48 protein-coding genes and 10 pseudogenes (1 of these 58 cut by a window edge) are annotated in these 57,671 nt (G+C 51.9%); 38 read left to right on the forward strand and 20 right to left on the reverse strand.

Going from position 1 to position 57,671, the window contains the following annotated elements:
• From JCM15764_RS08875 to JCM15764_RS08890, 4 genes and pseudogenes are all read left to right on the forward strand, one after another.
• On the forward strand, positions 1-239 hold the 3' end of the coding sequence (locus JCM15764_RS08875) for a 3'-5' exoribonuclease YhaM family protein (protein ID WP_054694811.1). 877 nt of this gene lie to the left of the window's left edge; the window shows 239 of its 1,116 coding nt (coding positions 878-1,116); its start codon lies off the left edge, out of view; it ends in the stop codon at positions 237-239.
• Between the two features lie 119 nt (positions 240-358).
• A pseudogene (locus JCM15764_RS08880) lies at positions 359-981 on the forward strand (MBL fold metallo-hydrolase).
• Positions 982-991: 10 nt separating this feature from the next.
• Positions 992-2,194 carry a bifunctional phosphopantothenoylcysteine decarboxylase/phosphopantothenate--cysteine ligase CoaBC gene (coaBC, locus tag JCM15764_RS08885; RefSeq protein WP_054694814.1) on the forward strand — a complete coding sequence of 401 codons (1,203 nt, stop codon included), beginning with the start codon at positions 992-994 and terminating at the stop codon, positions 2,192-2,194.
• Between the two features lie 3 nt (positions 2,195-2,197).
• Positions 2,198-2,416 (forward strand): hypothetical protein, encoded by a 219-nt coding sequence (locus JCM15764_RS08890; protein ID WP_054694816.1) that lies wholly within the window; start codon positions 2,198-2,200, stop codon positions 2,414-2,416.
• A 1-nt stretch (position 2,417) separates the two neighbouring features.
• On the opposite strand, the pseudogene JCM15764_RS08895 reads toward JCM15764_RS08890, so the two are convergent.
• A pseudogene (locus JCM15764_RS08895) lies at positions 2,418-3,325 on the reverse strand (zinc dependent phospholipase C family protein).
• A gap of 47 nt (positions 3,326-3,372) precedes the next feature.
• Here JCM15764_RS08895 and JCM15764_RS08900 point away from each other — a divergent pair.
• From JCM15764_RS08900 to JCM15764_RS08920, 6 genes are all read left to right on the forward strand, one after another.
• The gene (locus JCM15764_RS08900; RefSeq protein ID WP_054694819.1) at positions 3,373-4,113 is read left to right on the forward strand and encodes a uracil-DNA glycosylase; all 741 of its coding nucleotides are present in this window, start codon (positions 3,373-3,375) and stop codon (positions 4,111-4,113) included.
• 12 nt (positions 4,114-4,125) lie between these two features.
• Positions 4,126-4,569, forward strand: a complete 444-nt coding sequence (locus JCM15764_RS08905; protein WP_054694821.1) for a PaaI family thioesterase — start codon at positions 4,126-4,128, stop codon at positions 4,567-4,569.
• A 498-nt stretch (positions 4,570-5,067) separates the two neighbouring features.
• Complete coding sequence (locus JCM15764_RS22555) at positions 5,068-5,523, forward strand: MATE family efflux transporter (RefSeq protein ID WP_243688636.1); 456 nt, start codon at positions 5,068-5,070, stop codon at positions 5,521-5,523.
• Entirely contained in the window at positions 5,451-6,371 is a 921-nt protein-coding gene (locus JCM15764_RS08910; protein ID WP_243688637.1) for an MATE family efflux transporter, read from the forward strand. Before JCM15764_RS22555 ends, JCM15764_RS08910 begins: the two co-directional genes overlap by 73 nt.
• A 321-nt stretch (positions 6,372-6,692) precedes the next feature.
• The gene (locus JCM15764_RS08915; protein WP_054694823.1) at positions 6,693-7,886 is read left to right on the forward strand and encodes an ABC transporter substrate-binding protein; all 1,194 of its coding nucleotides are present in this window, start codon (positions 6,693-6,695) and stop codon (positions 7,884-7,886) included.
• A gap of 11 nt (positions 7,887-7,897) precedes the next feature.
• The gene (locus JCM15764_RS08920; RefSeq protein ID WP_054694826.1) at positions 7,898-9,859 is read left to right on the forward strand and encodes an ATP-binding protein; all 1,962 of its coding nucleotides are present in this window, start codon (positions 7,898-7,900) and stop codon (positions 9,857-9,859) included.
• Here JCM15764_RS08920 and JCM15764_RS08925 read toward each other — a convergent pair.
• Positions 9,853-10,254 (reverse strand): response regulator, encoded by a 402-nt coding sequence (locus tag JCM15764_RS08925; RefSeq protein ID WP_243688638.1) that lies wholly within the window; start codon positions 10,252-10,254, stop codon positions 9,853-9,855. The two genes, JCM15764_RS08920 and JCM15764_RS08925, sit on opposite strands and share 7 nt — an antisense overlap.
• 188 nt (positions 10,255-10,442) lie before the next feature.
• Between JCM15764_RS08925 and JCM15764_RS08930 the strand changes: the two genes are divergently transcribed.
• The 9 genes from JCM15764_RS08930 to JCM15764_RS08970 all read left to right on the forward strand — a co-directional run bounded on the left by JCM15764_RS08930 (position 10,443) and on the right by JCM15764_RS08970 (position 22,015).
• Complete coding sequence (locus tag JCM15764_RS08930; RefSeq protein WP_054694830.1) at positions 10,443-13,910, forward strand: HAMP domain-containing histidine kinase; 3,468 nt, start codon at positions 10,443-10,445, stop codon at positions 13,908-13,910.
• Between the two features lie 3 nt (positions 13,911-13,913).
• Entirely contained in the window at positions 13,914-14,405 is a 492-nt protein-coding gene (locus JCM15764_RS08935; protein WP_054694833.1) for a response regulator, read from the forward strand.
• A 174-nt stretch (positions 14,406-14,579) separates the two neighbouring features.
• Positions 14,580-14,708 (forward strand): hypothetical protein, encoded by a 129-nt coding sequence (locus tag JCM15764_RS26360; RefSeq protein ID WP_279384343.1) that lies wholly within the window; start codon positions 14,580-14,582, stop codon positions 14,706-14,708.
• Positions 14,705-15,679, forward strand: coding sequence for an HD domain-containing phosphohydrolase (locus JCM15764_RS08945; RefSeq protein ID WP_054694839.1), 975 nt, complete (start codon positions 14,705-14,707; stop codon positions 15,677-15,679). Before JCM15764_RS26360 ends, JCM15764_RS08945 begins: the two co-directional genes overlap by 4 nt.
• The gene (gene nosR / locus JCM15764_RS08950) at positions 15,673-17,022 is read left to right on the forward strand and encodes a response regulator c-di-GMP phosphodiesterase, NosR family (protein ID WP_054694842.1); all 1,350 of its coding nucleotides are present in this window, start codon (positions 15,673-15,675) and stop codon (positions 17,020-17,022) included. Before JCM15764_RS08945 ends, nosR begins: the two co-directional genes overlap by 7 nt.
• Positions 17,023-17,039: 17 nt before the next feature.
• Positions 17,040-17,705 carry a GTP-binding protein gene (locus tag JCM15764_RS08955; protein WP_054694845.1) on the forward strand — a complete coding sequence of 222 codons (666 nt, stop codon included), beginning with the start codon at positions 17,040-17,042 and terminating at the stop codon, positions 17,703-17,705.
• Between the two features lie 5 nt (positions 17,706-17,710).
• Entirely contained in the window at positions 17,711-19,003 is a 1,293-nt protein-coding gene (locus JCM15764_RS08960; RefSeq protein ID WP_054694848.1) for a sensor histidine kinase, read from the forward strand.
• Positions 19,004-19,006: 3 nt separating this feature from the next.
• Positions 19,007-21,373, forward strand: a complete 2,367-nt coding sequence (locus JCM15764_RS08965) for an ATPase, T2SS/T4P/T4SS family (RefSeq protein ID WP_243688639.1) — start codon at positions 19,007-19,009, stop codon at positions 21,371-21,373.
• Positions 21,374-21,451: 78 nt separating this feature from the next.
• The gene (locus JCM15764_RS08970) at positions 21,452-22,015 is read left to right on the forward strand and encodes a response regulator (RefSeq protein ID WP_054694851.1); all 564 of its coding nucleotides are present in this window, start codon (positions 21,452-21,454) and stop codon (positions 22,013-22,015) included.
• Between the two features lie 47 nt (positions 22,016-22,062).
• Here JCM15764_RS08970 and JCM15764_RS08975 read toward each other — a convergent pair whose 3' ends face one another.
• The 10 genes and pseudogenes from JCM15764_RS08975 to JCM15764_RS09020 form a co-directional block, all read right to left on the reverse strand.
• Positions 22,063-22,749 (reverse strand): cytochrome c biogenesis CcdA family protein, encoded by a 687-nt coding sequence (locus JCM15764_RS08975; RefSeq protein WP_054694855.1) that lies wholly within the window; start codon positions 22,747-22,749, stop codon positions 22,063-22,065.
• 1 nt (position 22,750) lies between these two features.
• Positions 22,751-23,122, reverse strand: a complete 372-nt coding sequence (locus tag JCM15764_RS08980; RefSeq protein WP_054694858.1) for a thioredoxin family protein — start codon at positions 23,120-23,122, stop codon at positions 22,751-22,753.
• Positions 23,122-23,349, reverse strand: a complete 228-nt coding sequence (locus tag JCM15764_RS08985) for a thioredoxin family protein (protein ID WP_054694861.1) — start codon at positions 23,347-23,349, stop codon at positions 23,122-23,124. Before JCM15764_RS08985 ends, JCM15764_RS08980 begins: the two co-directional genes overlap by 1 nt.
• Before the next feature lie 20 nt (positions 23,350-23,369).
• Positions 23,370-24,304: pseudogene (locus tag JCM15764_RS28070) on the reverse strand (permease).
• A gap of 92 nt (positions 24,305-24,396) precedes the next feature.
• On the reverse strand, positions 24,397-24,711 hold the full coding sequence (locus JCM15764_RS08995; RefSeq protein ID WP_054694864.1) for an ArsR/SmtB family transcription factor: 315 nt from the start codon (positions 24,709-24,711) through the stop codon (positions 24,397-24,399).
• A gap of 135 nt (positions 24,712-24,846) precedes the next feature.
• A complete protein-coding gene (locus JCM15764_RS09000; protein ID WP_054694869.1) occupies positions 24,847-26,061 on the reverse strand; it encodes a molybdopterin molybdotransferase MoeA in 1,215 nt (404 codons plus the stop codon).
• Complete coding sequence (locus JCM15764_RS09005; protein WP_054694872.1) at positions 26,058-26,510, reverse strand: heterodisulfide reductase-related iron-sulfur binding cluster; 453 nt, start codon at positions 26,508-26,510, stop codon at positions 26,058-26,060. Before JCM15764_RS09005 ends, JCM15764_RS09000 begins: the two co-directional genes overlap by 4 nt.
• A pseudogene (locus JCM15764_RS09010) lies at positions 26,492-26,929 on the reverse strand (heterodisulfide reductase-related iron-sulfur binding cluster); the annotation flags it as partial. The gene JCM15764_RS09005 and the pseudogene JCM15764_RS09010, both read right to left, overlap by 19 nt.
• Positions 26,930-26,967: 38 nt before the next feature.
• On the reverse strand, positions 26,968-27,411 hold the full coding sequence (locus tag JCM15764_RS09015; RefSeq protein WP_054694878.1) for a (Fe-S)-binding protein: 444 nt from the start codon (positions 27,409-27,411) through the stop codon (positions 26,968-26,970).
• 194 nt (positions 27,412-27,605) lie between these two features.
• Positions 27,606-29,026: pseudogene (locus JCM15764_RS09020) on the reverse strand (sigma-54-dependent transcriptional regulator).
• Positions 29,027-29,140: 114 nt separating this feature from the next.
• Between JCM15764_RS09020 and JCM15764_RS09025 the strand changes: the two are divergent.
• From JCM15764_RS09025 to JCM15764_RS09035, 3 genes and pseudogenes are all read left to right on the forward strand, one after another.
• Positions 29,141-30,412, forward strand: a complete 1,272-nt coding sequence (locus JCM15764_RS09025) for an NfeD family protein (protein WP_243688642.1) — start codon at positions 29,141-29,143, stop codon at positions 30,410-30,412.
• A 49-nt stretch (positions 30,413-30,461) separates the two neighbouring features.
• Positions 30,462-31,236 (forward strand): annotated as a pseudogene (locus JCM15764_RS09030) (slipin family protein).
• Positions 31,237-31,274: 38 nt separating this feature from the next.
• Positions 31,275-31,790 (forward strand): ferritin, encoded by a 516-nt coding sequence (locus JCM15764_RS09035; RefSeq protein ID WP_054694884.1) that lies wholly within the window; start codon positions 31,275-31,277, stop codon positions 31,788-31,790.
• A 116-nt stretch (positions 31,791-31,906) separates the two neighbouring features.
• Here the strand turns inward: JCM15764_RS09035 and JCM15764_RS09040 are convergent, their stop codons facing one another.
• Entirely contained in the window at positions 31,907-32,929 is a 1,023-nt protein-coding gene (locus tag JCM15764_RS09040) for a peptidylprolyl isomerase (protein ID WP_054694888.1), read from the reverse strand.
• A 262-nt stretch (positions 32,930-33,191) separates the two neighbouring features.
• Here JCM15764_RS09040 and JCM15764_RS28075 point away from each other — a divergent pair.
• Positions 33,192-36,635, forward strand: a pseudogene (locus JCM15764_RS28075) (pyruvate carboxylase).
• A gap of 54 nt (positions 36,636-36,689) precedes the next feature.
• Here the strand turns inward: JCM15764_RS28075 and JCM15764_RS09050 are convergent.
• Positions 36,690-37,265, reverse strand: coding sequence for a LemA family protein (locus tag JCM15764_RS09050; protein ID WP_054694891.1), 576 nt, complete (start codon positions 37,263-37,265; stop codon positions 36,690-36,692).
• 208 nt (positions 37,266-37,473) lie between these two features.
• Positions 37,474-39,814, reverse strand: a pseudogene (gene ptsP / locus JCM15764_RS09055) (phosphoenolpyruvate--protein phosphotransferase).
• A 182-nt stretch (positions 39,815-39,996) separates the two neighbouring features.
• Here ptsP and JCM15764_RS09060 point away from each other — a divergent pair.
• From JCM15764_RS09060 to JCM15764_RS09065, 3 genes are all read left to right on the forward strand, one after another.
• Positions 39,997-40,602 carry a tetratricopeptide repeat protein gene (locus JCM15764_RS09060; protein ID WP_279384345.1) on the forward strand — a complete coding sequence of 202 codons (606 nt, stop codon included), beginning with the start codon at positions 39,997-39,999 and terminating at the stop codon, positions 40,600-40,602.
• Positions 40,503-40,790: a tetratricopeptide repeat protein gene (locus tag JCM15764_RS26375; RefSeq protein WP_279384347.1), complete on the forward strand. Its 288-nt coding sequence runs from the start codon at positions 40,503-40,505 to the stop codon at positions 40,788-40,790. The genes JCM15764_RS09060 and JCM15764_RS26375 overlap by 100 nt, the downstream gene beginning before the upstream one ends.
• 103 nt (positions 40,791-40,893) lie before the next feature.
• On the forward strand, positions 40,894-41,241 hold the full coding sequence (locus JCM15764_RS09065) for a YtxH domain-containing protein (protein ID WP_012648561.1): 348 nt from the start codon (positions 40,894-40,896) through the stop codon (positions 41,239-41,241).
• Between the two features lie 7 nt (positions 41,242-41,248).
• Here JCM15764_RS09065 and JCM15764_RS09070 read toward each other — a convergent pair whose 3' ends face one another.
• Positions 41,249-41,713, reverse strand: coding sequence for a DUF3047 domain-containing protein (locus tag JCM15764_RS09070; protein WP_243688653.1), 465 nt, complete (start codon positions 41,711-41,713; stop codon positions 41,249-41,251).
• Positions 41,604-41,915 carry a hypothetical protein gene (locus JCM15764_RS22570; RefSeq protein WP_243688654.1) on the reverse strand — a complete coding sequence of 104 codons (312 nt, stop codon included), beginning with the start codon at positions 41,913-41,915 and terminating at the stop codon, positions 41,604-41,606. The genes JCM15764_RS09070 and JCM15764_RS22570 overlap by 110 nt, the downstream gene beginning before the upstream one ends.
• A 108-nt stretch (positions 41,916-42,023) precedes the next feature.
• Here JCM15764_RS22570 and JCM15764_RS09075 point away from each other — a divergent pair, with 108 nt between their 5' ends.
• On the forward strand, positions 42,024-44,141 hold the full coding sequence (locus JCM15764_RS09075; RefSeq protein ID WP_054694894.1) for a thioredoxin domain-containing protein: 2,118 nt from the start codon (positions 42,024-42,026) through the stop codon (positions 44,139-44,141).
• Between the two features lie 57 nt (positions 44,142-44,198).
• Here the strand turns inward: JCM15764_RS09075 and JCM15764_RS09080 are convergent.
• Positions 44,199-45,087 (reverse strand): annotated as a pseudogene (locus JCM15764_RS09080) (phosphoribosylaminoimidazolesuccinocarboxamide synthase).
• Between the two features lie 15 nt (positions 45,088-45,102).
• Positions 45,103-46,683, reverse strand: coding sequence for a peptidylprolyl isomerase (locus JCM15764_RS09085; protein ID WP_054694896.1), 1,581 nt, complete (start codon positions 46,681-46,683; stop codon positions 45,103-45,105).
• A gap of 315 nt (positions 46,684-46,998) precedes the next feature.
• On the opposite strand from JCM15764_RS09085, the gene JCM15764_RS09090 reads away from it, so the two are divergent.
• The 11 genes and pseudogenes from JCM15764_RS09090 (at position 46,999) to JCM15764_RS09140 (ending at position 57,423) form a co-directional block, all read left to right on the forward strand.
• The gene (locus JCM15764_RS09090) at positions 46,999-48,042 is read left to right on the forward strand and encodes a rod shape-determining protein (protein WP_012648556.1); all 1,044 of its coding nucleotides are present in this window, start codon (positions 46,999-47,001) and stop codon (positions 48,040-48,042) included.
• Positions 48,043-48,158: 116 nt separating this feature from the next.
• A complete protein-coding gene (locus JCM15764_RS09095) occupies positions 48,159-49,199 on the forward strand; it encodes a glycosyltransferase family 2 protein (protein ID WP_054694898.1) in 1,041 nt (346 codons plus the stop codon).
• Complete coding sequence (gmhA, locus tag JCM15764_RS09100) at positions 49,183-49,761, forward strand: D-sedoheptulose 7-phosphate isomerase (protein ID WP_054694901.1); 579 nt, start codon at positions 49,183-49,185, stop codon at positions 49,759-49,761. Before JCM15764_RS09095 ends, gmhA begins: the two co-directional genes overlap by 17 nt.
• A 12-nt stretch (positions 49,762-49,773) precedes the next feature.
• On the forward strand, positions 49,774-50,364 hold the full coding sequence (gene gmhB / locus JCM15764_RS09105; RefSeq protein WP_054694905.1) for a D-glycero-beta-D-manno-heptose 1,7-bisphosphate 7-phosphatase: 591 nt from the start codon (positions 49,774-49,776) through the stop codon (positions 50,362-50,364).
• A gap of 67 nt (positions 50,365-50,431) precedes the next feature.
• Positions 50,432-51,324 (forward strand): annotated as a pseudogene (gene rfbA / locus JCM15764_RS09110) (glucose-1-phosphate thymidylyltransferase RfbA).
• A 1-nt stretch (position 51,325) separates the two neighbouring features.
• Complete coding sequence (locus tag JCM15764_RS09115; RefSeq protein WP_054694908.1) at positions 51,326-51,802, forward strand: dTDP-4-dehydrorhamnose 3,5-epimerase family protein; 477 nt, start codon at positions 51,326-51,328, stop codon at positions 51,800-51,802.
• 73 nt (positions 51,803-51,875) lie between these two features.
• Positions 51,876-52,703 carry a rod shape-determining protein MreC gene (mreC, locus tag JCM15764_RS09120; RefSeq protein ID WP_054694911.1) on the forward strand — a complete coding sequence of 276 codons (828 nt, stop codon included), beginning with the start codon at positions 51,876-51,878 and terminating at the stop codon, positions 52,701-52,703.
• Complete coding sequence (gene mreD, locus JCM15764_RS09125; RefSeq protein ID WP_054694914.1) at positions 52,696-53,181, forward strand: rod shape-determining protein MreD; 486 nt, start codon at positions 52,696-52,698, stop codon at positions 53,179-53,181. The genes mreC and mreD overlap by 8 nt, the downstream gene beginning before the upstream one ends.
• Positions 53,182-55,137 carry a penicillin-binding protein 2 gene (mrdA, locus tag JCM15764_RS09130; protein WP_054694917.1) on the forward strand — a complete coding sequence of 652 codons (1,956 nt, stop codon included), beginning with the start codon at positions 53,182-53,184 and terminating at the stop codon, positions 55,135-55,137.
• On the forward strand, positions 55,130-56,230 hold the full coding sequence (gene rodA, locus JCM15764_RS09135; protein WP_054694920.1) for a rod shape-determining protein RodA: 1,101 nt from the start codon (positions 55,130-55,132) through the stop codon (positions 56,228-56,230). Before mrdA ends, rodA begins: the two co-directional genes overlap by 8 nt.
• 80 nt (positions 56,231-56,310) lie before the next feature.
• Positions 56,311-57,423, forward strand: coding sequence for a tRNA-queuosine alpha-mannosyltransferase domain-containing protein (locus JCM15764_RS09140; protein ID WP_054694923.1), 1,113 nt, complete (start codon positions 56,311-56,313; stop codon positions 57,421-57,423).
• Positions 57,424-57,498: 75 nt separating this feature from the next.
• Here JCM15764_RS09140 and JCM15764_RS22575 read toward each other — a convergent pair whose 3' ends face one another.
• Positions 57,499-57,651, reverse strand: a complete 153-nt coding sequence (locus JCM15764_RS22575; protein WP_012648545.1) for a hypothetical protein — start codon at positions 57,649-57,651, stop codon at positions 57,499-57,501.
• Positions 57,652-57,671: the final 20 nt, after the last annotated feature.

Below are 57,671 nucleotides of genomic sequence, written 5' to 3' on the forward strand. Positions count from 1 at the left end.
CTGCCAGCGACTCCCGCTGGACAGCCTATCACCGCCTCTATGACCGTTATTTTTTCAAGAACAATGGCCATGAAGAGCCTGAGATGGAGATTGAAGCTGTGATGGAGACTCCGGCGGAGGCGCAGCCCTTGCCGGCAAAATCTGCCCAGCCAAGGGAAGGAAAGCATGGGTTTCACAACAGCCCCTTTGCTCAGCTTAAAGAGGAGAATCTCGACCTGTTCCAGCTGCCAAAGGGATAGCTCGCCATGGCGCGGACTGTTTGCAGACCATGCTGATCGCCATAACTGCCGTGGTTATTCTGCTGGTTTATATGTCTCTGCAAGGCAAAGTATTTCACCAATCTGAAAAGAGGAATCACATGATATTCGAAACCATCGTAGTCGGCCAGCTGGGGGTCAACTGTTTCATCCTCGGCTGCGAAGAAACTCGTGAAGGGATTGTTGTCGATCCCGGAGCGGATGCGGAGCGGGTCCTGGCGGTAGTCCAGAAGCTGGGGCTGAAGATCAGGTATGTAATCAATACACATGGGCATTTCGACCATATGGGGGGAAACCGGAGCGTCATTGAGAAAACCGGAGCCAAGCTACTGATTCACGAGTCGGATGTCTATTTCCTTTCCCGCGCCGCAGATTCAGCGGCTTCATATGGACTGAAGGCAGAAAACTCCCCCAAACCTGACGACCTTCTTCAGGACGGGATGGTGGTAAATTTCGGCAAGCATCAACTGAAGGTGCTGCATACGCCGGGACATACTCCTGGAGCTGCTGCCTGTACTTGGAGAGCGAAGACAAGATCATCACCGGAGACACCCTTTTTGCCGAGTCGGTTGGGCGCACCGATTTCCCGGGCAGCTCCCAGGCCGACCTGATTGACGGCATACGCACCAAACTACTTGTGCTGCCGGATGAGACCCAGGCTTTTCCCGGTCATGGACCGTCGACGACCATAGGCCATGAGAAGCGGCACAATCCATATCTGTGATGGGGGCAGCATGTTGAAAGGTAAAGAAATTATCCTCGGGGTCACCGGCGGTATCGCCGCCTATAAATCTGTGGAACTGTTGCGTCTGCTGACCAAGGCGGGGGCAAACGTACACGTGATCATGACAGCTTCTGCAACTGAATTCGTCACACCGCTGACCTTTCAGACCCTCTCCATGAACCCGGTCTCTACCTCCCTGTTCAACCTGATCTCCGAGAGGGAGATAGGGCATATTTCTTTGGCTGACCGGGCCGATCTCTTTGTCATCGCTCCTGCAACCGCCAATGTGATCGGCAAGCTGGCCAACGGCATTGCCGACGACATGCTGACCACCACGGTCATGGCTACCAAGGCGCCGGTGCTGGTGGCTCCGGCCATGAACGTCAACATGTACCAGAACCCCATTTACAAGGAAAACGAGAAGAAATTGAAGAGGCACGGCTATCTCTTTGTCGAACCGGCGAGGGGGATGCTTGCCTGCGGATGGGAAGGGGAAGGAAAGCTGCAGGAACCGCAGATCATTTTTGAAGAGGCCCTGGCTGCATTGACGACAAAGGATCTGGCAGGCGAGCATATTCTTATCACTGCCGGCCCCACCAGGGAGGAACTCGACCCGGTGCGGTTCATCAGCAACCACTCATCAGGTAAAATGGGCTATGCCATAGCCAAAGCTGCCCGCCGCCGTGGCGCACAAGTCACCCTGGTCACCGGCCCCACCTGCCTTGCCGAGCCATGCGGTGTCGCGACAATTCAGGTCACCAGCGCCGAAGAAATGCGGCAGGCAGTAATGGCTTCCTTTCCCGCAAGCACAATCATCATTAAGGCCGCAGCAGTGGCCGATTACCGTCCTGTGGCCAGGGCAGTCGCCAAAATCAAAAAAACTGCCGGTTCCCTGTCCCTGGAATTGGAGAAAAATCCGGATATCCTTTTCGAGCTGGGAAAAATAAAAGCAGACAAGATCCTTATCGGCTTTGCCGCCGAGACCGATGATCTCATGGGCAATGCGGCAAAGAAACTGATCGTAAAAAATGTGGACATGATCGTTGCCAACGATATCGGGGCCGAAGGTGCCGGATTCAACGTGGATACCAATATCGTCAAGCTTCTTTTCAAGGATGGAAGGGTTGAAGATGTGCCGCTGATGGGCAAACAGGAACTGGCCGATGTACTCCTGGACCGGGCGGTGAAATTAAGAGTGAAGAGTGAAGAGTGAAGAGTGAAGAGCGAAGAGCGAAGAGCGAAGAGCGAAGAGCGAAGAGCGAAGAGCGAAGAGCTGCGGCAACGCCGCAGATGGGCGTTTTTTCAGCTAAAAGGACTGTTCATGCTCAAAAATGTCCGGATGCAAGGCGCCAAGGAGCGAGCAGCGGAGCATACATCAGTATGTGAGCAGCGCAGAGACGCCGTCAACGCCGCAGATGGGCGTTTTTCAGCATGAACTACTCTGTGGAGAGAATCTGCAGCAACAGCTCCGGCTTACAGATGGCTTCGTGCAGCTTTCCCTTAATTTCATCCAGTTGTTCATTGGCCTGCTGCTTGGTGATCTTGCCGCTGCGGTAGAGCAGTCTCAGATTCTTCCTCACTGCTTCAGCCGTGGCAAGGGCTCGCTCTCCGGTGGGGTCCGCCTGGAAGAAATGTGAATCTTCGAAATCAGTGAGGAAGCTGAAAACCGCTTCTTCGGCCAGACTCATGTATTCGTCACGATCCACCTCCTCCAGACCAAAACGGGAAATGTCCGAGAGGGTCTGCAGGACCTGCTGCCATTTTTCCAGCCGGCTTACCAGCAGGATGGAGTTGAAGATCCGCTTGTTGGTGCCGAAAGAAAACAGTGTGTCGGACAATACCTTTCTCAACAGAGCGTCATTCTTGCGGTAATGCTCCAGGGAGACCTTCCGGGCGCCGTCCCAGATCTCCTTGTCGACGAAGGCTTCGAATCTCATTTCCCAGTAGGCATGTTTCAGGGTCATGGTGGAAAAACTTCGCATCACCTTGTAGGGGACATAATAGTTGTGGGCGACAGTATCTGCGGCAAGATGGGCCAGGTAGCCATAGGCGCAGGCTTTCTGAGCATCCATCTCTGCATTTTCCAGGACCTTCAGCCCGATCCGCCAGCGATGGCAGTGGAGCAGATAATGGGTGAATTTCTTGCCGATGGTGATGTCTGCGGCGATGCAGCCGTAGAGGAAATCATTGGGAAATTCACTGATAATGGCTGCCACGGCAGGCTGCAATGCCTGAAGGTTGTTGAGTACGGCGGAGCCAGCTGCAGGTGAATTCCGGCACCCCAGGCGAGTGCTTCATGGGGCATTAAAACGATGAGTAGAAGGACGAAAGATATGAGCAACATTGACATAAAGAATATTAGATGTGCCTGTAAATGTAAAGGAGTTTGCCATGCATGAGGCCGAAGAAGCCCGGCAGTTGGTGGCCTCGCTTTGTGCCTATCTGGAGGATCTGCAGGAAACGGGCATAGACGGCTTGGCCTACGCCGAGCCCGCTCCAGTTACTGGTACCGTGCGCTTAAATGGTTCCGATACTTCCCCAACTGCTTCGGTTCAGGCGGCACCTGTCGAACAAGAAAACCTGGATCAGGTGCGACTTGACCTGGGGGAATGTGCCCGCTGCAGTTTGAGCGGCACCAGGACCAATCTGGTATTCGGTATCGGCAATCCGGCTGCAAGGCTGGTCTTTGTAGGCGAGGCACCGGGGCGGGACGAAGACCTTCAAGGGGAACCCTTTGTCGGCGAGGCAGGGCAACTGCTGACCAAGATCATTTCCGCCATGCAGTTCAGACGGAGCGATGTCTACATCTGCAACATCCTCAAATGCCGCCCCCCCGGTAACCGCAATCCGCAGCCGGAGGAGATCGAACAGTGTCAGCCGTTTCTGCTCCGGCAGCTGGGTGCCGTGAATCCTGAAGCCATTGTCTGCCTGGGCACCTTTGCCGCCCAGACCCTGCTTCAGACCAAGGAACCGATCTCCAAACTGCGTGGCCGCTTTCACGACTACCATGGCATACCCCTCATGCCGACCTTTCATCCTGCGTTCCTGTTGCGCAATCCGGCCATGAAGCGCGAGGTGTGGGAAGATATGCAGAAGGTGATGCGACTGCTTAATATTGAGCTGAAGAAGTGATTGGAGGAGAGAATGTACGAAAAGGTCTATGATACTCCAATGCCGGCCGGGGGGGGATTACCCTTTGAGCTGCCAGAATGGATAGCCTGTGCCCCCTTCGAGGAGTACCTGGGGATGAAAATAGATGAGGCTGCCGAAGGGCGGGCCATACTAACCATGCCGTTCACGGTCAAGCTGTCCCAGGGGGTGGGATTCATGCACGGTGGCGCCATCACTGCCCTGGCAGACACGGCTGTCGCCATGGCCATCAAAAGTGTGCTGCCTGAGGGAAGCAATTTCGTCACCATGGATCTGGGTCTCAAATTCCATGCTCCGGTAAGATACGGATTAGTTAAGGCCGAGGCGCGGATTGTTGAACGTGACGAAAGAAATATCAAGGGGGAAGCCGAAGTCTTCGACGAGGCGGGGGTCAAGGTGGCCACATTTACCTCGGTTTTTCGGGTGAGAAGGCAGTAGCTTTTTAATGCATTAAACAAGGCGAGAGCAGGTGCTGAATATCAGCCCTGCCCTCTGAACCATGTCCTCAGGTTGTTAAACTACCTCTGCCAATCTAACTCACTCCTCGTCTCCAGGACCCGAAGAATGATTACCATGCTTCCTGTTCGGCTTGAGACTCTTTGCCAGTTCCCGCTGTTCGGGAGTCAGGATGGAATATATCTGCGTCTGGGTCTTCACCCGGATGACTGCCAGTTCCGTTTTGAATGGGGCTGGCTATAAATATGAATCGTGAGTGGCTATTTCCTGGTTTCTTTCACAAATTCATGCACAATCTGATGCTAACCGGAATCGGCGTCATCTTCGGTTATTTTCCGGCTCACCGGGCGGCAGGACTAAGCCCGATCGACGCCCTGCGATACGAGTAAGGCGGTCATGGCAACCATATTGATTCGATGGACCCAATTCAAAAAAGAGACTTTTAATCACGTTCCGCGCCTGCTAAAGCTTGCAGTCCCCATGATCCTTTCAAGCTCAGCGATCATGATGATGCAGATTATCGATGCCATCGTCTTGTCACGCCACTCCAGCGAGGCGGTCGCGGCCATGGGACCGTCAGGCTTGGCGGTAATCCTTTTTCAGGGATTTATGTTCGGTACTGCAGGGTATGCCGGCACCTTTGTTGCCCACTGCCACGGGCGCGGTGACACCCAGGGGGGGCGCAGATCCGCATGGCTTGGCATTTATGCCGCTCTGGCGGCCGGGGGGATAGCCCTGGTCTTGGCCTGGCCGATTGCAATACTGTTTCTTCTGGCCGGCCACGAGCCAGGGGTTGCCCGGAACGAGATGACATATTTCTCGATCTGTATGGCCGGTTCATTGTTCCCTGTTATGGGTGGAGCTTGGCAGGATGGCTTTCAGGCATCGGACGACCTGCCGTCGTTACCGGGGTGGCATTCATATCTCTCACGGTGAATGCACTACTGGCCTGGGGGCTGGTTCTTGGTGAATGGGGCCTGCCCCGGATGGGAATCTCTGGAGCTGCGGTCGCGACTGTGGCCGCGCAGATGGTCGCCATGATTCTCTATGCAGCGACGTTTGCCAGGGCTGGCGGCTTTTCTGACGCCGTGGCAAGGCGGCTTGACTGGGTAGAGTTTCGCCATTTCCTTTCCCTCGCCATGCCGATGGGGCTGCGGATCAGCGGCGAGCTTGCGGCGTGGACACTGTTTCTGGTGGTGGTCGGTCGCTTGGGAACCGTTCAACTGGCTGCATCCAGCATTGCCTTTCGCATCAATGGCATGGCCTTCTTCCCTGCGCTCGGGCTCGGCCAGGCTGCAGGAATATTGGTGGGGCACGCCCGGGGAGCCGGGGGTGATGATGAGATCCCAGCCATAGCCTCACAGTCGCTGGTGGTGTGCGAGATCTGGATGCTCGCAATGGCAACCCTGTTCGCCACGGCGCCGGTGCCGCTCATGTCGATCTTTGCGGGTTACGGACCGGAAAGCACGAGAATTGTGGAGACCGGTTCCCTGATCATGAAATTCGTCGCCTTTTATTGTATCTTCGACGCAGCCAATGTCATGATTGGGTGCGTACTGGCTTCAGCAGGCGATACCCGTTGGCTCGCCCGTACCTTCCTGGTCTCTTCAAGCCTGTTTCTCGCCCTGCTATGGCTTGTCGACATGATCATTCCGAGCTTGATGGCGGAATGGGCACTTGCTACCATTTTCGTATTTGCCACGGCGGTAATCTGGTTGTTCCGGTTTCGATCTGGTGCATGGAGGAATGTTCAGGTGCTGCGTCGATCCGAGGTAGGCAAATAGTGCGAGCGATGGTCTGAGCATGCATGCTGCAAGGTCCTATTCTTCTCTTGCTGTGTGACAATAAAGTCTTTGCAGAAAGAGATGGTGAATACTTAATGGTCCATACACCTCTCCATTTAAACAGCCTGTTTCACTCCTTGCACCTCCACTTCATTCTTAATCCTATCTCTTCCCGTAGTGTCCTAATGCATTTAATAAGTTCTTAAAGAAATTCAGCCTTTCTTCCGATAACTAACATGAAGAAGAAAGTGTGTAATGCTTGTCCTCAACATACCGGTGTACATCTGGCACTGGCTCATAAATTAGCGAACAGGGGGAGAAATGAAAGGTTGGTTTAAGATGCTGACATCTGTATTCCTGATGTCGGGAACTTGTGTGGTTTTTTATGGAATGCCATCGAATGGGCTTGCCGCAGAACCGGTAATAATAGGCATAGACGCCGACTTCTCTTCCGGGTCTGCTTCGGCAGGTGAGGCTATTCACCGGGGTGCGCTTATCGCCATTGCCGAAATAAATGAAAAGGGGGGAGTGCTTGGTGGTAGAAAGCTGGAACTTAATTTGAAGGACCATCATGGCTCGCCCACGCGAAGCACCGATAATCTCAACGACCTCTCCAAAGAAAAGAACTTGGTTGCAGTGATCGGTGGTCTGCACAGCCCCGCAATCATCAAGAACCAGGATCTGATCCATCGCAACCGCCTGATCATGCTCGACCCTTGGGCTGCCGCCACTGCAGTGGTGGAGAATGGAAAATCTCCAAACTATGTCTTCAGGGTTTCGGTACGTGATGAATATGTGGGCGGATTTCTGGTAGGGCAGGCTGTTAAGCAGGGTTACAAGAACCTGGGGCTCTTGCTGGAAAAGACCGATTGGGGAAGGGGCAACGAAAAATATATCACCGTCGCCCTCTCCAAACTGGGGCGTAAGCCTGCTTCCGTACAGTGGTTCTATCTGGGGGACACGGACATGACGACTCAATTGATTGCTTTCGAAAAAGCAGGGGCGGATGCGGTGATCATGGTGGCCAATGCTCCGGAGGGTGGTGCAATCGTCAGGCACATGGCGCTGAGACCGGAAAAGGTGAGACTTCCAATAATCTCTCACTGGGGAATAACAGGGGGAAATTTCCGCGGGAGTGCAGGGGATGGACTGAAAGGTGTTAAATTGCAGTTTCTTCAGACCTATTCGTTTATGAACGCAAGAGGGAAAAAGGCGCGAGAGGTGATCAATCGCTACAAGACCATGTTCAAGGCCGGAAGCGAGCGGGAAATTATGGCCCCCGTCGGTACTGCCCACGCTTATGACCTGGTACGTATTCTGGCGCTGGCCATTGACAAGGCGGGAACCATCGATCGGGCAAAAGTGCGCAATGCCATGGAAAAGATCAACTCCTATTCGGGCCTTGTCAAAACATACCGGCCTCCGTTTACCCCTCAGCGGCATGAGGGGCTGAACGCCTCGGATTACCACCTGGCGATTTACGATCGGGACGGGACGATCATGCCACGCCGATAGGCAGGCTGGTTATGGGCTATTTGAAGAGCCTTCAAGGCAAGATACTTATCTTTTTTATTATTCTTGACCTGACGGCGCTCAGCATCATGATGTTCAGCGTTTCGCGGACAGCCATGAAGGCGCTTGAAGGGGAAATTCGCGTTCATCTTTCGCAGATGGCCGCCGACTTTTCACGTGCGGTAAACGAGGATATGGCTATCAAGTGGCGCGCAACGCAGGACCTTGCAGCCAATCCATTCATGATCAATAGCGTCATCGACACACTGGGGAGAGAGACATATCTGGCTCCCTTCATGCGCAAGCTGTCCCTGCCGGGCAAAGATGGTGACAAGGCTGACATTTTTCTTCTCGACTATAAGGGGAGGATCATCGCTAAAAACGGAGTGGGTACGAGCAACGATGTCTTCGAGAATGTACGGTGGCGGCAAAAGGTGATGGGGGGCAGTCCCCATGCTGAGATCAGCGATGACGGGAAGCATCACAAGGTGCTTTTCGCGTTCCCGGTTTTTTACCAGTCGCTGCCCGAAGGTGTTCTGGTTGCCAAATTCGATGTTTCCTTGATTTCGGCCGTCATGCAAACAACGGAAGAGTTCAAGATCGCTATCATCGGTTCCTCCGGACATCTGCTTCTTGGAGAGCTCGATCCGTCTACTCTTGCCAAAGCGGCAGGGGGGAAGCTGCCGAAAAGAGAGGCGCTGGTTTTCTCCGAGCACGATAAACTTTTTGCCGTGTTTCCCTTGCAGGGTATCGAAGGATTCGAGGGCTTCGGCTGGAGACTGGTTCTATCGGTTCCTTCCAGCAACATTCTGGCCCCGGTAGAAAAATTGCTTTGGCACATGCTGCTGATAGGGCTTCTTACTGCCACCGCTGTCTCCTGTGTCGTTTTCTTCCGTACCAGGAGGTTTGTGCGACCGATAAAAGACCTGGAAGCAACGATGCAGTCGATTATGGAAAAGGACGACCTGTCTCAGAGGGTTGAGATTTCGTCCGACGAAGAGGTGGAAGCCCTGGGGAAGACCTTCAACAAAATGCTGGACAACCTTTCGAATACGAGGGTTTCGAAGCAGTCCCTGGAACAGATTGTTGAGGAGCGGACTCATGAGCTGAAAGCTTCGAGCGAAGAACTTAAAGCGGCTCAGCTCCATATGCTGCAAAATGAAAAAATGGCTTCCATCGGACAACTGGCCGCCGGAGTCGCCCATGAAATCAACAATCCCATAGGGTTCGTTTCGAGCAATCTCACCACGCTGAACAAGTACCTGAGCAGAATGAACGAGTTTATTGACCTGCAGGGAGAAAAATTGAGCGACGTTGCTCCGGAGCACCTGGAAGAACTGGAACTGAAGCGGAAAACTCTTAAGATAGACCGTATCAGGAAAGACGCGGAGCAGTTGATCAAGGAATCATTGGAGGGCACCGAACGGGTCAGGGATATTGTGACTGACCTCAAGACATTTTCCCGTGCTGATGCAAAGGAATATTTATTCGCTGATATCAATGAATGCCTTGACCGCACCATTAATATCGTGTGGAACGAGATCAAATACAAGGCCACCGTAAAGAAGGAATTCGGCGTCCTGCCGAAAGTGAAGTGCAACCTTCAGCAGCTCAACCAAGTGTTCCTGAACCTTCTTGTCAATGCTGCCCAGGCAATCGATACCCAGGGGGAGATCACCGTGGCCACTTCCCATAACGGTGACCAGATCTCCGTTTCAATAGCTGATACCGGAGTCGGAATTCCTGAAGAAATTCAGCACCGGATTTTCGAGCCCTTCTTTACCACCAAGGAGGTAGGGAAGGGGACCGGGCTCGGGCTCAGTATTTCCTATGACCTCATCAAAAAGCACAATGGTGGTATTACCCTGGAGTCCGTGCTGGGGAGAGGAACCAGATTCACCATTACCTTGCCTGTGCTGGGCAAGGACCACCATGGTGAAGAAGAGGGAGTGCAGAGGGAAACTTCAACTCACTGATACAGACCAAGATTTATGATCTCTTGCAGAAGGTCTTCAGCGGTAAACGGTTTGACCAAAAAAGCAGTGGACCCGTTCAGGAAAGTGGGATCCAGCCGAGTCTTGGGATCATCACAAGCGGTAATCATGATGACCTTGACCTGATGAACAGCTGAGATTCTCGATGCCTGCTCTACGGCCCTGATTGCCCGCAGGGCCTGGTCACCGTCCATGACCGGCATCAACAGATCCATGCAGATCAAGTCGTATGGTTTCTGAGCCTCGAAGGCCAGTTTATAAGCCAATATCGCTTCCTCCCCGTTGGCGGCTATGTCGCATTCGCCCAGTGGAGACAATGTGTCCTTGATCCACTGCCTCGTGATAAAGCTGTCATCCACCAGAAGAATTTTCATCATCTCTCTCCGTCGTTGATTTGCCGTCTACTGATCCCTTTCGGCATTTATGCCGGCAACTTTAGAGCATCAGCTGATAAATTTGCGGATTTAAGTTTCCGGTCCCCGAACCGATAGATGTTTCAGGTACGGAACACCTTTCAGTCGCAGCTCCTGAATGATTTAATCGGGTGCATGTCCGGGGAACTCAGGTGAAGACCATCAGCATGAGCATCAAAACAAAAACCGCGACCATCATTTCCATCTTTGTTTCGCTTTTGATGGGAGCGATCAGTGTCATTGGTCATCACTATGTGATCGAGGTACTCAAGGATGAGGTTGCAAAGCAGCAGTCCGCTTTGTTGTCCTTAGTAGCGGGGCCGCTCGACGAGCAGATTGCCCATTCACGGCATATGCTGGAGCATCTGGCGTTGGGTCTTGCCGACAAGGACCTTCGAGATACTGAAACTAACCGTAAGATCATTTCCTTATGGAAAGACAAACAGCACTTCAACGGTGGGTTGTGCATCATCGATACTAAGGGACGTGTCGTTGCGAAAACAGGTTCTGAGGGCGCCGCCCCGACCAAGTCATTGCTGAACGAGGACTATGTCTCCTTTCCCCTCAAGCATGGCAAATCATTTCTTTCCAACCCCTATATAGAGGCCGCGTCCCCCCACCATCCTATGGTCACCCTGAGTGTCCCTATCGTTCATGATGGCAGGGCCATCGGCGTTCTTGCCGGTTCCAACGATCTGCTGCATGACAGCTACCTTGCCGATCTGAACAAACTACGGATCGGCAATAAGGGTTTCATCTACCTGATCAACGGGAAGCGCATGCTGATCATGCATCCAAACCAGCGACGCATTACCGAGACTATTCTGCCGGGCGCAAACCCTGGGCTCGATTCTGCCATCGAAAGCAACTTTACCGGCAGCATGGAAAACACGAACAGTATGGGCGCCAAAGGGATTTCTTCCTTCAAACCCCTGGTCAATGCCGACTGGATACTAGCCATTCATTATCCTCTCTCCGAGGCATATGCACCCATAAGTCGGATCAACTACTTAATGGCTGCCATATTCTGCATGGCTTTTGTTGCCTCCTTGGTTATCTCCTATTTCTTGACTGGAAAAATCGTCGGCCCCGTAGTGAGGCTGACCTCCCATGTGAAGAAGCTGCCGACAAAACGGGGAGAAGAAAGGTTCATCAATTTCAATACCGAAGACGAGTTGGGGGCTTTGGCTACAGCCTTCAACGACATGATTCGCCAGATGGACGAAAAACAAGAATTGCTCCACGAGAACCAGGAGCTTTACAAGATTCTCGCCGAGTTCACTTCGGAACTGGCCATCCTGCTCAATCCGGACAAGTCCGTACGATATGTGTCGGGCAACTGCCTCAAGCTGACCGGCTACACGGAAGAGGATTTCCACGGTAATCCCCGCTTTCTCGAAAGAATCGTTCATCCCGAGGACCTGCACGCATGGCTTCATCATTATGAACTGCCGGACGAGGAAGGCCGCGGTAGAAGCTTCGACATCAGGATCATCACCAAAAACGGAGAGACCAGGTGGTTCAACCATGTCTGTCATACCGTTGTCGCATCGGACGGCAGCCGCATAGCGATCCGCGCCAGTTTCAGGGACGTCACTCACCGGATTATCCTGGAGCAGAAATTTAATGACCAGAGAGTCTTCAGCGAAAGCATCGTCGATAGCATTCTCACGCCGGTTTTTGTCATCGATGCCGATCATAAGGTCATTGCCTGGAACCGTGCCATGGTGGAACTGACAGGAAAGGCCGCCGCCGATGTCCTGGGGACCAGCCTGCAATGGCAGCCTTTTTATGGGGATCAACGACCGACCCTGAGCGACCTGGTTCTGGATGGTCTCAATGGGGACATCGAGCGCTGTTACCAGCACTGTTTCAAAGATCCCCTCACCCAGGAATCCATTCGCTGCGAACAGTGGTTTGAAATGCTCAACGGAGAAAAACGCTACCTGATCTTAGATGCCGCCCCCATCTTCAGTGATGGCAAAAAGGTGGCCGTCGTAGAAACCATTTACGACATCACCGAGCGTAAGGCAGCGGAGGACAGCCTCAGGCTCTTTTCCGAGGCCATAAATCAAAGCGCCAGCTCAATCATCATTACCGATTTGGAAGGCTCGATCCAGTATGTGAACCGGAAATTCTGCGAAATCAGCGGATACAGCAAAGAGGAGATACTGGGGCGGAAACCGTCGGTTCTCGATCCGGAGCAGCAATCGCCGCAGCTGTACCATCAGGTGTGGCAGACCATAACTGCAGGAGATGCTTGGCAGGTGCAACTCACGAGCCGAAAGAAAGATGGAACCGCCTTTTGGCAGACTGTTACCGTGATGCCGGTGACGGACCCGGCCGGGACCATAACGAATATCGTTATTGTCGAGGAGGACATTACTGCTCTGAGGAATAACGAGCAGGCTCTGAGAAAACAGCAGGCTGAGCTGGTGGCGAAACATGAAGAACTCCACAACCTGTTCAGACAGGTGGAGCAGGGCAAGCGGGAGTGGGAAAAGACCATGGACTGCATCGACGACATGGTCATCCTCATAGACGGCCAGGATCATGTCAGACGCTGCAACAAGTCGTTCATGGAATTCTGCGGCATTTCCTATGCCGGCCTCATTTCCAGCAAATGGCCCGATCTTTGCGCCTCCCTCGGTTTTACCTTCGACCGGGACAGCAGGAAGACCGAGTTCCATCATGAGCCGACCAACCGCTGGTTCGATCTGAGCAGCTACCCTTACGGGGATGCTGACGGGGCAGTCATTACCCTCCATGATTTGACTCAGATCAAGTTGGTTTCCCAGGAGTTGTTCAGGACCTATGAGGACCTGACAAGCACCCACAGACAATTGCTTCAGAATGAGAAGATGGCGTCCCTTGGCCAGCTTGCGGCGGGTGTTGCCCATGAGATCAACAATCCCATCGGCTTCATTTCAAGCAATCTGGGAACAATGGGCAAGTACCTGGAACGACTTCAGGGAATCATTGCCGCCCAGAGCGCCGCCATTAACGACACCGCCCCGGCCGAAGTCCGTACTGAGATCGCAGAACTGTGTACGCGGTACAAGCTGGACTACATACTTAATGATGTCCGGAACCTGTTGTCCGAGTCGACGGAGGGTGCCGAACGGGTCAAGCATATCGTCCAGAACCTGAAATCATTTTCCCGGATTGAAGATGCGGAAAGCAAGTATATGGACCTTCACGAATGCCTGGAGAGTACCATCATGATCGCCTGGAATGAGTTGAAATACAAGGTGACGCTAGTCCGGGATTACGGCGAACTGCCCCAGGTCAAATGCTTTCCCCAGCAGCTGAACCAGGTATTCCTCAATCTGCTGATCAATGCCGCCCATGCCATCGAGGAGCGTGGGGAAATCAGGATTGCGACCTGGTGCGAGGACAAGACCGCCTGCATTGCCATCAGCGACACCGGTTGCGGGATCACGCCGGAAGTGATCGGCAAGATTTTCGATCCATTCTTTACCACTAAAGAAGTGGGAAAAGGAACGGGGCTAGGCCTTTCCATCAGTTTCGACATCATCAACAAACATAAAGGGACTATAGATGTTACCAGTGAACCGGGACAGGGAACGACCTTCACTATCCGTATTCCTGTGGAGTAGCCAATGGATGAAACCGTGAGAATTCTTTGCGTGGATGACGAGCGGAACGTGCTCCGCGCAATTGAAAGAATGTTTATCGATGAGGACTACGAGATCATCACTGCGTCTTCCGGGGAGGAGGGATTGGAAAAACTCTCCAGCAGCGAGAATGTCCATGTGATCATCTCGGACTACCGCATGCCTGGCATGAATGGAGTGGAATTCCTCAAGAAGGCGTGCAGTCTCCGTCCGGAAACCATCCGCATCGTCCTCTCCGGCTATGCGGATACCGCTGCTGTCGTTGCGGCGATCAACGAGGGGGAGATCTACCGGTTCATCCCCAAGCCCTGGAACGAAGACGAGCTGAGGATGACCATTGCCAAGGCAGTGGAGATGTTCGCCCTTCATCGGGAAAACGCAAAGTTGTCCGAAGAACTCCATGCCAAGTCCCTGGCTCTGGAGCATTTGAGCGGTGCAGTTGATCAACAGCAAGTTTCGGTGCCCCCACGGCCTTGATCATTTCATAATATTGGACAGCCTTCCCTTCGGCGTACTGTCGGTCCTCGCCGACACGGTCATGCAGATGAACAAGGCTGCCGCCCTGCTGTTGGGGAGGGATAGGGACGAATGCCTGAGCCGGCCCATGGGCCAGGTACTCCCGGCTGATATCTGCGGTTTATAGGCCGGGTTTTGGCAGGAGAGAAAAGCTGGACCGGCGTTGCCGCCGACGGCAGGATGTTGCGCGCTGATGCGACCGCATTGGATCAGGGTGCAACACCTGCCATCGTCATAGTCCTGACAGGAGAGTCTTCAGCATGAGCGAACTGATCCTTTTTGTTGATGATGAACAACATGTGCTTAACGCCTTGCAGCGGGTCTTCTCGGAAAGCGGCCTGGAAACCGTTTTTACCCGTAGCCCAATAGAGGCACTGGAACTGTGTCGCACTAAAAAGTTTGCCGTTATCGTTTCGGACAACATGATGCCTGAAATGAAAGGCATCGAACTGTTGACGCGGATCAAGGAGGAATCACCGGAGACCGTCAAATGTCTGCTGACAGCCCATGCCGATCTGGATACGGCACTGCAGGCGATCAACAGTGGCGAGGTCTTCAGATTCATCGTCAAGCCCTGGCGAAATGAGGAGCTATACCAGGCGGTCAGCGAAGGGGTTGCCCGTTTCCGTATCTGGGACGCCCTCAGGCAACATGATGAAGGTGTTCTCCATTCACTGGCCGAGACTATCGAGCTGAAAGACCATTACACCCGCGGGCACTGTAACCGGGTTGCCGACCACGCTTTAAAAATATGCGAGCTCTTGGGGCTTCCCTCGACCACATCCCGGGAGATCCGTTACGGCAGCTGGCTGCATGACTGCGGCAAGATCGGCGTACCTGAGACAATCCTCAATTCTACCTGCACGCTTTCGGAGCAGGAAATGATCGTTGTCAGGAAGCATCCCGAGTGGGGAGCCAACGTGGCCCAGCAGGCCAACTTATCCCCTACTTTGATCAACATTATCCGCCATCACCATGAGCGCTTCGATGGAACCGGGTATCCCTTCGGTCTGAAAGGGGTCTCGATCCCTCTGGAGGCACGGATAGTGGCCGTTGCCGACGTTTTCGACGCCCTGACTACGGATCGACCTTATAAGCCCGCCATGAGTTTCGCAAAGGCGCACAAGCTCATGGGAGATATGCGAGGAAACCACCTGGAAGGACGGCTGGTAGACTTGTTTTTCCAAACACTGGATACGGAAAAACCGGCTCAGAGGAATAAAGAACAATGGTAGCCAAAACCACAAGCACCATCCTTGTCGTCGACGACGAAGAAAACATTCTCCGGGCCATTGTCCGCCTGCTGATGGAAGAGAACGACATCAATGTACTGACTGCCGGTTCGGGAAGCGAAGGGCTCAGCGTTCTGCAGGCGCACCCGGATGTGGCGTTGATTCTTTCTGACCAGCGAATGCCGGGAATGACGGGAGCGGAATTCCTGCAACAGGCAAAGAGCCTGGTTCCGGAAGCGATACGCATGGTATTGACCGGTTATGCCGACATCAATGCCACCATGGACGCAATCAACAAGGGTGGGGCCTCTTGCTACATCACCAAACCGTGGGATGACGGCATGCTTGTGCAGACCCTGACAGAGGGCGTCCAGCGCTACCGGATGACCATGGAGAACAAGCGCCTTTCCGCACTGGTGAAGCAGCAGAACACCGAGTTGCAGGAGTGGAACGACGGACTGAAGAGCCGCCTAATGGAACAGACGACCAGGATAAGGCAGCAGATGGAGGAATTGCGCTTGAGTGGCGAGATTGCCACCAGGAACTGGCAGAATACAATTCTGGCCTTTTCTAGTGTCATCGGCCTTTTAGATTCACTGGCAAAGAATCATTCTAACAATGTTTCCGCTGTTGCCGAAGAGTCCGCTCGCAAATTGCAGTTAACTGAAGACGAAATCGAAACTATAAGAGTCGCTGCACTTTTGCATGATATAGGGAAAATAGGTATAGAACCAAGCATACTAAGGATGCGGTATGAGTTGCTTGATGATGAGGATCGTACAGAGTATGCCCGGCATCCGGTGCGGGGACAGGCAGTCGTTGATGTGGTCGAAGGTTTGCGCTCAGCAGGCCAGATAATTCGTCACCACCATGAACTCTATGATGGAACAGGATTTCCTGATGGGCTATCTGGGAAAGACATACCGATTGGAGCACGTATAATCGCCATTGCAGATTTCGTGGATACGACTATCTCAAGAATGGATGCTTCGCTTTCAATCGAATCAGTAATGAAAAGTCTAAAGGAAAAAGCAGAAAGTTTTTTTGATCCAGAGCTGCTGCCAACAGTTCAGGAAGTATCCACTAGTTATTATATTGGTCTTACAGATCGTTCGATGGTTGTGCAAGAAATTTCACCAAAGGACTTATGTACAGGCATGGTCCTGGCCAGAGAAGTGATAAGCGGCACGGGGCTTTTGCTTCTAAACAAGGGGGCGACATTGGATGAGGCTAAAATACACGCTCTGAAGCGATATTACAGTGTCGATCCTCCCGAGGGGGAGTGTTTGTTTTCGTTTCACAATGAGTATTTACTTTGCAATATACAGACTCAACTTCTTGATTGAAGGAACAGGTTCCCATCATGATTGAATTCAATGAAAAAGAGCGGCGCATGGTTCTGAAACTCGTTTATTATGGCCCCGCCATGTCTGGGAAAACAACCAATCTTCTTCAATTGCATGAATTGTTAAAACATGAAGGTCGAGGAGATCTAATGGTCTTGGATACAACTGACGATAGAACAATCTATTTTGATCTTCTGCCTTTTTTCATTGTTGCACCCAGCGGGTTAAAAATAAAAGTCAAAGTTTACACAGTTCCAGGCCAAGTAAGGCATGACGCCACACGTAAGGCTGTATTACAGAGAGCTGATGGCGTTGCTTTTATTGCTGATTCCCAGCTTTCGCAAAGCACGAACAATCTTGCCAGCTTTGAAAGTTTGGAAAACAATTTAGCTTTGGTAGGGCTGGATGTTGATTCAGTGCCGCTTGTGATTCAATTTAACAAGCGAGATTTATCGGCAATAGTTGCAGAAGAGGATATTCTCCATACTTGGGAGCCCACCGGAATTCCCGTGACTATGGCAGCAGCTATTAAAGGATCGGGAGTAGTAGAAACATTTTCACTGCTGGTCGAGCGCCTTTACGACAGAATTGATGATCGCTACAGAATCGCGTCCGACCATGGTCTTAACAAAAGAGCATTTGTGAATCGCATGGTCAACGTTGCTGAGCAGGAAGGAGATTGAAACAGATGCGGCCTTCACAGGAAGGAATTTCATATGTAGTCGGCGATGAGAAGCGCCTGCATGACGTTTTAATAGATACCGAGGTTATTCCTCTTCTAGAAGGTGCCGTACAGGCAGGCGCCGATAATGTGACCATACTGGACCCAGACGGGATAGAGATTTGGAGTGCCACCCAGCGTCCATTTCTGGCGGAACCTTTAGTTGTTTTTTCCCTGAAATTGGAAGGGGAACCGGTAGGAACTATAAATGTTTTTGGAGATCAGGATTCAAAACCTTTGCTTTTTGCAGTTGGTAAACTATTGGCTGTTGCGCTTAATGCTGTAATTTCAAATAACCTTAAAAGAATTCTTACAACAGAAATTCATACTACTGTAGTCAATACATCCTTTGAGCAACTTGTTGAAATAAACCAACAGTTAAGCCAATCAGAAGCACGGTATCGAGATCTGGCAGAGAGCCTTGAAAAACGAGTGAATGAGAGAACATTCGAGTTGAAAAAAGCTCATTCGCATCTACTTCAGCAAGAAAAAATGGCAGCCATAGGGCAACTGGCAGCAGGAATAGCTCACGAGATAAACAATCCCCTTGGCTTCATTACAAGCAATCTTCACACCTTGCAAAAATATGTCAATCGCCTCAGTGCAATGTTATTCTTCTTCAAAGATCTGAACAAGATTGGTTCGACAACCACCACTTTAATCGAACAGGCAGAACAAAAATGGCAAGAATTAAAAATAGACACGGTGTGTACAGATGTTGGCGATCTTCTGTCCCAAACTTTGACCGGTGCAGAACGTGTTACGAACATAGTGGCTGATTTAAAAGGTTTTTCTCATGTCGATGAAGTTGGGCTTATTGACATTGATGTGAATAGAGAAATTGAACTGACATTAAGTGTTCTTTGTCACCAATTAAAAAACAAAGTGGAGATTGTACGTGATCTTCAACCATTGCCTGTTATCAAGGCTCAAGCGGCAGTACTTAGTCAAGTTTTCCTCAACATTATACAGAATGCAATCCAATCCCGTGGGGATGGTCTCCGTGTAACTCTGGCTACAGCCTGGGATGGGAAACGAATCAGAATCAGTATTGCTGATAATGGACCAGGAATTCTTCCAGAGCATCGCGGCCGGGTGTTTGAACCTTTCTTTACTACTCGTGAAGTGGGTGCAGGTAAAGGCATGGGGCTGGCTGTGGTGTATGACAGCGTTTTGAAACTCGGGGGAACTGTATCAGTTGCAGATGCAGCTGATGGTGGGGCTGATTTTATTATTACAATTCCTCAGGGTAAGGAATAAATCATGGCTAAGTATTCCAACCTTTTCCGCAATACTACTAATACCGATGGAATCAATGAGCCCATGGGAGATGTAAGTGTGTCTCCCGGCCAACCTGGAGGTGTAGAAAAATTTACCATTCTTTTTGTGGATGACGAAGATGGTGTATTGTCAGCAATGCGGCGTATTTTCATGGAAGAAAACTACAACATTCTTACTGCATCGAATGGGGAAAAAGCCCTATCCTTGTTTGACGCCGAGCCGATTCATCTGGTTGTGTCGGATCATCGTATGCCAGGCATGACAGGTGCAGAACTTCTGAAAGCTATCAAGGAACTTTCGCCTCAGACAATACGCATCATGTTGACAGGTCATGCGGATGTCAATTCCATAATGGGTGCTGTAAAAGATGGAGCTGTATACAAATTTATTACCAAACCCTGGAATGATGAAGATCTGCGTCTAACGGTAAGCTTAGCTCTCCAGCAGTACACTTTAATTCAGGAGAACAAAAGGCTAAAAGATTTAGCTCGTACTCAACAGCTCAAATTGAAGAACTATAGCAGCCTCTTTGATGAAAACCATGGTATGATGGGAAGCATCTTAGTCAGAAGTGGAGTTATTAAACAGGAAGAGCTTGAAAATGCACTCGAAAAAATTGAAAAGGGAGAGTTTCTTAGTGAAGCAATAGTCAGATTAAGATATTCCAGCGAGGCTAAAATAATAAAGGCTTTGCAGGAAAACCTAAATATTGAATATGTGGATTTGCGCGAGTATGAGGTGAACCCGGCCGCAGCGAGGTTCCTACCCCGCGATCTTTGTGAAAGAAATCGAATAATTCCTATAAAAATGGATGGACGTCAGCTGACTATGGCAATGGCGGATCCATCGGATATCTATAAAATAGACAACATTGCCACAATGACAGGGTTGAAGGTAACAGCTCTGTTGAGTGCGAGCTCAGAAATAGTTGCACTTTTAAAGAGAATTTACGGTGAAAATAATATTGACGACATTGATGAATGTGTAGATATAGAGCCACTTGATGAAATTGACATTGTAATAGAAGAAGATGAAAAAGATGTGAGTATTCAAGAACTGGTAGGCTCGTCTGAGGTTCCGCCGGTTATCCGTATAGTCAATGCCGTCATTTCGGAAGCTATCCGCTTCAGGGCGAGTGATATTCATGTGGAGGCTAAAACAAAATATACCTTGATTCGTTTCAGAATAGACGGACTCCTTCATAGCAAAATCAAGATACCTCCTGATCTTCATGCAGCAATCATTTCTCGGCTTAAAATCCTTGCCAAAATGGATATATCCGAACGTCGCAAGCCACAGGACGGGCGTATAACAGTTAAAGCGGGCACTCGTATTGTAGACATGCGTGTTTCATCACTACCGACACTAAATGGTGAGAAGATCGTGATGAGGATTCTGGATAAGAGCTCTGCAATCAGGAGCCTCGATGAACTCGGTGTGCTTCAAGATGACTTAAAAAAAATATCAATGATAGTAAAGAAGCCACAAGGTGTCATTGTTACAACCGGTCCAACGGGTAGCGGAAAAACAACAATGCTTTATTCGATTCTTGCCGCCATGCTTGAGAGCAGCAAAAACTTTGAAACTATCGAAGAACCAGTGGAATATTTTCTTGAGGATGCAAACCAGGTGGCGGTGCGGGATAAGATAGGGCTGACTTTTGCTCAAGTCTTGCGTGCTACTTTAAGGCAAGATCCCGATGTAATCCTAGTCGGGGAGATCCGCGACCAAGAGACGGCTGATGTCGCTTTCAAGGCATCTCTTACTGGGCACATGGTACTTTCAACCCTTCACACAAACAGCTCAGTGGCTTCAATCACCCGCTTGATTGACATGGGGGTTAAACCATACATTATTGGTTCTGCACTGGAAGGGATAATTGCACAGCGTCTGGTAAGACAAATCTGTCCTCATTGCAAAACGACTGTGTCACCAGATCCGGACATACTTGATCTTCTTCGGGTGCCACCTGGTTTGTTTGCTGACGGTGTCAGTAAAGGCATGGGGTGTGATCAGTGCAATAAGACGGGATATACATCCCGGACGGGCATCTATGAAGTCTTCGTCATGAATGAAGATTTCAGGCATATGATAAGCACAGGGTATCGCGAAACAGAGTTATTCGAGATGGCTCGTGCTGCCGGGATGCGGACATTGGTTGAAGACGGTCTGGAAAAAGTCCGTATGGGACTTACTACTCTTGAAGAGTTGCTCCGCGTAATAGGGCCACAGCTCGTTTATGAAAGATGCTGCGATAATTGCCATAGAAACTTCGATGCCAAGTTTCTGTTTTGTCCCTATTGTGCTCATTCCGTCAGAATTTCTGCAAGACATGCAAGATCTCTTTAGAGACTAGTTGGTTAAACTGTCCGAATTGCGGCAGTCCTAAAGAGGTCATATAAATCCATATCTGCCTGGGAGGTATGTATGAACCAAAGTACTAATATTATGCTGGTAGATGATGAAGCCTATGTTATATCAGCACTGCAACGTGCCCTGATTGATGAAAACTACGAAACTACAGGGGCGAATAGTGGGGAAGAGGCTTTGCAGCTGATGGAGGGAAAATCATACAAGGTAGTCATCTCCGATGAAAGAATGCCCGGCATGGACGGAGCCACCTTCTTGTCCGTGGTAAAGGAGCGTTATCCGGAGATGGTGCGTATCATGCTCACCGGCCACGCCAGCGTCGATGCCACCATGAAGGCGGTCAACAATGGCGAGATCTACCGCTTCTTCGTCAAGCCTTGGGACGAGGTCCAGTTGAAGCTGGCTATCCGCTCTGCCATCGAAAAATACGATCTGGAATCGGAGAACAGGAGACTGCTGCGGGCGGTCAGACAGCAAAGCCAGGAGCTGAAATACCTGGAGCAGCATTATCCGGGGATAACAGAACTCCGCCGGGATGCCAATGGTGCGATCCGCCTTGACGACGATCTGTCCGATGCAGAGTTAGCGGATATCGTCGCCCAATGCACCAGGGGCTACTGAACCCGCCCGGCCAGGGGGACGCTAACTTCCCCAAACCTTCATGACAGCTAAAAGCTTTGCCAGACAAACCATCCTCCGACAAGGGCGACTACGCCTCCGCTGATCCGCTTGGCCCATGCGGAGAAGTTAACCACCCCCCTCGCCTTGACGAATCCTTCAACAAATCCGGTGAAGGTGCCGGCAAAAAGCATGAGCAGGCAATGTCCGATTGCGTAACAGAAGAGCAGGGCAATGCCATACAACACCTGACCTTTCCCCGCTACCAGAGTAAGCAGTACGACAAGCACCGGCGTAGCGCATGGAGATGAGACAATGCCGAAAAACAGCCCCAGCAGGAATGAGCCGATGATCCCACCGCGCTTCGGCTTGTAGTTGCGTCTGACGGGCAGCCTGATTTCATATAAACCCATCATCTGTCCCCCCATCACCAGGGCGATAGTTCCGGCAATCAGATACCAAGGGCCACCCAATGTGCCGAACATCGTTCCCAGAAGCCCGGCAGCAGCACCAAAGGCGGTAAAGGTAAGCGACAGGCCAAGGATGAAGGCCAGGGAATAACGGAAAGCCTTCATGCGGTCGCCATCGCTGTAACCGCCGACGAAGCCGACCACCAGCGGGATGGTCGCCAGCACGCATGGGGAAGCCGATGAGAGAACTCCTGCGAGAAAGACTGCGCCGAAGGCGATGATGGGGTAGAGGGCGATGATTTGCTCGATATTGTCGAAAACGGTCATTTCAGCCTGCTGCCTTCAATTCCTTGACGATGTCCGCCTTGTCCATGAAACCCACATGACGCTTCACTTCTTTCCCCTGGCTATTGAAAAAAATCTGTGTAGGTATCATCTGGACGCGGAACTTACTGGCAGCGGCCTTGTCCTCGTGGACATCAATGAAGAGAACGGAGGCCTTTCCCCGATACTCTTTGGATAATCCTTCAAGTATGGGGGCCATTTTCTTGCACGGAATACAAGTGCGAGCTCCCAGGTCGATGACCGTAGGTTTGCCGGAAGTGAGCGCCTGGCTGATAACTGCGTCAGTGGCGGACGGCATCTCTGCCATAGCGGTAGTGGCTAACAGCAGCATCGCTGCAATCATGAACAATCTCATTACAGCACCTCCAGAATTTCGGCAACGGATGCCACCTTGCCGGAAAACTTTACCTGGCCGTCGACAACCAGTGCCGGTGTGCTCATGACGCCGTATTTCATGATCGAAGGGATATCTTCAACCTTTACTACTTCGGCAATTGTCTCGCTTTCTTCCAGTGCCTTCTTTGTATTCTCGTAGAGGGTCTTGCACTTTGCACAGCCGGTTCCCAGCACTTCGACTTTCATTTTTTCCTCCTGTAAATGTTTTAGAGAATAGCGTTGAACAGATAGCCAACGGCCACTATGGCCGTTGCCACAACTCCAAAGAAGGTGGCGAGAAGCGGTTTTTTAAGTACATTGCTGAGGATTATCGCTTCCGGCAAGGATAAGGCGGTCACCGCCATCATGAAGGCCAGCACTGTGCCGATGGCCATACCTTTAGCTGTCAAAGCCTGAACGATGGGAATGACCCCGGCGGCATTGGAATAGAGCGGCACGCCAAGCGCTACGGCCACCGGCACAGCGAAGGGATTGTTCCTTCCAGCCCAACGGGCAAGGAAATCCTGGGGCACGTAGCCGTGAATGAAGGCCCCGATGCCGATACCGACTACCACATACGGCCAGATTTTCTTCAACAGGCCTGCGGTGTACTGGCGGGCATAGACAAATCTCTCTGACCAACGCTGTTCGGCAATCTCTGTATTGCCTACCTGCATTTTCCAGACATAATCCTGAACGTATTTTTCCATCTTCAGCCTGCCGATAATTATCCCGCAAAGATGGCCACCAAAAGCCCGGTTCCTATGTAGACGAGAGCTATCTTCCAGCCGAACATGCCCCAGAGCATGATGAGGGCAACCTCGTTGACCATGGGCGATGAAATGAGAAACGATAAGGTCACGCCAAGGGGAACGCCCGATTCCACAAAGCCGATGAACAGCGGTACAGCGGAACAGGAACAAAAGGGTGTGACGATGCCCAGCAGTGCAGCCATAACGTTGCCGACATATTCGCGGTTATGGGATAGGATGCGCTTGGTTTTTTCGGGAGGGAACCAGGAGCGGATGAGGGCGACGACGAAGATAATGACGGTCAGCAGCAGAAAAATCTTTATTGTGTCGTAAATGAAAAAATTGAGGGGCTTCGCCGCTATGGGAGCCGGGGGTGAGATGCAATAGATTAAAAACCAGGTAATCGGCAAATGCCTTCAACATGTAAGGACTCCATGAGTAATTGAGTTATTAATCATATAGCAGCTTAAAGCAAATGCTTCATGTGCTCCCCCATCGTTCATCAGACCGCCTTTAAAATCTTATGACGGCCGGTGATCTCCAGGGTCATGATCAGCGTTGCCAGATCGACGATCTGCAGCACCTCCGGGTGCTTGACGGCATAAAAGATTTTCAGGCCTTCCTTGCGACGCGAAAGTATGCCGCTGGCCATCATCATGTTCAGGTGCCGCGAGGTGTTCGATTGCTCCTCGCCTATGGCAGGAAAGATTTCGCAAACGCATCGCTCACCATCGCGGAGGAAATCCACGATCTTCAGCCGGGTAGGTTGAGCGAGTGCCTTGAGTATCTCTGCTCTGAAGGTGGCTTTGTCACTCATAATTTTCTCCATGTCTATATTACAATACAGTCATATAGTCTTTGCCAGGAGTGATGTCAAGAGATTCTTGGTCACCTCTCGGGATAACCGTGGGTTCGACAGCTGTGGTTGAATCGCAGAGTCGCTGAAAGCCGGTCAACCAGCAAGAGTTCTCATTTCGAATTCCCGGTCAAGCAGAAGTACTTCCACCTCGTCCCCCTGGGAATGTGATGTCTCCGGAGCCAGCTGTATCAGGCCGTTTCCCTGGATCAGGGATGAGAGGCGGCCGGAGCTCTGATTGCCGGTAGTGGAGGCGTGATAACGGTCATTCTGGATCGAGACGAGACCTCTCACCAGGTGCGGTCTCTTTCCTTTATTTGCTGTTGATTCCTGCAGCGCAGCTCTGACTGTCGGGCGAAAGATCCGCCGGTGCCCCATTGCCTTGAGAAGTGATGGCCGAACGAACAGCTCGAAAGAAACCATAGCGGCGACAGGATTGCCAGGCAGGGCAAAGATGGGCTTACCCTGAAGCATGGCGAATGCCAGAGGCTTCCCCGGCTTCATGTTCACCTTCCAAAAGTTGATGGTGCCCTCCAGCTCTTCAATAGCCATTTTTACGAAATCCCGATCTCCCACCGATACGCCGCCTGTAATGACCAGCATGTCTGCGTTGAGACCTGCTTTGATCTTTTCGCAGGTGGCATCGAGGGTATCAGCGGCAATGCCAAGCAGTACCGGGTCTCCTCCAGCATCAAGTACCTGGGCAGCAATGCTGTAGCTGTTACTGTTGATGATCTTTCCGGGGGCCGGTGTTGACCCCGGTTCAAGCAGTTCATCGCCCGTGGCCAAAATGGCGACTCTGGCACGACGATAAACAGACAGTGCCGTTGTACCCATGGCTGAGAGCATGCCTATTTCCTGGGGTCTGAGCACTGTGCCGGCCGGGATGATGACATTGCCGAGCTGAATGTCCTCTCCTCTTTTGCGCACGTGAGCACCTGCCTTGATCCCGCTCTTTAGGCGAATCCAGTCGCCATTCTCCTCGACATCTTCAATGGGCACCACCGTATCACAAGAGGGGGGAATCGGTGCGCCGGTCATGATCCGTACCGCTTCGCCGGGTGGAACTGGTACGGTGCGCGACTCTCCGGCCGGTAGAAAGCCGGTTACCTTTAGTCGATTATCCTCAATGGTTGCGTGAGAGAATGCAAAGCCATCCATGGCGGAGTTGTCGGCAGTGGGGATGTCCCAGGGTGCTATATGGTCTTCCGGAGTTACTCTGTTCAGCCCCTGAAACACCGAGACCTTTTCGGTTTCCAGAGGCGATACATGTACAAGAATGTTCTGTTGTGCTTCGTTGATACTGATCAAGAGATGTTTCCTCCTCGTTCTGCATTTCGATAGGCCCTCGCCAGAATTTCCATAGGGTGAAATACCGGGTAAGGGAGTGCATGATTGAACTGCAATCGACAACTGAGGCAATCGGTGATTATTGCCTGGGGGGCGTGCTGACGAATTTTCAGCATTAGAGGCTTTCCTATGGCCAGTGATTTTTCGTGAAAATGAGTCTTGAAGCCGAAATTGCCCCCCATCCCGCAACAATCCGTTTCCTCCAGCGATTCCAGGCTCAATCCGGGAATGAGTGCCAGCAGGTCCAAGTAAGGAGTACCTATCTTCTGTTCCCGCTGATGGCACGGTGCATAATAAACCATCCGTTCATTGATGGTGTTAAAGAAGGTATCAAGTCTTCCTTCAGCATGGAGGTGTGCCAGATATTCTCCAGCATCACAAAGCGCATCGGCTAGCCCGATGCGGGACATGGGATCGAGAGCAGAAAAACAGCCATCATCTTAAGGATATCCTTGTAGGCAGATTTTTTGAATATTCTGAACTGGTTGTTGCCGCTACTCGGGTCAGGAACCCTGATCTCGTTTTCTCCAGCACCGATCGATCCTTGGTAATCATCTGAAAAGTAGGCCCTTTCCTTGAGTAAGACTTTCATGAAGTACCCACAGGTAGGGCAGGAACAGACCAGATTATCCCCTGTCTTGGCGGATTCCAGCAGCGATTCCATGTTTAAACCGGCCCGCTGCAGCGAGCCATCGAAGTCGCCTTCCACCAAATGCGGCATACCACAGCATTGCTGCGGCGGAACATAGACAGTCTCACCATTGCGCTCCAGGACTTCTACGGTTGCCCGGGCGACCTCTGGGAAGAGATAACCCGCGGTGCAGCCGGCAAAATAGGTGACGTTGCGTTTTCCTGGAAGTCTGTTAGTTAAGCCTTTCTTTTTCGCCCACTGAAAAAATCCGGTTCTGTAACCGTTGGGAACTGCCGCGCAGGATTAGTACGGGTGACTTTCCGGAGCAACGTGCTCATGGCTTTATTTTTGGTTAACGCCTTGGATAGTCGTGGAAATGTGCAGCATAAGCGGGCCAACCGTGGCACATCGATCATCAGCCGGGTTGAGATGGGAGTGCCTTCCTTCTGCACGTAACCATTCTTGGCCTTGACCAGATCCTCGGGCACCCTGGGGCACGGACAGAGGCCGCAGAGGGTACATAGTTCAACTAGCTCTCGTAGTTCCGCCTCGGTAACCGGTATCTCCTCTTCCTTTTCCCGATCAGAGAGACGATAAAGTTCAGGAAAGAATACACAGTCCTTCTCCATAAGCGTGCGGCAGGTGTCGCAGTCAGCGCACAACTCAATAACTTCACGCACTACTTTCTGCGGACTTTTACGTGATGAATCTACCAAATTCGATCCTTAACGACTATTTCTGCTTATTGTTGAGGTTTAAGTCCCGCGAGTAGTTCACACACCAATGTGTGCTGAGTTTGGTAAGAACTTCGTTGTCTCTGCAAAAGGGGCAGGTGATTTTGGGGTAAGAACTTTGTCTGGTAGGAACTGGTTGTTTAGGTAAAAATTTTGTTGTCTCCGCACAGTAGTAGCAGATGTTTACCCTCCATCCCCAGTCTCTTCATCTTTTCCACCAGGGTGGTACGGTTCAGCTTGAGCATGGCCGCTGCCCTCGCCTTTACCCCCTTGGCCAGGACCAGGGCATCGCTGATCATCTTTCTTTCGATGTCATTCACAGTTTTCGCCATATCGACACCGTCCTCGGTAACCTTGGTGGACGCTCTTTCCTGCTCTCCATAGGCTCTGGCGATATTCGGCGGCAGATCGTTCAGGGAGATGTGGTCCCCTTCCGTGAGTGCAACGATCCGTTCGATGACATTTTCCAGTTCCCGCACATTTCCCGGCCACTGATAAAATTCAAGGGCTTCGTATGCTTCCTTGTCGATGCTCATGGCCGGGCGTTTCATTTCCCGGCAATTCTTCTCCAGAAAGTGTCTGACAAGCAGGAAAATGTCCTCGGTCCTTTCTCGCAAGGGGGGAATGTTTATGGGGATGACATTCAACCGGTAATAGAGATCTTCACGAAATGTGCCCCGTTTTACTTCCTGCTCCAAATCCACATTGGTTGCGGAAATGACCCTGGCATCCAGCTTGATGGGCTTGTTGGAGCCTACCTTTTCCACTTCCTGCTCCTGCAAAACCCGCAGCAGTTTGGTTTGCAGGTGCATGGGCAGGGTGCCTATTTCATCGAGAAATATAGTTCCATGATTTGCCGCTTCGAACTTGCCGACCTTGTCCTTGATGGCGCCGGTGAACGAGCCTCTGGTATGGCCGAAGAGCTCGCTCTCCAGCAGGTTTTCCGGGATTGCCGAACAATTGATGGCGATGAAGGCTTATCCCGTCGGGCTCCATTGAAATGGACGGCTTTGGCTACAAGTTCCTTGCCGGTACCCGATTCGCCGAGGATAAGAACGGTCGAATCGGTCTTGATGATTTTTTTCATCCTGGAAAAAACCTGCTGCATCGCTTCGGAACTGCCGATGATGTTGGCAAATTCGTACCTGTCCCGCAGTTGTTCTTTCAGGTAGACGTTTTCGTTGACGAGCCGGTTCTTCTCCACTGCTTTATCGATGATGATACGGAGTTCATCGATGTTGAGTGGCTTGGTGATGTAGTCGTAAGCCCCTTCCTTCATGGCCTTGACAGCGGTCTCGGCCGAGGCGTGGCCGGTAATGAGGATGACTTCCGTGTGGGGGGATGTATCTTTTATTTTTTTCAGGATATCGATGCCGCTGATGTCGGGAAGGAACAAATCGGTGATGACGATATCAAAACGCTCGTTCATCATGAGCTTCAGGCCTTCGGTGCCGGAACCGCTCCCCTTTATGGTGAAGCTGTTTCCTTGCAGCAGGAGTAAAAGCGCCTCGCGGCTCGGCCTTTCGTCTTCTATGAGCAGGATTTTCACGCGTTCTTTCATCGGAAGGCTCCCAGATTGTGAAAAACTAACATGTTACCGTCAAATTGGCAAGGCGGGATTTGACGCCGGCAGGTCACAAAGTATACTGTTCCTGATATGAATATGGGAGTGTCAATGCTTCGTTTACTGTTCTTCTGTCTGTTTCTCTTCATCTGTTGTCCCCCTGCCGGGGCCACTGGAGCTGTGGTACGCAAAATTTCCATTAGTGGTCCGATAACCCCGGTCGTTGCCGGTTATTTGCAGCGGAATTTGCAGGAGGCGGAAGCAGGCCGCGAAAATCTTGTGCTGATTACCATGGATACTCCAGGCGGACTTGATTCTGCCATGCGCGACAGCGTCAAGCTGATCATGTCAAGCACCATTCCGGTAGTCGTTTACGTGGCTCCCAGTGGTGCTCGCGCAGCTTCCGCCGGCGCGGTGATTGCCCTTGCCGCCGATATTTGTGCCATGGCCCCAGGCACCAATATCGGAGCTGCCCATCCCGTTACCATGGGTGAAAAGCCTGACAAGGTCATGATGGATAAGGTTGTGAATGACGCGGAAGCATACCTGGAGGGTATTGCCGCAAAGCGGGGGAAGAATGTCAAACTTGCAGGGCAGATGGTTCGGGAAAGTCTCTCTTTGTCGGCCGATAAAGCTCTGGATGGGAAAATAATCGACATGATCTCCGCCGATCAGGCACAACTTTTGGCTGAACTCCATGGTCTGAGCCTGATCAGGGATGGCAAAAAGCTGGTCATTGAAACGGCCGGCGCTGAAGTCCGGGGACATGAGATGGTTGCCAAGGAAAGAATCCTCAATGTCATCAGTAATCCCAATGTTGCATACGTCCTCATGATGCTCGGCTTTCTCGGCATATTTTTCGAGCTTTCCAATCCGGGCGTCATGCTCCCCGGCATTGTCGGCGGCATTTCTCTTATCCTTGCTTTTTTTGCTTTACAGGCCTTGCCTGTTAATTATGCAGGAGTACTCCTGCTGTTACTGGCCCTGGTGCTGTTCATCGCAGAGATAAAGATCATTTCCCACGGCATGCTGACAGTGGGAGGGGTGATATGTCTGGTTCTGGGCTCTCTTTTCCTTTTCGAAAGCTCTGAACCGTATCTTCGCGTCTCCTGGAGCGTCATTACTGTCACCGTTCTGGCAACCACCGTCTTTTTCGTTTCTGCGGTTGCACTTTCCATTAAGGCCCACCGGAAAAAACCGCTCACCGGTATCGCGGGGCTGATTGGCGAAAGGGGGACGGCAGAGACCGACCTTAACCATGAAGGAAAGGTATTTGTCCATGGGGAATACTGGCAGGCCTCCAGTGACAGCCCTGTCAGGAAAGGGGAGGAGGTTGCCGTGGTGGCGGTGGAGGGCATGCGATTAAAGGTTAAGAAGGCATAAGGCATGCCTGAAGAATAGCTGGGTACTACACATTAAAGGAGCTTTGGACATGTTTGATATTTTCGATTACATACCATTTATTTTCGTGATTGTGCTGCTCATCATGTTTGCCGCCAGCGCCATCAGAGTTCTTCCCGAGTACGAGCGCGGTGTGCTGTTTCGCCTGGGACGTTTTGCGGGGTGCGGGGGCCGGGCCTTTTCTTCATCATTCCCGGCATTGACAAACTAGTGCGGGTATCTCTGCGAACAGTGGCTTTTGACGTGCTCCGCAAGATGTCATAACCCATGATAACGTCACGGTCAAGGTTTCGGCTGTTATTTATTTTCGGGTGGTCGCTCCGGAAAAGGCCATTATCGACGTGGAAAATTATTTGTACGCCACCAGCCAGTTATCACAGACGACGCTGCGCAGCGTGCTGGGCCAGGTGGAACTGGATGAACTGCTGGCAAACCGGGAAAAAATAAACAAGCAGTTGCAGGAAATCCTGGACCGCCATACCGACCCGTGGGGAGTGAAGGTGGCCAATGTGGAGGTCAAGAATATCGACCTGCCCCAGGAAATGCTGCGGGCGATAGCTAAACAGGCTGAGGCGGAAAGGGAGCGAAGGGCCAAGATAATCCATGCCGAGGGTGAACTGCAGGCCTCCGAAAAGCTGGCTGGCGCGGCCAAGGTGCTTGCGGCTGACCCAATGTCCCTGCAACTGCGCTACTTGCAGACTTTAACGGACATAGCGGCAGAGAAAAATTCCACTACCATTTTCCCGGTGCCCATAGACCTGATAAGCGTATTTCTTGATAAAATAGGGAACAGGCCAAAATCTTAATATGCGATTGCAGGATTTATAACTGGAGGAGAACATTTATGCTGAACAAAAAAATGTATGCCGCATTGAACAAGCACATGAACATCGAATTATACTCCGCCTACCTCTACCTCTCCATGTCTTCCCATGCCAATTCCATCGGCCTCAAAGGGGCTGCAAACTGGTTCATGGTCCAATACCAGGAAGAGATGGTTCATTTCATGAAGTTCTATAACTACATCAATAGCCAGGGGGCATCTATCGGCCTTTCCGCCATGTCTGCTCCTCCAGGCCAGTATAAATCCCTGCTCGATATGTTCGAACAGACCCTGAAGCATGAGCAGTTCATTACCCGGTGCATTAACGATCTGACCGATCTGGCCCTGAAGGAAAAGGATCATGCCTCCCACATTTTTCTGCAGTGGTTTGTCACCGAACAGATCGAAGAAGAGGAAAATGACCGGGATCTTATCGGCAAACTGAGACTGATAGGGGACAACGGCCATGGGCTGCTCATGCTGGACGGGGAAATGGCAGCTCGGGTCTTCGTTCCGCCTCCGGCAACTGCTGCCTGAGGAGGCTATGAATCAATAAAAAAAGCCCGCAGCTGCGGGCTTTTGGCTTTGACTAATCCCCCTCAATCCTCCTATGAATAGGGGGGATTGAGAGGGGTAGCAGGGGGGTAGGACCCCTAGAATTTTTCAGTCTTGGCCTTGCTTTTCAACTCTTCAAGATAGTCACTGACACCCTTCTGAATCTTCTGGCTTTTCAGATAATCGGCGATCTTGGTCTTGACATCGTCAAATTTCACCATGCCGGCTTCCTTCTTTTCCGCCAGCTTGATGATGTGATAGCCGAACTGGGTTTCCACCACGTCGCTGACTTCACCCGGTTTAAGGGCAAAAGCGGCGTTTTCGAACGGCGCGACCATCTGCCCTTTGGGGAAGGTGCCCAGGTCTCCACCCTGCTTGCTGCTGGGGCATGTGGATTCTGCTTTTGCCAGGGTGGCAAAATCTTCTCCAGCCTTGATCTTTTTCAGAATGCCTTCGGCCTTTTCCCTGGCCTTTTTCTTGTCTTCTTCGCCGGCCTTGGCGTCAACTCCGATGAGTATATGGCTGGCTCTGACGCTTTCGTCCTGTTTGAATTTTTCGGTATTCTCATCATAGAATTTCTTGGCGTCGGCTTCAGTCACATTGATGTTGGAGATGATGTTCTTCTCAATGAAGGCAGTGATAACAATATCCTTGCGGGTGAACTCCTTGAGATCCTTCTCGGACATTTCCACCGATTTAAGCGCCTTGTCGAATTCCTCTGCGCTGGGGAACTTTGAGCGATTCTGCCCGATTTTCTCCTCTATCTGTTTGTCGATATCCTTAATCTCGGTTTTCTGACCTGCCTGATACATCAATTCCGCAGAGATCAACTGGTCAAGTGCAGCTTCCTCGGCCTGTTTCTGCTGCTCAGGGGGAAGAGACTGTGGAAGCCTGTTCTGGGCGACGAGCACCTTTACCGCCCGGTCCAGCTCTTTGCGAGTTATGATGGTGCCGTTAATTTTTGCCACGGGGTCGGAAGGAGAAGCTTTTATTGCCATTTCCTTGGTTTCCTTCTGCTCGGCAGGTGCCGCCTTTTTTTGCGTCTCTACACCAAGTGCTGGCATCGACTGGAGTGCAAAAACAGCAAGCGCTGCAACTAAAGATATTTTTTTTGCCGACATCTTTATCTCTCCTTTGGAAATTTTTGCAGAAATATACCATTAAAGAAGAGTTTGGTAAATATGCATCTTTAGAAAAATTAAACCCTTTACATAATATAACAGATGTTTACTATTGACAATAAAATGTGATTCTGGTTTTATTGTTACTTCGTTTGGTGTAAGCTAAATATCTAAAAAGACTAAAGAATTTTAGTAACAATAAATATTTATCTATAGTTTATTTGTTTTATTTTCGGTAAAATAGTTAAGTCTGGAGGCATTAATGGCACAACGCAAATTCAGAAAGATTATGGCTGCTAACCGCGGTGAGATAGCATCAGGATATTTCGCGCCTGCACCGAGCTGGGTATTGGCACTGTAGCGATCTATTCAGAAGAAGACAAGCTGTCTCTACACCGATACAAGGCTGACGAGGCATATTTGATCGGTAAAGGCAAGAGTCCCATAGACGCCTACCTGGGTATAGATGAAATACTTGCCCTCGCTCTGAAAAGGGATGTGGATGCTATTCATCCCGGTTACGGTTTCCTCTCCGAAAATGCGGAGTTTGCGGAGAAATGCGAAGCTGCAGGAATTACCTTTATCGGTCCCACTGCTGAAATGCAGCGGCGGCTGGGAGACAAGGTAGCTGCCCGCAAGGTTGCCATGGAGGCCGGCGTACCCGTAGTTCCCGGTACCGAAGAGCCTGTGGAGCACGAAGAGGATGCCCTTATCTTCGCCAAGAACTATGGCTATCCCATCATTATCAAGGCGGCTGCCGGTGGTGGTGGCCGGGGGATGCGGGTGGCAAACAACCGCAAGGAGCTCATTGAAGGGCTAGCCGCTGCCCGCAGTGAAGCACAGGCTTCCTTCGGCAATCCTGCCGTCTTCCTGGAGCGTTACCTGGAAAATCCCAAACACATCGAGGTTCAGGTTCTCGGTGACAGCCATGGCAATCTGGTTCATTTCTTCGAGAGGGATTGTTCAATCCAGCGTCGCCATCAAAAGGTGGTGGAATTTGCTCCATCCCTTTGCATTACTCCCGAGATGCGTGAGGAGTTATGCAGCGCAGCCCTGAAAATTGCCGGCCATGTGGGGTACCGGAATGCAGGAACGGTGGAGTTCCTGCTGGACCAGGAGGGAAACTTCTATTTCATCGAGATGAACCCGCGCATCCAGGTGGAACACACCGTCACTGAAATGATCACCGGCCGCAACCTGGTGCAGACCCAGATCCTGGTGGCCGAAGGCAAGCCCCTGTCCGACCCGGAAATCAATATTCCCAACCAGGCTGCCGTCAAGATGTGGGGATATGCCTTGCAGTGCAGGATTACTACGGAAGATCCCGCCAACAATTTCGCCCCCGATTTCGGCATTCTCAAGGCCTACCGCTCGTCTGCGGGCTTCGGCGTGCGCCTTGACGCCGGCAATGCCTTTACCGGTGCACAGATCACCCCCCATTACGACTCGCTGCTGGTCAAGGTCAGCGCCTGGGGGCTTACCTTCGATGAAGCTGCCCGCATCATGCACCGTTCCCTGCAGGAATTTCGTATCCGGGGAGTCAAGACCAATATCTCTTTCCTGGAGAATGTCGTTACCCATCCGGTTTTCCTCAACGGCAAATGCGACACCTCGTTCATCGAAAAGCATCCCGAGCTGCTGCAATTGCGGGAAAAGAAAGACCGAGCCACCAAGGTGCTCAATTTTATCGGCGATGTCATTGTCAACGGCTCCCCGGGCATCATCAAGCCGCTGAAATCTTCGGAGCTCCTGGAGGCAACGGTTCCGGATGTGGATTTCACCAAGTCCCGGCCTGCCGCACCCGCGACATATTCATGGAGAAGGGGCTGATGGCCTGGCCAAGTGGATACTGGAGCAGAAGAAGGTCCTCATTACCGACACCACCATGCGCGATGCCCATCAATCACTGCTGGCCACAAGGGTAAGGACCTATGACTTGTTGAAAATTGCCGAGCCCACCTCCCATCTGGCTGCCGATCTCTTCTCTCTTGAGATGTGGGGGGGGGCTACCTTTGACGTTTCCATGCGTTTCCTCAAGGAATGCCCATGGCAGAGACTGCACAAACTGTCGGAAGCCATTCCCAACGTGCTTTTCCAGATGTTGCTCAGGGGGTCCAATGCCGTCGGCTATACCAACTATGCCGATAATGTGGTGGAGCGCTTTGTCGAGGAAGCAGCCCATTCAGGCATAGACATCTTCCGCGTTTTCGACTCCCTCAACTGGACCACCGGCATGAAAGTGGCCATGGAGGCGGTGCGCAAGCAGGGAAAAATCTGCGAAGCTGCCATCTGCTACACCGGTGACATCAATGACCCCAAAAGGGACAAATATCCGCTGGAATATTACGTGGGCATGGCTAAAGAGCTGGAGAAGATGGGCGCCCATATCCTTGCCATCAAGGACATGGCAGGTCTTCTCAAGCCGCTGGCTGCTTCCCGGCTGATCAAAGCCCTTAAATCGGAGGTCGGCATACCGATACACCTCCATACCCATGATACCTCTGGCAACGGTGGCGCAATGCTCCTCATGGCCTGCCAGGCAGGCGTCGACATCGTGGATGCCGCACTTTCCTCCATCTCCGGACTGACCTCACAACCCAATCTCAATGCCCTGGTGGCTGCCCTGAAAGGGAGTGAGTGGGATACGGGCCTCAATGAGGAAAATCTGCAGAAGCTTGCCAATTATTGGGAAACGGTGCGGGATTATTATGCCCCCTTTGAATCTGGATTGAAAAGTGGCACTGCCGAGGTTTATCACCACGAGATACCGGGGGGGCAATATTCAAATTATAAACCCCAGGTGGCCGGCTTGGGGCTGCTCGACCGCTGGGAAGAGTGCAAGGAGATGTACCACCGGGTGAATCTGCTCTTCGGCGATATCGTCAAGGTTACACCGTCGTCGAAAGTAGTCGGGGACATGGCCATGTTCCTGGTCAAAAACAACATGGATGTTGATGATGTCTATATCAAGGGGGACGATCTTACCTTCCCCGAGTCGGTGGTGGGAATGTTCAAGGGGATGATCGGTCAGCCATACCAGGGCTTTCCCCGGGAATTGCAGCGCATCATCCTTAAGGGAGAAGAACCGATCACCTGCAGGCCGGGCGAATTGATCGAGCCGGCTGACTTTGACGAGGAGCGGCTAAAGGCTGAGGCAAAAGTGGGCCGTCCGGTTGACGATAAAGGGCTCATATCGTACATTCTTTATCCCCACGTTTTTCCCGAGTTCGACAAGCATCGTCAGGAGTACTCGGATACTTCAGTCATCCCCACGCCGATCTTTTTCTATGGACTTGAGCCCGGACAGGAAACCGCAATTGATATCGAGCCCGGCAAGACCCTCATCATCAAACTCAATGCCATCGGCCGTGTCCACCCGGACGGCACTCGCCATATCTTCTTTGAACTGAACGGCGATGCTCGCCAGGTTATAGTGCGCGATCAGACGGCAATAACCGATGAAGTCAGCAGGGAAAAGGCCGATAAAGGGAACAGCCTGCACATTGGGGCGCCTATGCCGGGCAAGGTTCTGAAGGTCAACGTCAAACCCGGCGATGGGGTTTCTGCTGGTGATGTCCTTATGGTGACCGAGGCCATGAAGATGGAGACCAATGTCAAGGCCAAGGAAGACGGCAAAATAGCTCAGGTTAAATTCAAGGAAGGGGACAAGATAGAGAAGGATGACCTGCTGATTGTTCTGGCATAAAAAAAGAAGGGCGGCTAACTTGGCTAACCAGCCGCCCTTTCCACTTCAGCCCGCCTACGAGTCCAGCCTGCCAAGCAGTTTTACATCCTCTCCCGCGACGAACGGTTCCTTATCCCTGTATCTCAATAACAAAGCATTGGTCATTGAGTGGGGAAAACTTCTCTTGCTGATATTAAAATCGTGGCTGGCGAAGTTGTAATCGGCTATAGCTTCATTCAATCGACATTCTGCCTTTTCCATTCGTTTTTGTATGGCAAGGTAGCTGTCATCCTGCAAAAGGGAAGGCTGACTACTGGAGAAAATATGTAGCTGGGTCAGTGTCTCAGACAGCTCTGTCTGGACCTGACGGAATTTCAGCAATCTTTCTGAGGTTTCCGGCGGGGTTAATGGACATCCCTCGCGGGCAGCCTTTTTTACGGCCTTTTCTGCCTGTTGCACAACGTCGTTTTGCGGTGAAATGTGCCTTTGCAAAGCTTCGATATAGACAGCAGCAAGCTCGACTCGCTGGCGACACGAGAAGCCAAGATCATTCCAGGCTCTGTTGGTTTGCTCCTCTTTTGCCTTAAGATTGTTGTATCCGCACGCCGAAATCAGCAAAAGTGCCACCAAACCGATCAATACCTTTTCCATGGCTGTTCCTCCGCCACCAGACATATTGATATTAATATGACTTATTAATATATCCTTAATCTGCATAATTTATTCCACATGCAAACTAATGTCCTCAGGCATTGGCGCCAGCACCAACGATCATTGATCAGCTTTCTTTGTTCAGGTAAAACGCGTAATAGGGATGTGATAACACTGAGATGTTTTTAATCTGAAGGGTGTGTTGCGGCTACAGCTTCAAGGCAGCTTTGGCTTTGGCCAGGTATTCACGAATGTCGGCGCTGCTTTCCATTTGCAGTGCTGCTGCTGAGATTTCTCTGGCTTCTGCGTGGTAATTTTCAATATCGCCTGTTTTATCAGGGGGATGTACGGAGCTGTCAGGCTGAAGTCAGATATCCCCATCCCGAGAAGGAGGATGGCGTTGATGGGGTCTGCAGCCATTTCTCCGCAGATTGAGACTTTTTTCCCTGCAGCCCCTGCCACGTCGCCACACGCTTTATGGAGTGCAGTATGGCCGGATGGTAGGGATCGTAGTATTGTTTTACCTTTGGGTTATTGCGGTCGGCAGCCAGGGTATACTGGATAAGGTCATTGGTGCCGATGCTGAAGAAATCCACCTCCCGAATGAGCAGGTGGGATATCTGGACTGCAGCCGGTATTTCAACCATCACTCCGAGTGGAATGGCTGGGTTAAATGGTTTCTTGTCTGCCGCGAGCTCATCTTTTACTTCTTCAAAGATCCGTTTCACGGTCCTGATTTCCTCGACACTGGAAATCATGGGGAACATTACCGTGATTTTGCCGTGAACGGATGCCATGAGAATTGCAGCCAGTTGTTCACGGAAAATGTCCTGTTCTTCGAGGGATACCCTGATGGAACGCCAGCCCATGAAGGGATTGTCTTCTTTGGGAAAGGGAAAATAGGAGAGCCCCTTATCACCGCCGATATCCAGCGTGCGAATGGTTACCGGGTGACAGGGAAAGCCTTCGACTATTTTACGGTAAAGGTTGTACTGCTCCATTCTGTTGGGAAAAGTCTTGCGGGTCATATAGGGAAATTCGGTACGATACAGCCCGACCCCTTCGGCCCCACTCGCCTGGGCAACCTTCACATCATTGAGCAGGCCGATGTTGGCCCGAAGGAAGACACGGCTGCCGTCGACGGTTTCAGCCGGCAGATCGCGCAGCCCTTCCAGTTCCCGCTGTTTCAGGCTGAAGTCCCTCTGCAGCCTTTCGTATTCCTCCTTTATCCTTTGATCGGGATTGATGTAGAGATGGCCGGAAGTGCCGTCGACGATTACCTCGTTGCGGGGCGAAATCTGCTTCATCAACCCGTCAATGCCGACGACGGCAGGAATGCCGAGAGATTTTGCCATGATGGCCGCATGGGATCCGGCATTCCCTCTCTCCGTCACTATGCCGAGCACTTTTTCATGATCCATGGTTGCCATATCCGAAGGGAGAATGTCGTCGGCAACAATGATTCTTTTTTCGCGGAATTTTTTTCTGGAGCTGCTGTTGCCGTTGAGGGCACCGAGCAGCCGCCGGCCGATGTCTTCCATATCCGCTGAACGCTCGCGCAGATAGGGATCCTCCATCTTGGCAAAGGCGTTGACGTAGTAGTCGACCACTTCCCTTATGGCTTGTCCGGCACTGTATCCATTATCGATGGAATCGGTGATCTTGGTTATGAAGCCACGGTCCTCCAGAAACATAAGGTGGCTGTGAAATATCGCGGCGTCTTCCTTGGACATGACCTCGGCAACACGCTTCTCCATGTATAATGTCTGGATTTTCGCTTTTTCCAGGGCAATCTGGAACCGTTTCCGTTCTTCCGGGCGGGAGGCGGCGTGCTCCATGTCGATGCCGTCGTTTTCGTTCCGGCTGAAAATATAGATCTTACCCCAGGCAAAGCCTGGCGAAACCGGGGTACCGATCAGGGAAGACAGTTTTCGCTTTTTCTCCTGTTCGGGGTGAAACCTTCCTTTGATTTCACCTGCCTTCATTTTTTCCAGTTCGCTGGCGAAGAAAGCCCGTTCCTTTTCCTTTTGGTGAATGGAGTCCAGGAGCTTTGCGTTTATGACTATGCTGCTGATCTGATAGGCAATGGTGGAAATAGTGCTTATTTCGGCAGGGGTAAAGACACGGGCCTCGCGAGTCTGGACAACCAGTACGCCAACGGGAGTTTTGCGCTCGAATAACGGCACACCAAGGAAAGAAAGGAACTTTTCTTCCCTCGTTTCACGGAAATATTTGTATCGGGGGTGAAGGGGGGCATTATCGGTGGCAATTATGCTGCGATCCTCAACAGCCAGGCCGGTAAGACCCTCTGAGGTCTTCATGGTGATTTTGCCTACCGAACCACGGGACAGACCTTTGGTAGCCTTGAGTCGCAGGGTTTCTCCGTCATCTTCCAGAAGATAGATGGAACAGACGTCCGAACCGACCCGTTTGGCAACAAGGTTGACGATGTTGTCCAGGGTCTCCTGCAGATCATGGGAATGGAGGATCAGGCCGCTGATATCTTCCAGCGTGCGCAGTCCCAGAGTTTCGTGGCGCTCGTCGCCCATAATGGCAGCCTTTGCTCAAAAATATTCTAATTATAGAGCAGTTAATGGAAAAGGAAAGGGTAAACTTTAATGGGTTGGCATATGGTTGCTGTAGCAATCATTGGAAGTTTTTGATATAGTTTCCACCCGGAAGCCATACATGGCTTTCCTGAGACTGAAACTGACACAGACTGGAGGAATAAATGACGACAAATTTCGATGAGCGGCTGGCTCAGGGCATTTCCTTACTGGAAGCTGGAGAATACGGAAAAGCCTCGGTGGAATTCAAAGCATGCACGGAGGTCGAACCGGATAACGCCGAGGGCTATTTTTATCTTGGCGAGGCACTTGCCGAAACCGGAAAACAGGCAGAGGCCATAGAATCGATTAAAGCAGGGTTGAAGCGCGCACCGGAAGATATGGAGGCGTGGACCTCACTGGGTGATATCCTCTTCGAGAGCGGGCAGCATAAAGACGCGATTGCTGCTTACAAAAAAGTAATAGAACTGCGTCCAGCGGAGGCTGATGGTTACGTGAGCCTGGGGCTCGTTTATAACAGCCTGGAACGGGCAGATGATGCGCTGCAGGTCTTTAACAAGGCGCTGGAGTTAGATCCGCACAATGTGTTTGCTCTGAATGCCCTTGGCGACCTTTATTATGGCCTTGGCAAAAATGACCAGGCAATTGAAGCTACCGCAAAGGGATTGCCCTGGACCCCAACGATGCCGCAGCACGTTTCAACCTGGGAGACCTGTTTTATGATCTGGGTGATCTGGAATCAGCTGAAAAGGAGACCCTGGAAGCGGTGAGGCTTGATCCCAATTTCACCATGTCTTATCTCACCCTTGGCAATATCTGCATTGACCAGGAGCGTCTCGCCGAAGCAATCCAATACTTTGAGCTTTACCTGAAGAAGGAGAAATCGCCCCAGGCGGCGGAAATGATCGCCGAGGTGAAAGCCGTTGTTGAAGGGCTGAAAGAAGAGATGCGCCATTGACCCCATAACCCTTCATCATCCTGTTATATATTTAATCGAGCTGTGGGATTTTGCCCGAAGCACGGTATAATACATTTTGAGAAAATTACGGGGAGGCGTGCACATGGAAGAGAGGAACAACGACGTACTGGTTGGGGCGCTGCTGCTTATGGCAGGGGGAATTATCGGGGCGGGGGCGGCTCTTCTCTTTGCTCCCCAGTCCGGCAAGAGGACCCGACGCGATCTGGTGCGCTGTGTGAAAAAGGCCCGGCAGAAAGCGGAAGGGGTAGTGCATGAATTCTCCGCCCATGTCTCGGACATTGTGGAAACGGTCGGTGACAAGGCTGAAGAGATCCTTGACAAGGCACCCGACATGGCACACCAGACAAAGAAAGAGCTTCTGAAGGTTATCGAAGAGGGACAACACCGCCTGGAGAAACAGCGGAGCCGTCTGGCAAAGATAATCGGATAAAGCAGCCTCAGGGGCGCACGTTTTCCTGTGCGCCCTGCAACTTCCCATCGAAAAAGATATCTCCGTAATAGGCGGTCGCTTCATCCTGGGTGTCGTCGGTGTCGGTCATTATGGCTACCCCTCCCAAAAGCGGCGGCTCCTCGCCGAAAACCTTCCTGTAGTCTTCATAGATATTCCGTTCTTCAGTGACCCATTTATTTATGTTCTCATCCCCGGATTCAACGGCAATAATTACTGAGTTCGAGGTGTAGGGGCTCCGTGCATGGGAATCCTTGGCCATTTTAGATGCCCAGACATAGTTGATGGCCCGCATCCGCCAGAAGAAGGTACGTGGAAAAACCACATAGACTCGAGCTGCGAAATCATCCCCTTTTTTCTTTCTGATATCTTCCTTCTTCAAGGTGTGGTCGACTTTCCACGACCAGCGTAAAACAGGAAATTTTCTTGCATCGATGGAAACCTTCTTTACCAGCGGAGCCGGCCTTGACACTATGGGCCATGAGTACGCTTTTGCCTTCGTCCTTTGTCAGTGAGTATTCGGTTTTTCCCCGAAAAGATTTCTCGGTCCACTCTCCCAGATCCTCGGCGCTGAACTTGCCGACAACTAGTTCTGTTGCCAGCGATGGTACGGCAGCAACTATCGACAGCAGGAAGGCAAAGAGAAGTACAGGCATTGGTTTGGACTCCACAGATGTTTTGATCGACAACGGGGGTAACTGTATTGGGAGGTGGTACAATAATCTAAAAACCAAAAATCCGCAACTTTTGTCAATGGAGCTGATATGGCTGCGCATGGGGGATTTCACGACGAGAACGAAAATCTGCATAGACTTGCATCCTTGGATAAAAGTCGTATTCCGGCCGATGGCGGCGCGGATTTCAACCGGCTCATTTTTGCCCACAGCCCTTACCTGTTGCAACATGCGGAAAACCCGGTCGACTGGTTTCAGTGGGGAGAAGAAGCCTTTGCCAAGGCAAGGGCTGAAGATAAACCGATTTTTCTTTCCATAGGCTACGCCACCTGCCACTGGTGCCACGTCATGGCCCATGAATCTTTCGAAGATCGTGAGGTGGCCAAGACGCTGAACGATTCCTTTGTGGCCATCAAGGTAGACCGGGAGGAAAGGCCGGATATAGACGACCAGTTTATGGCGGTGGCACAGATGATATCAGGCAGCGGCGGCTGGCCCCTCAATGTTCTCCTGACACCGGATAAAAAACCCTTCTTTGCCGCCACGTATCTGCCGAAGGAAAGGCGGATGGGGATGCCCGGTATCATTGATCTGCTGGCGAGGATTTCACAGTTTTGGCAGAGGGAACGGGATAAGGTGGAGGAAAGCTGCAGAACCATAATGGCATCACTTGAGCGGCTGAGTTGGACTGAACCAGCCTATGCAGGTGGAGAACTTGAAGAGGCAGCCTTCAATCAGCTGGCTGCCATGTATGACGGTGATTGGGGAGGATTTGGCCAGGCGCCGAAATTTCCCATGCCCCACTATATTTCTTTCCTTCTCCGCTGCTGGAAGGCTGGCCGACCTGAGGCGCTGCAGATGGCCGAACATACGCTGACCAGAATGCGGCAGGGAGGCATCTATGACCAGCTGGGATTCGGCATCCACAGATATTCGGTGGATCGGCAATGGCTGGTGCCCCACTTCGAGAAGATGCTTTATGATCAGGCCCTGGTAGCCATTGCCTTTGCCGAGGCTTTCCAGGCGACAGGCAAGAATTATTATCGCGAAGTGGTGCGGGAAATACTTAACTACTGCCTGGTGGAGATGACCGGCATCGATGGGGGATTTTGTTCCGCTCAGGATGCGGACACAGAGGGTCAAGAGGGAAAATTCTACCTCTGGGCCGCTGCCGAGGTTAAAGAAGTTCTGGGAGAAGAGGCTGCACGGCTATTTTGCCGGCTTTTCGACATAACGGAAAAAGGTAACTTCGAAGGCAAAAACATCCTTCATCTGCCGGCTTCCATTGCATCTTTCGCTGATCGTGAGGGGCTGATTGCCGAGTCATTCAAAGGTGACCTGATAAAATGGCGGGCGAAGCTGCTAACCGTTCGGCAAAAACGGATCCGGCCGCTCAGGGATGCCAAGGTGCTGACGGCATGGAATGGACTGTTGATAGCTGCCCTGGCCAAGGGATACGGGGTGACCGGGGATGAAACCTATTTGAGGGCCGCTGAAAGTGCGGTTACAATTATCCTGGAAAAGCTCCAGACCAGAGAAGGTCGTCTGTCAAGAAGCTATCACCTGGGGCAGGCGAAAATCCCTGCCTTTCTTGAGGATTACGCCTTTCTCGGCTGGGGATTGCTGGAGCTCTACCAGGTTTCTCTTCATCAGGAATACCTGTTCCAAGCACTGCGGCTGGCCAGGGATATAATCAGGCTTTTCTCCGCGCCGGGCGGAGGGTTTTACGACAGCGGCATGGACGCGGAGGAGGTCCTGATCAGGCAGAAGAACGCTTATGACGGGGCCATGCCTTCCGGCAATTCAATAGCCGCCATGAATCTGCTGCGCCTGGGGAAAATACTTAAGGATGATTCTTTGGAAACAGCGGGAGAACAGGGGGTGGGGGCATTTCTCGGCAACGCCCTGCAACAGCCCGCCGGCTACCTGCAACTCATAATGGCCCATGACTACCAGCACGCGGAAAAAATAGAGATAACACTGGCTGGGGCAAGGGAAGGGGCCGAGATCAGGGCGTTGCTTGCCGCCATAAACAGACATTTCATTCCGGGGCTGGTTCTAAGGCATGCCGAAGACGGTGATGCAGGGGCAGGGACAATGGAGGCGCCGGCAGTTGGCGCAGCAGCATATATATGCGCAAGTGGGGCCTGTCGGCCACCAGTAACAACTGCTGATGAGCTTGAGAGCCTTCTGGTCGAGCTGGAGTGATTCTCTGCCATTTTCAGCATAAAAAAAGCCCCGACCGTTTCCGATCGGGGCTTTTTACTACTTTACTTTTTCCGTAAGCTTTACCAGCGCCTCCATGTATTTTTCGCCTGTCTTTCTGACAATCTCTTCAGGCAGTGGCGGGGCAGGGGCTGATTTGTTCCAGTCCAGGGTTTCCAGGTAGTCCCGCAGGAACTGCTTGTCGAAGCTGGGTTGCGGCCCGCCGGGATGGTAACTGTCCTTTGGCCAGAAACGGCTGGAGTCCGGTGTCATGCACTCGTCGATGATGATCAGTTCTCCGTTGTAGATGCCGTATTCAAATTTGGTGTCGGCTATAATGATACCCTTGGTGTCGGCGATGTCGCGGGCTTTCATATAGATCTTCAGGGTTACATCTCTGACTTTTTCGGCGGTTTCTTTTCCGCACAGCTCCACCATTTTCTCAAAGGAGATGTTTTCGTCATGGGTACAGCTCTGCCTTGGTCGAAGGGGTGAAGATAGGCTGGGGCAGCCGGTCGGATTCTTTAAGTCCTTCAGGCAGCTTGATGCCGCAGATGGAGCCGGTGGCCTTGTAATCCTTCCAGCCTGAGCCTGAGATATAACCGCGAACGATGCACTCGGCGGGTAGGGGCTTGGCCTTCTTCACCAGCATGGAACGGCCTTCCAGGATATCAGCATACTTCTGGCACGCCGACGGGAAATCCTTCACCTCGGTGGAGATGATGTGGTTTTTGATAATGTCCTCCATCTGCCTGAACCAGAAGGCGGAGATCTGGGTGAGGACGTATCCCTTGTCCGGGATCCCTTCGTTCATGATGACATCGAAGGCGGAAATGCGGTCGGTGGTGACAATGAGGAGCGTCTCGCCCAGATCGTAGATATCACGCACCTTGCCCCGTGCGGCAAGTTTCAGGTCGGGGAAGTCTGTAGTCAACACAAGTTTGGACATACCTTTTAACTCCTTCTAATCAGAAAGTATAGATGGATTGATTTGTATTTTGGCCTTGGCTTTCAACTCTTTCATCCAGTTGTCCAAAGCTTCCTGTTGCTTCTTCGGCAGCAGGGTCTGTCTGATCTGTTCCTTGTTCTTCTGGAAATCAGCACGGTTTAGCTCGATGCGCTGCTTGAGTTTGACCGCGTACCAGCGATCACCGGCCTTGAAGATGTTTTTCGGTGTAGGGGCGGCAGCGGTTAGATTAAAGGCGGCTTCCATCAGATCGGGGGATGTACCGATGCGGGGGATGACGCCATTGGCGGCATAGGCAAAGGCTCCCGTTTCCTGGGTCTTCACCGTGCCGGTCCCTTTGGCCAGTTGTGCAAGTGCCTCTTCAGCCTTCTTCTTTGCCAGCTCTCGGGCTTTTTCTTCAGTGACCTTCTGGGTGAGCTGACCTTTGATCTCGGCCAGAGGAGGTACTGCAGCAGGTTTTTTCTCCATGACCTTGATGATGTAAATTCCTTTGGCAGTCTCGATCGGTCCGCCAAGTTCCCCCTGCTTGAGGAGGAATGCTCTTTTGATGACCTCGCCTTCGTCGGCCAGTGGTGCCGGGGCTGTCTTTGCCGTAAAGAGCGGGGTCTCCTCGACTTTCACACCGAGACTGGCGGCAGCGGCTTTTATGTCACCACCTTTCAGGTTTTTGTTAATGGTGTCGGCTACCGTTTCGTAGGCTTCCTTGGCGCCCTTCTGTTTAATGGCGTCTGCCTTGGCCCGGTCTTTCACCTCAGCGAAGGGAAGGATGCCTCCTTTGCCCTGGTAGCGGTCGATGTTTTTCCGGTAGTAGGTTTCAGCCTCTTCATCGGTTACCGTCGCCTTTGAGGAATACTGGGAAGGACTGACAAGGGCATAGGCAATGCTGACCTTCTCCGGAGTCTGGAATTCTTTCTCGTGTCCCTGCAGGTACGTGGTGAGATCCTGATCGGTCACTTTCACTTCGTTCCTGACGTCACCGGGGGAAAAGGAAATGAAAGAAAGATCTACCTTGTCATTCTGCTTGTTGAAAGCCTGCTGCAGGTCCTGATCGCTGACCGTGGCCCGCTCCTTGACCTTTTCTCTGGCTTTCTTCACCAGCATTTCCTGCTCCTGCCCCTCTTCGAAGTTGGCGGGGGTCATTCGGTAAGCCTTGAGCATCTGGGTATACTGGTCGAAGTTGAAAACACCGTCCTTTTGAAAGGCCGGTACCTTGGCTATCTCGTTGGCTATTTCATCCTTGTTTACAGCTATTCCCATCCGCTTTGCTTCCTTGACGGCCAGGGCATTGTCAATCAAGCTGTTAATGGCCATTTTGCGGATACCCAGCTGCTTTTCCAGGTCTGGCGTCATGGCTTGTCCGTAGATCTGTTGATAAAGGCTTTTCATCCGATCGTAATTCTTCAGGTAGTCGTCCATTGATATTTTGGTTCCGTTTACCTTTGCGGCGAAATCCCCGCCAGTGGCTTCGTCGCCTCTTCCCCATACCAGAAAGATGGTGCCGACGAAGGATAAGACGATGATGCAGAAAACAATCTTGATAAGGACGGATTGTTTGTATTTCCTCATTATGCCAAGCATTGCGTTGGAACTCCTTTTTCGGGGAATTTTAGCTGTAAGCCTTTATGCAACAGTGGCGAATAGTAATATACTTTAATTGCAAAAGCAACAGGAGAATGGCTGTATTCATGAGGTTCTCACGATAATTCCGCCCTTCACTGCTGTCGGAGGAGGTGCACTGTCTTTTCCAATTGGGAGACCCTTTTATCACCGTTCATGCATTTGAAAAAATTGTGGAAAACACAGATTTTCCCTCTTGCATGAACAGGGGCTTTTTGCTATTGTTCCTTAGTTTGCGTGAACAATTAAAGTGTTTAAAAACCAAGGAGTTATTTAATGCTAAAGATATTCGATTCCTTTCTGGGAATGTTTTCAAACGACCTGGCTATCGATCTGGGCACTGCCAACACCCTTGTTTATCTGAAAGGGAAGGGGATTGTGGTACGCGAGCCTTCGGTTGTAGCCGTTCAGAAAATGAGCAACGGCCAGCAGAAATCGCTGGCGGTGGGAATGGAAGCGAAAAAGATGCTCGGACGTACGCCGGGTAGTATCACCGCCATCCGCCCCATGAAGGACGGAGTTATCGCCGACTTCGACATAACGGAAGAAATGCTTCGCTACTTCATCCACAAGGTTCACAATCGCAAGACACTGGTCCGCCCGCGGATTGTCATCTGCGTGCCGTCCGGCATTACTCAGGTCGAGAAAAGGGCGGTCAAGGAGTCTGCCGAATCTGCGGGCGCCCGTGAAGTTTACCTTATCGAGGAACCCATGGCCGCTGCCATCGGTGCAGGCCTGCCCATTACCGAAGCCAGCGGCAATATGATCGTCGACATCGGAGGGGGGACAACCGAGGTGGCTGTTATCTCCCTGGCAGGCATCGTCTACACGAAATCGGTGCGCGTCGGCGGCGACAAGATGGACGAGGCAATCGTCCAGTATATAAAACGCAAGTATAACCTGCTCATTGGCGACCGGATGGCGGAGATCATCAAGATCGACATTGGCGAGGCCTATGCGGGCAGCGAGCTGAGGAGTATGGATGTGAAGGGGCGTGACCTGGTATCGGGTATTCCCAAGACCATCGAAATAAATTCCAACGAGATTCGCGAGGCACTTTCCGAGCCGGTAAATGCCATCGTCGATGCCGTACGTATCTGCCTGGAAAGAACTCCTCCCGAGTTGGCGGCCGATATCGTCGACAAGGGGATTGTTCTTGCCGGCGGCGGTGCCTTGCTCCGTAACCTGGACAGCTTGCTCAGGGAAGAAACGGGACTGCCGGTGGTTACTGCCGAAGATCCGCTGTCATGCGTCGTTCTCGGCTCGGGAAAGGTTCTCGATGAACTGGCCCTCCTGAGAAACGTGGCTATCAGTTCCTGATCCAAACACAAGAGGCAACGGCAGGGGCTCGGTATTCCGGCCCCTGCCTTTCCCACCAGAGATAACGTGTCCTACCCTCTTACTATCCCAACCTTTACATCAAATGTGGAACTGTGATGACTCAACCGGCAATTGACATCATTGTGCCTGTGTGGAACAGGCCGATTGAGACACGTAACTGTCTTGTCAACCTCCTCAATCATTCTCCCAATGCCAGATTAATTATGGTGGACAACGGCAGTGACCGGGAAACGGAAAAGCTGCTGCAGGAATTTTCAGAAGGGCTTGATGACCGGGCGTTCCTCCTGCGAAACGATGTGAACCAGGGACTGGTGAAGGCCCTGAACAGGGGGCTGGAAAAAGGGGAGGCGGAGTACCTGTTCATAGTGAAGAATACTTCCTTGGTTGGGCCTGGCTGGCTTGAGCCGCTGCTGGAATTTGCGCGGCAAAGGAAAGATGCGGGGCTGATTGTGCCTGGTCTTGTGCTGAAGGGGCGGGGGAAGGTCAAGGGCAAGCATATTACCGCCATTGAAGTTGCCCACGGCTCATTTGCCGCCATGCTCATCAGAAAGAGTCTCTATGATGCCATCGGCGGTTTTGACGAGGAGATGGACGGAGGCACCTGGTGTCTCAGGGACTATTCACGCAGGGCCTGTCGAGCAGGATCTCTCACTTTTCTCGTGCCGGGCGCGGACGTCCGGTATGAGGAGGAGGTTCTGTTGGGCTCAGAGACCAGGCGTCGGGAAAATCTGCAGAGAACCATTGCCGAATTCAGGAGCAGGTGGGGGCAGGACTCTTCATATTGTCTGCTGATGCCAAAGGGCGCTGATCCGGAGATGGTTCGTTCCCGGATCGAGCTTCTTCTGCCGTCTGCCCGTCAAGGCGGTTTCTTTCATATCATCGCCCCTTCTCACCTGCACAAATATCTGATGAAGTCAGGCCACGGCAGTTTGCATGAAAATATCACCATTCATGCCGTGCCCTTTTTCCACACTGCCGGAACCGTGCAGAAAATGATAACCCGGATATTATCGGAGGCCCCCGAGACAATTGTCGTAGCCGGTATAGACGGCATGAGTTATAAGGGTGACGCGCCTCTGCTGCCATTTGCCGAACTTGAGAGCAGGATAAGGAGATGCGATGATAGAAGAGATTAAGAGCCAGATACGTTCCCATCAGAAGGTGATGGAATCCATCGGTCAGGAACTTTCACCAAAGATTGCGGCAGTTGTCGAGCTGTTGGCCGATGCCCTTGGCAATGGCAAAAAGCTGCTGGTAATGGGAAATGGCGGGTCTGCAGCGGATGCCCAGCACTTGGTGGCGGAGCTGGTAGGCCGCTTCAAGATGGAACGTCGCGGTCTTCCCGCCATTGCCCTTACTACCGATACATCCATCCTCACCGCCATCGGCAATGACTATGGATTCGAAAATATCTTCAGTCGCCAGATCGAAGCTCTTGCCAGACCGGGAGATGTGGTAGTGGGAATTTCCACAAGCGGAACTTCGAAGAATGTGTATAAAGCCCTTCTCGTTGCCGACGAACTGGGTTGCCGGACCATCGGCCTTCTGGGCAGGGATGGTGGAACAATTACCGAAATAGTAGACGTTCCCATAACGGTCCCATGTGACGATACCCCCAGAGTTCAGGAGGGGCACATCACCATTATTCATATCCTGTGTGACCTGCTGGAGAAGCGGTTGTTCGGTGAGAGGCGCTAGGCTGGTGGTGAGATGACAGGAACGAAGCGGGCCGTTTTCCTTGACCGGGATGGCACAATCAACGTGGAGAAGGAGTATCTGTACCGGATTGAGGATTTTCAGATGATCCCCGATGCGCCGGAAGCTATCAGGTTGTTGAATGAGGCCGGTTTCCTCGTTGTCGTGGTCACCAACCAGTCCGGAATCGGCAGGGGCTACTATGACGAGCTGAAGCTGGAAAAGCTCCATTGCCACATGGAAAAGGAATTGGCCAAGGCAGGAGCACGGATTGATGCCTGGTATTTTTGCCCCCACCACCCGAAGCACGGCACTGGCCATTACCGCAAAGAATGCGCTTGCCGCAAACCCTTGCCGGGCATGCTTCTTCAGGCTGCTAAGGACCTGGACATCGATCTTGCCGCCTCTTTCATGGTCGGCGACAAGCTCGCCGATATTGAAGCAGGGCTTGCCGCCGGATGTCGGCCCCTTCTGGTCAGAACCGGCTACGGACAAGCCGAGGAACAGCTCCTGCCACACAATATCAAGGCCTTTGATGATATTATGGCTGCCAGTCTTGTTATTATCGAAGGGATGCCACCATTGCCGATAGACATTAGTGTTTGACGACCTTTCAGGCAATATGCTAGAAAACAAAGGTTTTAATATTTTTGAATGTGATGGAAGGGGCGCCATGAAAGGGATCAAAAAAGGTATTCTTCTTGCCGGCGGAGCGGGAAGCAGGCTGTATCCGCTGACGCTTGTTGCAAGCAAGCAGCTGCAGCCGGTCTACGACAAACCGATGATTTATTATCCCCTTGCCACCTTGATGATGGCAGGAATCAACGACATTCTCATCATTTCCACTCCCCACGATACGCCCCGGTTCCGTGATCTGCTGGGGGACGGTTCCCGCTGGGGCATCCGCCTCACCTACGAGGTGCAGCCTGAGCCTAAAGGTATCGCCCAGGCGTTCATCATCGGTGAGCGGTTTATCGGCACCGACCCGGTCTGCCTGATTCTGGGAGATAATATTTTTTACGGTAAAATGGGGCTGGACAGGGCCGTTGCCGAATTCCGCGGCGGGGCGAAGATCTTCGGCTACTATGTGCAGGATCCGGAGCGCTATGGTGTGGTTGAGTTCGACAGCCTGGGCCGGGCGGTAAGTATTGAGGAAAAGCCCCAGCTGCCGAAGACCAATTATGCCGTGCCCGGACTTATCTCTATGACGGCAAGGTGGTGGAGATAGCAAAAGGCATGAAACCTTCCCCACGGGGGGAGCTGGAAATTACCGACGTGAATCTTGAGTATCTGCGCCGGGGCGAGCTGCAGGTGGAGAAGCTGGGGCGCGGCATTGCCTGGCTGGATACCGGAACCCACCAGAGTTTGCTGGAAGCCAGCCATTTTATCGGCACGCTGGAAATGCGCCAGGGACTGAAGATCGCCTGTCTGGAAGAGATAGCCCTCCGTCTGGGATTCATTGACTGCAAGGGCATGGCCGAGGCTATCGCCAACACTCCCAAATCCAGTTATCGTGATTATCTGCAGCACGTTTACAACGAAAACGAACTTTGTGGGAGCAAGTGAAATGGAATTCAAAAAAGGTAAAATCCACGACGTGCTGGTAAGGCCCCTGACAAAATATCTGGACGAAAGGGGCTGGCTTGCCGAACTGTACCGCTCCGACGAGATTGCCGAGGGGATAATGCCGGTAATGGCGTATATCTCAATGACTCAGCCGGGAGTCGCCCGCGGACCCCATGAGCATGTGGATCAGACAGATTACTTCTGCTTTATCGGTCCTTCCAACTTCAAGATATACCTGTGGGACAATCGCAAAGATTCTCCCACCTATGGTGTAAAGCAGGTTATCTTTGCCGGCCAGGACGTGCCGATGATGATGACCGTGCCGCCGGGGGTGGTGCATGCCTACAAGAACGTGGGTATCGGCAACGGCATTGTTTTCAATGCCCCCAACAAACTCTTTGCCGGTGAAAACAAAAAACAGCCCGTGGACGAAATTCGCCACGAGGATGTCGCCTCTTCTCCTTTTGTTCTGGACTGAATGCAATTGAGACCACATCAGCTGAAAGTTTCAGGGGGGACGTCCGTCTCCCTTTAAATTTTCCAGAGCGCACATGATAGAGCTGTTGAACAAATACAAGAAGGTTTACCTTCTGGTCGGACTATCGCTTCTGGCCGCCCTCATCTTCTACTCACTGCACCTCAAAAACAGGGAACATGCCGGTCCGCTTGAGCGAAGCGTCATGAATGTGATGGCGCCGGCATCGAAACTGGGCTCGGCGGGCAATGGTTTTTTTTCCGGCCTATGGTCAGATTACCTTGACCTGGTGAACATACGCAGGGAAAATAAGGAGCTGCGGCGGATCATAAAGTTATACAGTGCCCGCGAAACGGAAAGCCGCGAAGCGCTCATGGCCAACGAGCGGTTGAAAAGCCTGTTGGAGTTGAAAACCTCCACCCAGGTTCCTTCTCTGGCTGCCGGCGTCATTGGCGAAGATGGATCCCCCTGGTTCAAGACGCTGTTTCTTGATCGCGGGGCAGCCGAAGGACTTCAGGAAGGGATGCCGGTAGTTGCCGTTGACGGGGTTATAGGCCGACTGGTCAAGGTAGCGGCAGACAGCTCACGGGTGCTCCTTCTGACCGATCATGCCAGCGGCATAGCGGCTGTAGTGCAGCGTTCAAGGGCCAGAGGAGTGGTGAAGGGGGCCGGTGATGGCCGCTGTTCCCTGGAATTTACCCTGCGTGACGAAGATGTGAAGGTGGGGGATGTTATCGTTACCTCCGGTATTGGCGGTGGCTTTCCCAAGGGTTTAAAAGTAGGTGAAGTTACCATGGTGAAAAAAGGTGCCTATGGTATCTTTCAGACGGTAGAGGTAAGGCCTGCAGTGAATATATCCAGACTAGAAGAGGTTCTGGTCCTCCTCCAGCAAACATATGATTAAATTTGTCAAAGCTCTCTCCATCGTTATTGCCGTTCTCTTACTGCAAACAACCATATTTCCCTACTATCTGCTGGACCCCTTTCATCCCAACCTGCTGGTTATCATGGTTGCATATCTGGGGCTACGCTCCAAGAGCCCTTTCGGCGCACTGGCTGCCTTCTCGCTGGGGCTTCTCCATGATTGTTTCAGCGGTATTTATTTCGGGCTCAATGGTTTTTCCTATCTGTGCATTTTCCATGCTCTCCACAAGACAGCCGACCGGCTTTATACCGACAGCCGCTATCTGATGGTGTTGACCGTTTTTTTTGCCACCATCGCTACGGGACTTTTCAACATGCTGCTTTTATTCCTTTTCTCTGCAGCCAACGGCATCTATGCAACGCTTTTGTCGTCGCTGATTCCCCAGGCGCTTGTCAATGCCCTGATCGCTTCCCTGATTTTCATGATGCCTGCCTCGGTTGTTGCAGAGGAACCGTAAATGAAAATGGATCAACGCTACATCCGGGAAAACGCGGAGCCGAAAAGGCGCATCTTCGGTCTTTCACTTGCAGCAGCAACCATGTTTTTCCTGCTTCTGACCCGGCTCTGGTATCTGCAGATCATAGAATCGGATAATCTTCTCGATCAATCGGAGAATAATCGCCTCAGGTTTGTGCCTGTTGCCGCGCCCCGTGGAGCAATACTGGATCGCAACGGCAAGGTTCTGGTCAGCAACACCCCTTCGTTCAGCGTGGCGCTGATCCCGCAGGACGTCAAGGACAAGGATGTCCTGCTCGACAACCTGTCCAGATACCTGGGACTGAACCGGGATGAATTGGTGCAGAAATGGGACAAAGGCAGAGGGAGAGCGAAATATTATCCGATTATTGTCGCTTCGGGCATTAGTCGTGACCAGTTGGAGTTCCTGGAAGAGAACCGCATGCGGTTGTTTGCCGGGGTCGACATTCAAATGAAACCGATCCGCGCATATGCCAACGGTATTCTTGCCGCCCACCTCCTTGGCTACTTGGGAGAAATCAACGAGCAGGAGATGGCTAAAGAGCGGTTCAGCGAGTATAATCTGGGTGACTACATCGGCAAAAGCGGCATTGAGCGGAATTGGGAAGCAGAACTCCATGGCGCCGACGGCGGCCGGCAGGTGGAGGTCGATGCACGAGGGAGGTTTCTGCGGACCGTGACGGAGGCCAGTCCCACCATCGGCAACAGCCTGGTCCTCACGATAGATACCGATGTGCAGAAAGCTGCAGAGGAAGCTTTTGGCGACAAGGCAGGCGCTGCTGTCGCTGTCGATGTGAACAGCGGAGAAATCCTTGCCTTTGCCAGCAATCCGGGCTTCGACCCGGCTCTCTTTTCCGGCAGGCTTTCTCCCGAGCAATGGAAATCGTACGTTGAGGACAAGCGGCATCCCCTGGAAAACAAGGCTCTCAAGGGACAATATCCTCCCGGCTCCACCTTCAAGGTAGTTACGGCCATTGCCGGCCTGGAGGAGGGACTGATCGATGAACATACTGCTGTCAACTGCAGCGGTTCGTACAAGTTCGGCAACAGTACCTTCAAATGCTGGGAAAAGAAAGGGCACGGCCGGGTCGACCTGAAGAAAGCGCTGAGACAATCCTGCGACGTCTATTTTTACCAACTGGGGGAGCGCCTGGGGGTGGATAAGATCGCTCAATATGCCAGAAAACTCGGCCTTGGCCAGGCCATGGGAGTCGGTCTCGATAATGAGAAGAGTGGAGTGATACCCACTTCCGACTGGAAGTTTAAGAAGTATGGCAAAAAGTGGTACCGGGGCGAAACGCTCTCCGTTGCCATTGGCCAGGGCTATGTGCTGACAACTCCCATCCAGCTTGCTTCGATGATAGCAACCGTTGCCAATGAAGGTACCATCTACCGGCCACATCTTGTGAAGCGGATAATAGATCCGGACGGAAAGGTGTTAAAGGAATTTGCACCAGAAACTATCGGCACTGCCGTAATAAAACCTTCCACATACAAATTGGTCAAAGAGGGGTTGGCTGCCGTCGTCAACGAGCCTCACGGCACCGGTGGGGCGGCACGTCTCTATGAGGTAAAGGTGGCAGGCAAGACTGGTACTTCACAGGTGGTAAAGCTTCGGGACAGCAGGGGTGATGTTCCCTACCAGTTCCGCGACCATGCCCTTTTTGTAGCCTTTGCGCCCTTTGAAAAGCCTGAAGTGGCGGTCGGCGTCGTCATTGAACACGGTGAGCACGGAGGCGCCGCCGCGGCTCCCATAGCCGGACGCATCCTGAGGGCTTATTTCGAGGGCAAAGGGGTGATAAAAAACCGGTTAAGAAAGAGGATGTGGAGCAGACGGATGAAATTCCTGCAGAAGATGACGAATGAGTTTCAGCGGGGCTTTGAACGGCAGGCTGTTCTGCAAGCCCTGGTAGTGGAGGCTGTCCTTAATGTTTGACAGAAGGTTGTTCACCAATTTCGACTGGACCCTGCTGACGCTGGTGCTGCTTATCTGCAGTATCGGTGTGGTCAATATTTTCAGCGCCACCGCTTCTTACCAGATGGCAGGACCCCCCTATTTCATCAAGCAGCTATACTGGATCACGGCCGGGGTCACTCTCTGCGTTCTGGCCTGCAGTATCGATTATCACATCCTGGATGACATAGCCTACTGGGTGTATGGGGGGGTGGTACTGCTATTGGTGGCCGTTCTCCTGGTGGGCAAGACATCTATGGGGGCCACACGCTGGCTGGACCTGGGATTCGTAAACATTCAGCCTTCCGAGCCGATGAAGATTGTGGTCATAATGACCTTTGCCCGTTTCTTCAGCAGGTACCCGGTGTTTAACGGCCTTACGCTGCGAGACCTGATCTATCCATGCATGATGCTTGGCATCCCGGCACTGCTTATCATGAAGCAACCCGACCTGGGTACCGCCATCATGGTCATCCTCATCGCCTCCTCGATGCTCCTTTATGTGAAGGTCCGATGGAGTGCCGTCGTCTCCATCATGCTTGCAGCGGTGCCGATTTTTTACCTGGCCTGGCACTACTACCTGCGGGACTACCAGAAGGCCCGTATCATTACCTTCCTCAACCCTGAACAGGACCCGTTGAAGAGCGGTTACCACATTATCCAGAGCAAGATCGCCGTCGGCTCGGGGGGGGTGCTCGGCAAAGGTTTCCTCCATGGGACTCAGAGCCAGCTGCGGTTTCTTCCCGAGCAACATACCGATTTCGCTTTTTCAGTCTTTTCAGAGGAGTGGGGTTTTGTGGGCTGCATGACGGTACTGGCCCTTTACCTGTTTCTGGTATTGTGGGGCCTGCATATTGCCTCAAGGTGCAACGACCGGTTCGGCAGCCTCATGGCTGTTGGTGTTACGGCCATGATCTTCTGGCATATCGTCATCAACATGGGCATGGTCATCGGTCTCTTTCCGGTGGTGGGGGTGCCGCTGCCGTTCTTTTCATACGGAGGGACCTCCATGGTTACATCCATGGTCGGGGTGGGAATACTCCTTAATATCAGCATGCGCCGCTTCATGTTCTAAGAGGCTGATGCAAAACTACTGCGGACCCGCGGGGCCTAAAGGGCCGGACTGCGGTTCGTATGAGCCTCTGGAGAGATTGAATGAAAATCACCCTCCTGGAACCATTCTTCACAGGGTCTCATGCCGCCTGGGCCGAGGAATATGCCCGCTATAGCCGACACCAGGTGGAGATCATCACTCTTCCCGGCAGGCACTGGAAGTGGCGGATGCATGGCGGTGCCGTCGCGCTCGCCCACCGGTTCCTCGATTCAAAATTCCAGCCGGATCTCCTTCTGGCTACGGATATGCTGGATCTGACCACTTTTCTTGCCCTGACACGGTCAAAATCGGCACCCTGCAAGGCTGCCGTTTATTTCCACGAAAATCAGCTCACCTACCCATGGTCACCCGATGATGCAGACAAGGCACTGAACCGTGACATGCATTACGCATTCATCAACTATGCAAGTGCCCTTGCCGCCGATGCCGTCTTTTTCAACTCCGCCTATCACCACGACGCCTTTATGGCAGAATTGCCTTGTTTCCTCAAGGCGATGCCCGACAAACGGGAGTGGAGCAGCATTCAATCCATAGGTCGGAAATCCCGAGTGCTGCATTTGGGCATGGACCTGCGGCCATTGGACCCGCATCGTCAAGTACAGAGCGAGCCTGCCATAAGACCGCCACTTGTATTATGGAACCACCGTTGGGAATACGACAAGAACCCCGAGGGGTTCTTTGGCGTGCTTGAACGCCTGGCAGCCAGAAATCTCGATTTTGAGGTTGCCGTTCTGGGTGAGAATTTTTCCAATGCACCGGGAGTCTTTCACGAAGCCCGTGAGCGGCTTGGCGCTAGAATCATTCAATTCGGTTTTGCGAAATCCTTTGCCGAGTACGCACGCTGGTTATGGGAAGCGGATATACTGCCAGTTACCTCTTACCATGATTTCTTTGGCGCAAGCGTCGTCCAGGCAGTTTATTGCGGCTGTCTGCCTCTGCTGCCGAAGCGGCTCGCATATCCGGAACACCTTCCGGATGAGCTGCATGGGCAATTCTTCTATGATGGGGAAACAGAGCTTGAGGTGAAGCTTGAGGGACTGTTGAAAGTTGCTCACCCTTCGACGGAGATGCTGAGGGACGCGGTCAGTCGCTATGACTGGCAGGTGATGGCGGGTGTCTACGATGAGGTTCTGGAAAAGGTAGTCTCGGAGTAACAGGCTGGTAAGGAGTGTTTGAAGCAGGAAAATGTTTCCGGGAATCCGGCAGTGCGGATTCCCGGTATTTGTAATTCAGGCGGCCTGTGCGTTCAGCAGGGTGATCTTGCCCAGGTAGTCTGTCCAGATGGCTCCGCACTCGTTGCACTCCAGCAGGTCCTTTGCGTAGCCGTCGGCATGCATGTCAATTTCCACTTTTTTGCTGCTTTTACAGATTGGGCAATGCATTCATCTCTCCTTTTTTCTTT

This window comes from Geotalea toluenoxydans JCM 15764, assembly GCF_001311985.1.
GTDB classification, from domain to species: Bacteria; Desulfobacterota; Desulfuromonadia; order Geobacterales; family Geobacteraceae; genus Geotalea; species Geotalea toluenoxydans.

Coding starts and splice junctions, on each gene's coding strand:
- coaBC (WP_054694814.1), top strand. CDS start 992: ATGTTGAAAGGTAAAGAAATTATCCTCGGGGTCACCGGCGGTATCGCC.
- JCM15764_RS08900 (WP_054694819.1), top strand. CDS start 3,373: ATGCATGAGGCCGAAGAAGCCCGGCAGTTGGTGGCCTCGCTTTGTGCC.
- JCM15764_RS08905 (WP_054694821.1), top strand. CDS start 4,126: ATGTACGAAAAGGTCTATGATACTCCAATGCCGGCCGGGGGGGGATTA.
- JCM15764_RS22555 (WP_243688636.1), top strand. CDS start 5,068: ATGATCCTTTCAAGCTCAGCGATCATGATGATGCAGATTATCGATGCC.
- JCM15764_RS08915 (WP_054694823.1), top strand. CDS start 6,693: ATGAAAGGTTGGTTTAAGATGCTGACATCTGTATTCCTGATGTCGGGA.
- JCM15764_RS08920 (WP_054694826.1), top strand. CDS start 7,898: ATGGGCTATTTGAAGAGCCTTCAAGGCAAGATACTTATCTTTTTTATT.
- JCM15764_RS08925 (WP_243688638.1), bottom strand. CDS start 10,254: ATGATGAAAATTCTTCTGGTGGATGACAGCTTTATCACGAGGCAGTGG.
- JCM15764_RS08935 (WP_054694833.1), top strand. CDS start 13,914: ATGGATGAAACCGTGAGAATTCTTTGCGTGGATGACGAGCGGAACGTG.
- JCM15764_RS08945 (WP_054694839.1), top strand. CDS start 14,705: ATGAGCGAACTGATCCTTTTTGTTGATGATGAACAACATGTGCTTAAC.
- nosR (WP_054694842.1), top strand. CDS start 15,673: ATGGTAGCCAAAACCACAAGCACCATCCTTGTCGTCGACGACGAAGAA.
- JCM15764_RS08955 (WP_054694845.1), top strand. CDS start 17,040: ATGATTGAATTCAATGAAAAAGAGCGGCGCATGGTTCTGAAACTCGTT.
- JCM15764_RS08960 (WP_054694848.1), top strand. CDS start 17,711: ATGCGGCCTTCACAGGAAGGAATTTCATATGTAGTCGGCGATGAGAAG.
- JCM15764_RS08965 (WP_243688639.1), top strand. CDS start 19,007: ATGGCTAAGTATTCCAACCTTTTCCGCAATACTACTAATACCGATGGA.
- JCM15764_RS08970 (WP_054694851.1), top strand. CDS start 21,452: ATGAACCAAAGTACTAATATTATGCTGGTAGATGATGAAGCCTATGTT.
- JCM15764_RS08975 (WP_054694855.1), bottom strand. CDS start 22,749: ATGACCGTTTTCGACAATATCGAGCAAATCATCGCCCTCTACCCCATC.
- JCM15764_RS08980 (WP_054694858.1), bottom strand. CDS start 23,122: ATGAGATTGTTCATGATTGCAGCGATGCTGCTGTTAGCCACTACCGCT.
- JCM15764_RS08985 (WP_054694861.1), bottom strand. CDS start 23,349: ATGAAAGTCGAAGTGCTGGGAACCGGCTGTGCAAAGTGCAAGACCCTC.
- JCM15764_RS08995 (WP_054694864.1), bottom strand. CDS start 24,711: ATGAGTGACAAAGCCACCTTCAGAGCAGAGATACTCAAGGCACTCGCT.
- JCM15764_RS09005 (WP_054694872.1), bottom strand. CDS start 26,510: ATGTCCCGCATCGGGCTAGCCGATGCGCTTTGTGATGCTGGAGAATAT.
- JCM15764_RS09025 (WP_243688642.1), top strand. CDS start 29,141: ATGCTTCGTTTACTGTTCTTCTGTCTGTTTCTCTTCATCTGTTGTCCC.
- JCM15764_RS09035 (WP_054694884.1), top strand. CDS start 31,275: ATGCTGAACAAAAAAATGTATGCCGCATTGAACAAGCACATGAACATC.
- JCM15764_RS09040 (WP_054694888.1), bottom strand. CDS start 32,929: ATGTCGGCAAAAAAAATATCTTTAGTTGCAGCGCTTGCTGTTTTTGCA.
- JCM15764_RS09050 (WP_054694891.1), bottom strand. CDS start 37,265: ATGGAAAAGGTATTGATCGGTTTGGTGGCACTTTTGCTGATTTCGGCG.
- JCM15764_RS09060 (WP_279384345.1), top strand. CDS start 39,997: ATGACGACAAATTTCGATGAGCGGCTGGCTCAGGGCATTTCCTTACTG.
- JCM15764_RS09065 (WP_012648561.1), top strand. CDS start 40,894: ATGGAAGAGAGGAACAACGACGTACTGGTTGGGGCGCTGCTGCTTATG.
- JCM15764_RS22570 (WP_243688654.1), bottom strand. CDS start 41,915: ATGCCTGTACTTCTCTTTGCCTTCCTGCTGTCGATAGTTGCTGCCGTA.
- JCM15764_RS09075 (WP_054694894.1), top strand. CDS start 42,024: ATGGCTGCGCATGGGGGATTTCACGACGAGAACGAAAATCTGCATAGA.
- JCM15764_RS09085 (WP_054694896.1), bottom strand. CDS start 46,683: ATGCTTGGCATAATGAGGAAATACAAACAATCCGTCCTTATCAAGATT.
- JCM15764_RS09090 (WP_012648556.1), top strand. CDS start 46,999: ATGCTAAAGATATTCGATTCCTTTCTGGGAATGTTTTCAAACGACCTG.
- JCM15764_RS09095 (WP_054694898.1), top strand. CDS start 48,159: ATGACTCAACCGGCAATTGACATCATTGTGCCTGTGTGGAACAGGCCG.
- gmhA (WP_054694901.1), top strand. CDS start 49,183: ATGATAGAAGAGATTAAGAGCCAGATACGTTCCCATCAGAAGGTGATG.
- gmhB (WP_054694905.1), top strand. CDS start 49,774: ATGACAGGAACGAAGCGGGCCGTTTTCCTTGACCGGGATGGCACAATC.
- JCM15764_RS09115 (WP_054694908.1), top strand. CDS start 51,326: ATGGAATTCAAAAAAGGTAAAATCCACGACGTGCTGGTAAGGCCCCTG.
- mreC (WP_054694911.1), top strand. CDS start 51,876: ATGATAGAGCTGTTGAACAAATACAAGAAGGTTTACCTTCTGGTCGGA.
- mreD (WP_054694914.1), top strand. CDS start 52,696: ATGATTAAATTTGTCAAAGCTCTCTCCATCGTTATTGCCGTTCTCTTA.
- mrdA (WP_054694917.1), top strand. CDS start 53,182: ATGAAAATGGATCAACGCTACATCCGGGAAAACGCGGAGCCGAAAAGG.
- rodA (WP_054694920.1), top strand. CDS start 55,130: ATGTTTGACAGAAGGTTGTTCACCAATTTCGACTGGACCCTGCTGACG.
- JCM15764_RS09140 (WP_054694923.1), top strand. CDS start 56,311: ATGAAAATCACCCTCCTGGAACCATTCTTCACAGGGTCTCATGCCGCC.
- JCM15764_RS22575 (WP_012648545.1), bottom strand. CDS start 57,651: ATGCATTGCCCAATCTGTAAAAGCAGCAAAAAAGTGGAAATTGACATG.